This is a genomic window from Paenibacillus whitsoniae, assembly GCF_003955665.1.
Classification (GTDB): domain Bacteria; phylum Bacillota; class Bacilli; order Paenibacillales; family NBRC-103111; genus Paenibacillus_E; species Paenibacillus_E whitsoniae.
In genome coordinates, this window is record NZ_RXHU01000050.1 from 1 (window position 1) to 57,671 (window position 57,671).

The following is a 57,671-nucleotide window of genomic DNA, read 5'->3' on the forward strand; positions in this document are numbered from 1 at the left end:
AGATGTGTATAAGAGACAGAACCTGATCTTATTTCCCTTCTGCGAACCGCCATCATTTGTCTTCTCAACAGGTTCTCCGTTCATCCCCGCACCCCCCTCATCCTCAGCGCCAAATAAATGAAGAACGGCGCCCCAATCAAGGCGGTCACAATGCCGACCGGCGATTCGTACGGAAACGCAAGGAACCGGCTCACAAAATCCGCAAACACCAGCAGCACACCACCCAACAGCGCAGTAACAGGCGCAAGCACGTTCAGGCTGCCGCCAACCAACTCCCGCGCGATATGCGGCACGAGCAGGCAGATGAAGCCGATCGGCCCGCACAGTGCGACCGCCGAGCCGGCCAGCACGATGACGAGCACCATGCTGACGCCGCGTACGATCAGGATGCGCTGCCCAAGCCCGCTGGCCATTTCATCGTCGAGCAGCAGCAATTTCAGCGAAGGCAGCATGAAAACGAACAGCGCTATCCCCCCGACAAAAAACGGCAGGATCACCCGAACCTCCGTCCACGCGGCATGCGTTAGCGAGCCGACGAGCCAGAACATGATGCTGTCCGTCGCCGCCTGATTGAGAATGATCAGGCCCTCAGTCAGCGAGGACATCAGAAAATGAATCGTGATCCCCGCCAGCGCGATGAACACGTATTGCTTGCTCCCGCTGCCGGCGAGCGACCAGACGAGGACAGCGCCGAGCGTCGCCCCGGCAAAGGCGAGCCCGATGAGTCCCAGATTGCCGCCATGGCTCTGGGGCAGCAGCACGAGGCCGGCGACGACCGCCAACGCCGCGCCTGCGTTAATGCCGAAAACGTGGGGCGAGGCGAGCGGGTTCTTCGTTGTGAGCTGCGTGAGCAGTCCGGCCAGCGCAAGCTGCATGCCGACGAGGCACGCCATCAAGGCGCGCGGGAGGCGCAGCGTTTGGATATACAGGTGCGCTTTCTCGCTGCCCTGGTAGGTCACCGCCTCGTACAAGGTGCGCCAGCTCACGTACGTTTGGCCCCATTTTAAGCTGCACACAGTCCCTACAGCCATCATCGCGAGCAAACCGAAAAAAAGGAAGAGCAGAGGCCGGTACCGGCTCTGCTTCTTGGTTATAGGCTTCATCCCTTTATTGCCCCATATTCTTGACAAGGTCGTCGAGCATTTTCTCGGAACCGAGCAGTCCGCGGGATAAGGACCAGTCACGGCGCTCAACGGTGTACACTTTGTTGTTCTTGACGGCATCGATTTTCGCCCACAGCGGGTTTTTCTCCCACTCCTGCACGATCGTCACTTTGTCGGTTGGGAGCAGGAACAATGCTTGCGGGTTCGCTTCCACCAATTGCTCCAGCGTAATTTGCGGGTACGAAGCGTCGTTCTTGACTGGATCCGTGTAGCCGAGCATGGCGAGGAAGGAACCGCTGTACGCGTGGTCGGAGTGGGCGAAGAAGCCTTTAGGATTCACGACTGCAGGCAGCACTTTCATGCCGGATGCGTTCAATTTCTTTTTTATCGTGTCGACTTTGGTTTGGTGCTCGGCGAGACGTTTCTTCGCTTCGTCTTCTTTGCCGACCGCTTTACCGATCAGGGTCACGTTCTTAAGCATTTGATCGTAATTCGCCATGAAGTCATCCAGCACGAGCACAGGAGCGATACCTTTCAACTGCGCGATCGCGTTCTTATGTTTGTTGATGTCCACGATGATCAGGTCGGGCTTCAGCGAGGAGATCAGCTCGATGTTAGGCTCGTAACGGGAGCCGACGGAGGTGTACGTGGGGAGCAGCGCCTTGACGGAATCCATCATCAGCGAAGCGTCGCCGTCATCGGCAACCCCAACCGGCTTCACGCCGAGGGACACGAGGATGTCGGTAAAACTGAACTCCATCGCGACGACGCGCTCCGGTTTCTTAGGCAGTACCAGCGTGCCGGAGGCGTCTTGGATGGTGATCGGGCCGTCGGCTTTGGCAGTCGGAGCAGCACTCGCGCTCGCCCCGGTTGCCGGGGCTGGCGTACCCGCTGTGGACTCCGTATTTGTCCCTTTGCCGCAAGCTGCCAGGCTTAGCGCAAAGAGGCTGATGATGAGCAAAAGGATGATGCGTGAAAAATGCGTTCTCATGATTGCTTGTCTCCTCCGTGCAAATGATTATTATTCTCAATGAGAATAATACCGAATATGCCGAAGATTAGACATGTCTAATGTGCAGATGACGCATGTCCCATTTTTAGATTTTGTCGATGGCCCCCTGGTAGGCGCTGGGGGTGGTGCCGGTTTTCTTTTTAAACACCTTGCTAAAATGAAAATAATCCAGGAACCCGACGCATCCCGCAATCTCCTTGGCAAGCAGATCCGTCTGCTGGAACATCATTTTCGCTTTCTCGATCCGCAGCGTGTAGAGGTAGTTCATCAGCGTGGTGCCGGTTTTCTTTTTGAACAGGACGGTAAAATACCCCACACTCATCCCCGCGCGCCGCGCGAGCATCGGCAGTGTCAACTCAAGCATGTAGTGCTCGTTGATGTAGGAGAGCGTGCCTTCGATCGCTTCGGCGGCGGTCTTTTTCTCATGCGTCAGATCGGACTCGTGCAGGTAAATGTACAAAATCCGCTCCAGCATCATCCGTTTTCGAAAGCTCATCTTCGCTTCTTCTTCCGCTGTGCTCGTAGGAACCTCTTCTGTCGTGCGGATCAGCTCGTCGAGCATGTAGTGGATTTTGATCTCGCTGAGCGTGGTCAGATGGCCATGGAGATGCCATGTCTGATCGTCGGGCAGCACATGGTAGGTCAGAAGGACATAGCTGACCGCTTTGGTGCGGGGTACTTGGATAACGTAGTCCCCTTGGTCGGGATGACAGGCGTACGCTTGGGAGACGATGATCGGCTCATGGCCGGTGCGATGGAGCGTGAGGTGGCCTTGGCGGACGATAATGAGATGATGCCGAAGGGGCTGTACCGTCACTTTGTACGTCTCCGTGTAAGCCTGAACTTGATCGATAAGGGGAATGAGCGGAATCAGTTGTTCGAAGTTCATTGGCGCGCGGCCGTCCTTTCCGTGAAAAGCATCTCCCTTGATAGTGACATAAAATGGGGGAGGGGACAATACGCGGGGAAAAAGAAAAAGCACCCTGACCGGGTGCCTTCTCCTGCTGTTACAGGGCGTACACGCTCCTGCATATAATTTCGGGCAGTTCCGCGCGCTGAGCGGCATACTGCTCAGGCGTGATGCTGCCGCTGCTGAAACGGGCTTCGAGCTGAGCCGCGAGTTCGGCGAGCTGCAGTTCGATCACTTTTTGCACATCCACGTGATTGGCTTTGGCGATGTCAGCTAACGAGTAGCCGTCCCATTGGGCCTTGTACATAGCTTGTTCCGAAGCTAATCCCAGGATTTGCAGCAAATCGTCTCTAGGTTCTGGGGAGCTGATGGCAATCACCTTCTACATAGCGTGTATAGTAGTATATTCAGTTCACTTTGAAATGGAATGGGGCAATTTCCTACATAATCACATACCCGCGTGTGGCATATTAGTAACAAGTCTGAATGCTGCAAGCAAGGAGGAACGTTTCATGAAGCTTATGCGAGTGCTCGTTGTGGGTATGCTGCTGCTGTTGTTCGCAGGGCAGGCGACGCCGGTGTCCGCCGATGGCGCGTATCATTTTGGGTTTAAAAAGAGTGTGAACGGCCAGCCCCCGTCGATCGATGAGGAGGGCTTTAAAAATTTATTGAAGGAGCACGGCGCCGTGTTTACCGGCGATCAGTCGCAGAAGGAGTTGTACCTCACCTTCGACAATGGGTACGAGAACGGCTACACCGGCCGCATCTTGGACGTGCTGAAGGAGAAGCAGGTGCCGGCGATTTTCTTTGTGACGGGGCATTATATCAAAACGGAGCCGGAGCTCCTCAAGCGGATGGCTGCAGAGGGCCATCTGATCGGCAACCATTCCTGGAGTCATCCGGATATGAGTCAGATTTCAACCGCACAGATCCAGAAAGAGCTGGATCAGGTCAAAGCCGGCGTCGCCGCCGTGACGGGGCAAAAGGAGATGCGCTATCTGCGGGCGCCGCGCGGCATTTTCAACGGTCGTTCGCTGGCGACGAGCCATGGGATGGGCTACACCAACGTGTTCTGGTCCGTTGCGTATCGCGACTGGGAGCCCAAGAAGCAGAAGGGCTGGGAATACGCCTATAAGAATGTCATGGCGCAGCTGCATCCGGGCGCAGTGATTTTGCTGCACTCGGTGTCGAGCGACAACACTGAAGCGCTGGGGCGCATCATTGATGCGGCGCGCAGTCAAGGCTACCAGTTCAAGAGCCTTGACGAAATGAAGGGGCGGACGCCTTAGGGGGACGCGCTGCTGGCCGGTACCAGGCGGTCAAGGGAGAAGCCTGCAAAATTGCAGTCTTTTCGAGGCGGACATGGGGAGAAAAGAGGAATTCCTGCGAAAGTGCAGGAATTTTTTCTGTTTCGCGGCAAACGGCCCCTTTTTTAGAAAAAAGGATGTCGATTTGCAGGTTTTTGGCTTTAAGCGGGGGGAAGCGAGCGAAAAGGATGCAAGTTTGCAGGAATTTGTGCTAGGGGAGGGGATTGCGTGTTCATCAACGAGATACACGATGATCGCAGATACAATCTGGAGCCACATTTTGGTAATTGGATGGTTTATCAAAATGCAATAGCGGGCCATCCGAATTGAATTTTTTGCATGTTCCCTCTTCCCAATCGACGGCAAACCTAGTATAGTGTTTGGTATCGGACACGATAAAAGCGTTTTCATAGGCCAAGAGATGACGGAGAAGGCCCTGATAACATGCGATGAAGCGAAAGCTGCATCGTTGTTGTCAGGGCTTTTTGTCGTCTACATAAGGAGGGATACCGGGAAGATTTGGCTGCAGCGTGGTGAATGCGTCATTCAACAATAAGACAATGGAGGAATGCACATGGAAGGAAACCGTTTTTCAAAAATCGTGGCCATCTGTTTGACGGCACTGCTGCTTTCGTTCAGCGTGCTTGGCTTTGGATCGGCTCAAGTCGCCCATGCGGATGTCGACCTGCCGCCAGCAACGCCTGTCGGGCTAACGGCGGTCGCCGGCCCCTCGCAGATGACGCTAACCTGGAATGCCAATGCAGAATCAGACTTGAAGGGCTATAAGGTTTACATGAACGGAACCGATATTTCCGGGACGGTGACCGGCACGACCTACCTGATTTCCGGACTATCGAACGGGACGACATACAGCTTTGCGCTCTCGGCCGTGGATAACGTCGATCAGGAGTCTACGCTTTCGAATGCGGTCACCGCCACACCGCTGCAATATCCTGCACTGATGATTACCGAGGTAGTTCCGGACAGCAAGAAGATCGATTATACAAGCGGCACGCCGGATGCCTACGAATTTGTCGAAATCTATAATACTAGCGATGCGGCGATAGCCTTAAAAAACTACAAAGTCATTTACACGACACCTGCTGTGTACAAATGGCCGATTACGACGGACACGATCATCCCTTCGCACGGAACTGTCGTGCTGTGGGCGAAAAATACGAGCAATTCCACCACGAATACGGCCACAGCCGCCGGCTTCAATACGAGCTATGGCACGAATCTGACGTCGGATCAATTGATTATGGTCGATGCCTTGGGCGGCATGGCGAATACATCCGCCCGTACCTTGTCGATCGCCGCACCCAATGATGTGCCGATCAGTACGGTCTCATACGGTGCATCCGATCCCGTAGAGAATCGCGGCATCAACTACATGTATCCGACAGACGGCTCGATCACACTGCGGAAGATGAGCTATGTCGAGGAGGCGACGCCCGGCACCGTTTTCGCCGCGCAGCTCCCGCCATCGCCTTCGGATACCACCGCTCCGTCTGCACCTGCAGGCCTTTCCGGAACGGCAGGAACGAACAGCGTCGTCCTGAGCTGGAATGCCGCTCCTGAACCAGACGCTGCTTATTACAAGGTGTACATGGACGGTGTGCTCCATCAAACGTTGCTCGGCAATCATACGGGCGTAACGATCAGCAGTTTGCAAAACGGCCAGTCTTATCTCTTCGAGGTGACAGCCGTAGACACCGCCGGCAATGAGTCCCCGAAATCGAACGCAGTCACGGCAGCACCTACGATTGCATCGCTGCCCAAACTGCTCATCACGGAGCTCGCGCCCGATACGGACAATTATTGGCCGGCAGGGGCAACGACCTCCTATGATGCCTACGAATTTGTAGAGATTTTCAACACAGACGCCGCGCCGATTGACCTTCAGGGCTACAAGCTGAAGTTCACGAGCAATGACCCATCTAAAAGCTGGGAAAAGGCGATCGACGGACCGTTCGTCATACAGCCGCGGGAAACAAAGTTATTTTTAACGCACTTCACGGGTCTAGACTTCTACACAGCCGATCAGTTCAATCACTACTATTTCGATGAATATCCGGAAAAGTATGTGCCTGCAGGCAATCTGTACGCGATGAACGATGTTAACGGCCTGATCAACGCCGGAGCACAAACGATTGCGATCCTGAATCCAAGCGATACAGAAATCGTGAGGGCTTCCTACAACGACAACGGCGGGAGCGATTTTGCTGAAAAGCAAACGATTACCTACGCCTATCCGATCGACGGAACGACCGTGATGAGGAAAGTCGGCACGAAGCAACCGGCATCGCCTGGCGTTATTCAGAACGGACAAGTGCCGCCAATAACGAAATTGGATCAAGTCGCGCCCGCCGCGCCAACCGGCGTCAGTGCGACGCCCGGGGAAGGTAAAGTTACGGTTAGCTGGAACGTAAATGCGGAATCGGATGTCACTTCCTACCTGATTTACAAAAACGGCAAGCTGGACGTCACGCTGCCAGCCACCCGAACCTCACTCGACGTGCCGCTGCTTCAAGGAGATGTGACGTACACCTTTCAAGTTTCCGCACTGGATTCTTCGAATAACGAATCGCCGAAATCAACCACCGTATCGGCAACGCCGTCCCATCAGCACATTACCCAAACGGTGCGGGCCGACAATCCGCAAGCTCCGGCATATCAGATGCTGTGGGATGTCAGCAAGCCAGGACCTGTCGTACCGGGGCTTGTCGAAGATTTCGTGCCGCAAGGCATGGCTTACGACAAGGCGCATGATTGGATCATCACCACCAGCTACATGGAAGATAAGCGGCCGAGTACCCTTTCGGTTCTCGACGCGAAAACCGGTCTACTGGTTAAATACGTCAACCTGTATGACGGCAGCACCCCCTACAACGGTCATGCCGGCGGCGTCGCCGTCAGCAAGAATCATGTGTGGATCGCTTCCGGTTCATATCTCTATCAATTGAAGATGGAGGACTTGATCCAAGCGCCGAACAAGGGAAGCGTTTCGTTTGAAAGCAAGTTTTTGACGGTCGCGAACGCATCTTTTACCACATACGCAGACGGTGTGCTGTGGTCAGGCGAATACTACTATCCGCCGACGTACAATACCGATGGGAGCCATGCCCTGCTCACACGGGACAACACTTACCAATATGCGTGGGCAGCCGGGTATCGGTTGGACGATCAGACTGATGTACTGCCTTCCGGCAAAATGAATGGAACAAGCGCCGTCGTCCCCGATCTGATCTTATCCCTTCCGGACAAAATTCAAGGCATGGCTGTGTTGGGCGACAGTATCATGCTGAGCCAGTCCTACTCGAGAAGCCGGGACAGCGATCTTTTAAAGTATGAGAAACCGGACTTTACAGGGACGCCGCATACGCTTGCCGCAATTGGTGCAACGGAAGTACCCGTCTGGTTCCTAGATAACAGTGCGAAGGCAGCCGGCAATAACGACCTTCTCGTTCCGCCAATGCTCGAAAATACGATCGAACGAAACGGAGAGCTGTACCTGCTGTTCGAATCCGGTGCGAACGCATATCGCGACACGGCGAATTATGTCATGGATCGCATGCAAAAAGTCGATTTAACAAAGTGGGCCAATTATGGTAAGCCATCCATTCCCGCACCCGATGGTGACACACCACAATCAACGGGGGGCCAAACGTTTGGGCCTCAGCCAACACAAGAGCCGGCGAATTCGGTTATCGTGAAGGCGGATGATCTGAAGCCGGCACAAGGAAAAGCTACAGTAGAGCTGCCGAAAGCGGCGGATACCATCGTACTCCCTGTGGATACCGTCAAGCTGCTTCAGAGTAATGCGCTAGAAATCGTGAAAGACGATGTGACCATCACCCTGTCGAGCGATGTGCTTCAGGATATCGCGAGCCAAGCGGCTTCGGCGGACCAAAAGGGCGAGAGCATTTCGCTTCGTGTGAACATCGTCGGTACCGACGGGAAGGCAGACCTTCCGACTCCAGCCGCTAATGCGGAAGTGAAAGCCGCCAGCCTCACCGTCGATTTTCAACTGACTATTACGAACGGCAACGGTGATCCAACCGTTATTCGTACTTTCGAAAAGCCGGTCACCGTCTCGTTCAAAATCCTTCCGAATGCAGACAAACGCCTGCTCGGCGTGTACTATATCAGCGATGACGGCAAGCTGGAGTATGTCGGCGGAGAGCTGCATGGCGATGTGGTGGAGGCTCAGCTGTATCATTTTAGCAAGTATGCTGTGCTGGCCTATGCCAAGACGTTTGCTGATGTTCCGAAGGAGCATTGGGCAAATTCGGTCATTGCGGAGCTAAGCGCTAAGCATATCGTCGAGGGCGTCACCGAGAATACCTTCGCGCCATCGCGATCCGTTACGCGCGCCGAATTTGCCGCGCTGTTAGCAAGAGTGCTGAAGCTGCAGGCGAAGCAAGGCGCTCCGTTCTCCGATGTACCCGCTGACGCTTGGTATGCCGGTGCCGTCGGGGCCCTTGCGGAAACGGGAATCGTGAACGGACTGGATGACGGGACGTTTTCGCCCGAGCAATCGATAACGCGTGAGCAGATGGCTGCCATGCTGGTCAGAGCGGTTGGTGCGAGCGGCACACCGGTAGAAACGCAAAAGCTGGAGCAAGCTTTTGCCGATGACGGGACGTTCAGCCCCTGGGCATCCCAAGCTGTGCGAAAAGCCGTGGCCATCGGTTTGCTCCAAGGGAAGGATCAAAACCGTTTCGATCCGCATAGCGAAGCATCTCGGGCCGAGACCGCACAAGCGGTTTACAACCTGTTGGCAGTTTTGAAAGGCAAATAAACGATGCAAAAAGGGGCTGTCCCAAAAGTGTTCGCATGACAAGGAACGTCCCATTTTACAAGCAAAAGAACCTCAAATTCCACTTCAAAGTGGAGGATGAGGTTCTTTTACTTGACGATATTTGGCTCAAAGTGGGGCTAAAAAAATCACAAATTGCCTTTTGGGACAGCCCCTTTGCTGTGTGGAGGAACAATACACGCTCATGATTCCCACAGACAAGAGTTTCAACAGCTGAGCCCAACAACAAAAAAAGAGGGGGCCATAACCGCCCTCTTAGATGAAGCGAGTGTTCTAACGCCCGTTAGGTAACGCGAAGCAGCTCGTCTCTTTTTCAGTGTAATCGATTCGTGCCAGTACGCCAACCTCCTCTTACACGCCATTCACCAAATCGCTCTTGATGGTCGCTTCAGATTTCTTTTGTTCCAGCCATGTCTGGGACATGTCCGAAATCTTCTGCTCGGTTAGCGTCTGCTTGATCGAATCTTTCTTTTCGTCGAGCGTCGGCGTCGCCGCGGCTTTATGGTCGGTCACTTTGATAATGTCGTAGCCCGACGCGGTTTGCACCGGCTCGCTCAGCTCGCCCGTTTTCAGAGCAAAAGCCGCTTTCTCCAGCGCAGCATCCTGCGTGCCGGCCGAGAAATAGCCTAGCTCACCGCCTTTGTCCTTGGTATTCGCGTCCGTAGAGCTTTCCTTCGCGAGCGCGGCGAAGTCGGAACCGCTTTTCAGCTTAGCCAGCAACGCATCGGCTTCTGCTTTCGTCGCTACGGTAATATGCGAAGCTTGAACTTGCTCCGGCGTTTTTAAGGTCTCGAGATTTTCATCGTAGTATTTCTTAATGTCGTCATCGGTGACGGTAATTTGCGGTTCGAGTATTTTTTTGAGCATGACTTGGGAGCTCATGTTTTTCTTCAGGTCATCGATCGTCATCCCATACGAGGTGAGTGCCTGCTGGAACTGCTCTTGCGATGGGAAGGAAGCTTGAATCGATTTGAGTTCAGCGTTAACGTCATCATCGGTGACGACGATGCCAGCTTTTTTGCTTTCTTGCGAGATCAGCTCATCGTTAATGAGCGAATCCAGCGTCTGCTGCCCGCCGCCCGCAACCATCGCATCGTAAAGTTGGGTTGAGCTTATTTTGACACCGTTGACGGTGGCGATTGTTTTCTCAGCTTTGCTCGCGCTGACAGGCGGATATACGACAATATAAGCGATAAAACCGGCAAGCAGTACGGAGGACGTCCAGATCCATTTGCGGTCTTTTTTCTTCGTTGTCATAGTAGTCTCCCTTCGATTGGCTAGCTTCTTGGTGTTACGGCTTATTATGACGGACGAGTCTGAAGGGGAGATGAGGGGAACCTGAAAATTGGATGAATACTTAATTTGGCACGGAGGTAGGTGAAGCATGCAAAATAATAAATTGTATAAAATTAAATTGTTGACAATATGAATTGCGAGGAGTAAGATATAGTCATTAAAGATGTTAGCAATTGAATTTCACACAAATTAAATTCACTCCATATAAGGAGGTCCATATTTATGAAAAAACACGATGTTGTCATCGTCGGCACAGGACCAGCGGGGCTTACTGCGGCGATCTACTTATCTAGGGCGGGCTTGGCACCGCTCGTTATCGAGGGCGTTCAACCGGGCGGCCAACTAACCACGACGACGGAAGTAGACAACTTTCCCGGATTTCCGGAAGGCATCACCGGGCCTGAGTTAATGGAGAACATGCGCAAGCAAGCGCTGCGGTTCGGAGCCGTCATTCTGGCGGGCAGAGTCGCATCGGTCGATACGTCGCGCCGTCCTTTTGCGCTTACGTTGGAGAGCGGAGAGCAGTTAAGTGCGGAGGCTGTCATTATTTCCACGGGAGCGTCCTCCAAAATGCTGGGCATCCCTGGCGAAAAAGACTACATCGGCCGCGGGGTCAGCACTTGCGCGACGTGTGACGGCTTTTTCTTCCGCGGCAAAAAAATTATCGTCATCGGCGGCGGCGATACCGCGATGGAGGAAGCGAACTTCCTGACGCGCTTCGCCTCGGAAGTGCGTATCGTGCACCGCCGCGCCGAGCTTAAAGCGTCGAAGATCATGCAGGACCATGCCCGCGCCAATAGCAAAATCGCTTGGAGCCTGAACCGGACGCCGCTCGAAGTAATCGGAGGTCCGCTTGGCGTGACTGGTCTGCGCGTGCGGGATGAGGCGACCGGCGAGGAGGAAGTGCTTGAGGCGGACGGTATTTTCGTGGCCATCGGGCACACGCCGAACACGGGCTTCCTTGGTGGACAGCTGGCGACTGACGAGCTGGGCTATCTGCAAGTCACGCCTGGCGCATCGATGACAAGTGTACAGGGTATTTTCGCTTGTGGGGATGTGCAGGACCGGATTTACCGGCAGGCGATCACCTCGGCGGGCAGCGGCGCGATGGCTGCGCTGGATGCCGAACGCTTTTTGACTGAGCAGCACATAGCTGTAACGGTATAAATCAATCTAAACTTTGGAGGCAGATGAATATGACAAACGCAACATTACGCAAAGGTGCAGCAACAGTAGGTGGGCAGCCGGTGACTTTGGTCGGCCCGGAGCTCAAAGTGGGAGATCAGGCGCCGGACTTCAAGCTGAATAAAGATCTGATGACCGAAGTAACATTGGCGGACTATGCAGGCAAAATCAAACTGATCTCCGTCGTCCCTTCCGTCGATACGGGCACGTGTGATGCGCAGACGCGCCGCTTCAACGTCGAAGCCGATAAGCTTGGCGATAACGTCGTCGTGCTGACTGTCTCGGTGGACTTGCCGTTCGCACAGGCCCGCTTCTGCGGCGCAGCCGGCATTGACCGCGTCGTGACGCTGTCCGACTACAAAACCCGCGGCTTCGGCAAAGCGTACGGCGTGCTGATTGACGAGCTGCAATTGGATCAGCGGGCGATTTTCCTGGTGGATGCCAACAATACAATTCGCTATGTGGAATATTTGGTCGAAATGAAGGAGCATCCGAATTACGAGGCGGCCTTGGCGGCGCTGAAGGAGCTTGCATAAGCAGATAGGTAGGGGAAAGAGGCCTAATGGGGCCTCTTTTTTGTGTACCGAGGAATTTCTAATATGCGGTTTCCTCGGGAGAGTCGATTTACACGTATAAATAAAACTCAAGACACTGCTTCTGGCGTAAGCTCACTAGAGAACATGCATTTCATACAGTTAAATTGCTCGCGAATGCTGTTTCAAGGGGAGGAACCTGTAATTTGTACAGGTAAAATGCAGCAGCAGGCTCCCAATCGGGGGGGAAACGGCGGAAAGTCATTTTTTTGATGTACTTTTTGCAGGTCTTCGTGTGAAAAAGGCGACTTTTGAAGAATTTGCTGTAGGATTTACAGTTGAGGGCCGAGGCGGCTGTGAGAAAGAAGCCGGGGGATTCGGCGGGAGCGGTTGTAGCGTGTACGGGCAGGGGAAACTTGGCGCGTGAAAGGGGGAGAGGAAAGAAATAAAGGGTGAGTGAGGTGATTGGCTGTAGCGTAGGGGGAACGAGGTGAGTGAGGGAGAAGCAATAAAGTGTGAGTGAGGCGGTTTGGCTGTAGCGGTAGGGGGAACGAGGTGAGTGAAGGTGAGCGAATAGTAATAAAATGCGATTGATGTGATAGGTTTGAGCGCGGAAGAGCGTGCAGCAAATGGGCGTATGCGAGGGGACGAATGAAGGGTGAATGCTACTGGGAGCAGCATGCAGGTGGGGCCCCGTTCGCGAGCCGGGGCAAAAAAAGAAGGCGGCAGACTAAGCCTGCCGCCTCAATCGTGCGCCTCCTCCTTTGGCAAGGAGGCGCCAGAGCCGTCAGCGCGGTACCTCGCGCTGACCCTTCACCATGCCCGCCCCGCAGAGCGGGCATGACTTCGCCGGACGCCGCGCTTCCTGCGGCGTCGAAATGCGCGACCAGGCCTTGCAGCCGGCCTGGCCGCACACCCACGCCGCGACGGTCTCCGTCGCGCGGCGCACGGCTTTATCGCCCGCGGCTTCGCGCAGCCGCGGGCTCACAACAGCCGCCGGCTGCGCCGGGCGGCTCGTCACCCCGGAGTCCGCGTCGGTGAACGCGGACACAATGAACCGGGAAGGCTCAGCCTTCTTCCCGCGATAAAACGCCGGCGAGCTGATCACCAGCTCCGCCTTGGCTCTGGTAACGGCGACGTAGGCCAGTCGCCGTTCTTCTTCCAACGCGGCGGCGGTCTTCGCCGCGCCATCCAAGCCCTTCGCCACACCGTTCGCCGCCTCAGCCATCTCGCTCGCCACCCTAATATCGCCCAACTGGCGGGCTTCCAGCGCTGTGCTGTGGGGCATATTGCCCTCAATCGCGCACAGCACGTACACGAGCTCAAACTCAAGTCCTTTGGACTTGTGGATGGTCATGAGCGAGATTTTGTCCGGATCGCGTTGGCGCTGGCTCGCTTGCATGTCGATGCGTTTTTCCGCCACTTCCTGGATAAAATAAAGGAACTGCTCGAGCGTCGCGAACCGCTTCGCCGAAGCTTCGAGCTCATCGAGCGTTTCCTTCAGCATCTCGCGGTGGTGCGTCAGCTTGCTCCGCTTGTTTGTCTCGAGGAATGCATCATAGAAGTCGCTGCGCACCGCCTGCACCGCCGCCAATGGCGTCATCTCGGCAAGCGATTTGATGAGCTTGATCCGGTTTTTGATTTTATCCTTCTGAAAATCCTTGAGCTGCGGCAGCCCCAGCAGGTGAATGAGCGGCCACTTTTTGGCCTGAAGCGCTTCGCCTTCCTGAATGATACGCATGCCCTGCTCGCGTCCGATATATAATGTAGGGAGGACACCCTCCATCGCTTCAAAATTCCGTCGCTCCTGCGCAATCCGCAAATGATCGATAATCGGCTTCACCATCCACTGTTCGTAGAACGAATCGCTGCCGCTGTAGTCGACAAAGGGAAGGTTATGTAAAATCAGCTGCTCAATGAGCGCCCGGCTGTTATTCGCCGTCCGATACAGAATCGCGATGTCGCCATACGCGCACGAGCCCTCCGCCACGCGCCGCTGCATATCTTGAATCAGCCAGTCAGCCTCTTCGTCGCTGGTGGCGGGCTTGACATACTGCGGCTTGACGTCGCTGATCTTGGTGGCGAGAAGCGTTTTCCGCTTCCGCTGCACATTGTGGCGGATAATCGCGTTGCCCAGTCCGACAATGCTGGAGGTGGAGCGGTAGTTGATGTCGAGCAGAACGGTCGCAGCGTCCGGATAAGTTTCATGAAATTTTAAAATAAATTCATTTCGCGCCCCATTAAACGAATAAATCGTCTGATCGTCGTCCCCCACAACCATCAAGTTGCGGTGGTGGGCGGCGAGCATTTGGACAATCGCATATTGCACCGTATTCGTATCTTGAAACTCATCGACGCTAATGTACGTATATTTTCGTTGCAGGGCGTGAAGGACATTCTCCCGTTCCTGCAGAAACGCATACGTTTCCAGCAAAATATCGTCGAAATCCATCTTGCGATTTTCTATTTTCCACTGCTCGTACTGTTCAAAAATACGTTTAACTTCCTTCTCCTCGGGCGTCTTGTCGGGGATGTCGGCGACCGTAATCATCGCCATTTTGTAGGAAGAGAGCAGGGCAATCAGCACTTCCGGCTGGTACGTGTCCTGCAGGCCCATGGCGAGCATAATTTTTTTGAACACAATTTGCTGGTAGCGGCTGTCGCTGAGAATCTCCTGCTCGAACCCGTTTATCCGCAGCAGACGCAGGCAGAACGCATGGAACGTGCGCACCTGCATAGCGGACAGCGCGTAATTTTCCAAGCCTGGCATGTGCTCGAGGCGTTCGCGCATTTCTTCGGCAGCTTTTTTGGAAAACGTAATCAGCAAAAATTGGCCAGGCTGCACCCGCCGCACGCGCAGGAGATACGCTGCTCGGCAGATCAGGACCGTCGTTTTGCCTGAACCGGCGCCAGCCAAGGTAAGCAGAGGGCCTTCCACATGGCGGACGGCCTGAATCTGAGCTTGATTGAGCAGAATACCGTGCTGCTCCAACCCGCGAAAGAAAAACGCATCCGCATCCGTATCCGGCACGCAGTCGATGCTGTAGGTCGGCGGCGCCATACGCGCGTGGGGAACGGGGCGGCCTTCCGGTATGATGTTGCCCGTGGGGGCAGGGTAGTGCGATAGAGCGGTCATCGTATTATTTCACCTTTTATTGGAAGATCGAAAAGCATATTCTTGCAGCAGCACTGTGCCACTGATTCCGTTTGTGTGGTACATCCATTCGTCATTGGGGTACACTTCTGTATAAACACTGAGCCCTTTATTCTACCATAAATCCGGATTGAGGAAAGGAAAAGGCAACATATGGCGATCTCTTACGTAAAAACGCTCTGGAAGCAGTTCTCCGAGCACGACGCGACGGGTCTGGCTGCGCAGTGCGCGTACTACTTCTTGCTTTCTCTTTTCCCGCTGCTGCTGTCTGTGATGAGTTTGCTCGCTTATCTGCCTTTTTCGTCGGATGATGTGATCGCGTTGATTCGGGAGTACATCCCCGGCGCCGTGGCGGGGTGGCTCGAGGAGACACTGAGCGATTTGCTCAATATTAAAAGAGGGGGAACGCTCTCCTTCGGTCTGATTTTTACGCTTGTCAGCTCCAGCGCCGCGATGAACGCCATCGTGCTCTCCGTGAACAAAGCGTACGGCCTGCCCGCCCGCAAAAGCTACATCCACTCCCGCGTGCTGGCTTTTCTGCTAACGCTCGGCATGCTGGTCGTCATCGTCTCTGCGCTGCTGCTCAGCGTATTTGGCCACTGGATCGGCGACTGGAGCATGGAACACATCCATATCGCAGCCGCCCATATTGAAATCTGGAACAACTTTCGGTGGATTGCCAACTTTGTTATCATCTTCGCCGTGTTTATCGGCATTTATTATATCGCGCCCAACACCTGTCTAACTTGTAAAAGCGTGCTCCCCGGCGCCCTATTCGCCGCCCTCGGCTGGCAGGCGACATCGCTCGGGTTTTCCTTCTACGTGAACGGGTTCACTAACTACAGTTCTACGTACGGAAGCATCGGCGGCATCATTGTGTTGATGACGTGGTTTTATATTTCCGCGCTGATCATCGTCATCGGCGGGGAGATCAATGCCCTGCGGCATGTGCGGCAGACGCAAGCGGTCGCTGCGGAGAGTGCGGATCCCGCACCTCATCGCTAACGGTTGCCCTGGCGCTTATTTGCCGCCAAACGCCACTTTTCCAAGGCTAACGGTTCCAGCAGCGGCTATTTGGGCAAATCAGCCAGATTTCGCTCGTTTTTTAGCAAATAAGCGCTGTCGCAACCGTTACAAATTGAAATGACGTATTGGAAGCTAAATAAGCCCAGTGGCAACCGTTAGACAGCGTCGGCACCGACAAATATGCCAAAGAGCCTGAGTTAAAGCCTCAGGTTCTTTGGCATGTACGAACTTTACCAGCTGAGCAACCCGCCATCCAACCGCTTAATCCCCCGGACCTTGCTGAGGTCCTCTGCCAGCTTGAACAATGCGAGATCCTTCACCTTGGCCTCAATCATCACATCGATGCGCGCAAGGCCGTGCTCCTTGCAACGCTTGAGAAAAGCAAGAAGCTGCTCCGGCTCGATGTAGTCGGCGTGGGAGCGAAATTCTTTTTCACTCTTGGGCGCCGAGACGTGAATCTTCATCGGCAGCTCGCCCCACGTCTCGGCAATGGCAGGCAGCAGCTCGAGCGGCGTCTGCTCAGATGGGTTGCACCAGTCGTGGTGCAGATCGAGCATACAAGGCCGCTTCGTCTGCTGGCAGACGGCGAGCGTTTCACTGAGCGTGTACGTTTTGTCATCGTTCTCGAACGTTAGTCGATCCAGCACATGCGAAGGGACGAGCGGCATATTGCTGTACAGCTTCTCCGTCGCCGCTTCTTTGTCCCCATAGACGCCGCCGACGTGGATGTTGATGATGGCGGAGTTATCCAGCCCCATGCCATCTAGAATCGCTGCGTGATACAGCAGATCTCCAATCGCCGCTTGCACGACACTTTCCTTCCCGTTCAGCAGTGTAAACTGGTTCGGGTGCATGCTCAGCCGCATGTCATGCGCTTTCGCGAAATCGCCAAGCTGACGCAGCTCGTCTTTATACTCGGCCGCTACATCGATGCGAACGTCCGGATGCGTCGCCAGCGGAATGAGCGAGGACGAGAGGCGGAACAGCCGGATGCCGTGCGCCGCGTTGTAGTAGAGGATGCGCTGCGTCGCTTGCAGATTTTTGCGGCCGATGGCGATGGCCCGCTGCATGGCCTCCTCCCGAGGCCGCTCCGAAAAAAGCTTGTACGTGAACGTCGAGCTCGGTGTATTATTGAAAATCGCGATCGCGGTGGATACATAGCCAAGCCGGATAATCATAACGTCAGCACCTCGTTAAGTTTCGTTAAAGGTTTCTCTTTTAAGCTGTAGCTACAAGAATGATATAATACAATAACCCGCTTAGAATGGAAATGCCGAACATAGCTATGTCCTATTGTGCGCAGCCCTGCTGACGGCATGCAACCAAGACGGCTCGCGGACGTCAACCACTCAACCGAGGCCGCGGCAACGGTCGAAGCGAGCAGATGTTAGGCTATGTGAAGGAGATGGAAAAGAACCAAATCTGACGGCAATGCCGGAACCGCGGCCCGGGCGGCGGTATCGGCAAGGGCGGCTTAGGAAGCGGCCAAGGTCAGTTCCCGAACGGGATGAACGGCGGGACTGGTGGCAATGGAGCTGGGCAGCAGCGGGAGAGTGCCGTGGGCGACAAGTCCTCGCAGTAAGCCTGCCAGTTCATTGCCAATCAGCTGAAATAAGACAACCGCGTTGTCTTATTGACCAGTTCAACCCCGGCCGCTAACGCTTGTTCGTCACGTAAAAAAGCCCCCAACATCCATGCTACCATGAAAGTTGGGGGCTTTCTTAACTATACGCGCTCGACCTTCATCAAGTTCGTCGTACCGGCTTTGCCGACCGGCACACCTGCGGAGACGACGGTGAGGTCGCCTTTTTTTACATAACCCAGCGCTTCCGCTTGGGTGATCGCCTGGCGAATCATCGTGTCCGTCGATTCGCAGAATTCGCCGAGGACAGGGATGACGCCCTGTACCATGCTAAGGCTGGAGATCGCGTGGCGGCTCGCCGTGACCGCGATGATCGGCGCGTCCGGGCGATATTTCGCCAGCATTCGCGCCGTAAAGCCGGTTTCCGTCGGCGTCAGGATTGCCGCCGCCTTCAGCTTGTTCGCGGAAGCGACGACCGCTTGGCACACGACTTCCGTGATGTCGATGCTGTCTTGCAGCTGCGCTTCCAACGCCGCGCTCGGCGCCTTCAACTGCTGCGCACGCTCCGCGATCGTCGCCATCGTATTCACGGACTCGACCGGATATTTTCCGGCCGCCGTCTCACCCGACAGCATGACCACGTCGCTGCCGTCGAGCACAGCGTTCGCCACGTCGCTCACTTCGGCGCGCGTCGGGCGCGGGTTGCGCTGCATGGAATCCAGCATTTGCGTCGCGGTGATGACCGGCTTGCCGGCGAGGTTGCAGGCGCGGATCATATCTTTTTGCGCGATCGGCACTTCTTCTGTCGGAATCTCGACGCCGAGATCGCCGCGCGCGACCATGATGCCGTCGGACGCTTCCAGAATGTCCGCGAAGTTGATCAAGCCTTCGTCGTTCTCGATTTTGGAGATGATCGGCGTGGCGCCGGCACCGTGCTGCTCAAGCAGCGCGCGCACTTCGCGCACGTCGTGGCCGTTGCGGACGAAGGACATCGCGACGATATCGATTTTTTCTTCGATGCCGAATTGAATGTGCATAATATCGCGCTCGGTTACACCTGGCAGGGATGTGCGGACGCCCGGGAGGTTGACACCTTTGCGCTGCTTGAGAACGGCAGGGTTCAGCACGCTGCACGTCACTTCCGTGCCGTCGATGGTTTCAACGCGCAGCTCGATGGAGCCGTCGTCGATGAGGACGAGGTTGCCTGGTTTTACGTCCTGTGGGAGACCCGGATAATTGACGGATACACGGCTGCCGTCGCCGATGATTTGCTCGGTGGTGAGGACGATGTGGTCTCCGATCTGGAGATCATAAGATGCATCTTTCAGTTGGCCGATGCGGATTTCAGGCCCTTTAATATCCATCAGGATCGGGACAATGACGCCCATTTCCTCAGCAGCCTGACGCACGCGCTGAATGCGCCCGCGGTGCTCGTCGAGATCGCCGTGAGCCATGTTCAGGCGGGCGACGCTCATGCCGGAGCGGATCATTTCTTTGAGGGTAGGGACGGAGTCGCAAGCGGGCCCCATGGTGCAAATAATTTTCGTTTTACGCATCGTGATGTGTCTCTCCATTTCTCTCATGTCGAAATATGTTGATTCCATTATAGGCCTTCTTGAGCGTTGTTGCTATGAATGATAGTATTAGGTATGGACTATAGTACGTTATTGGAGTGGTTGGAGGATGCGGATAACGGCGTTTACTTATCAGAAAAGCGGCACTTGGAACGAGGAGCAGGCCGAAGCGAGAGGTGGTATGACGTTTGTCTTTATGTTGTATGGGCGCTGCATGTACGCCGTTCGCGACAAGAAGCTGGTGCTGGACAAGGGGCAGTATCTGCTGATCCCGGCGGGCATCCCTTATTATGGACGTAGTGTGCCGACCAAAATACACGAGAAATTCGTGCTCGTCTTCGAGCCGGACGGGCAGACGGAGCTGCCCTTACTGCAAGCAGCGGAGGCGGTCTGCAAGCGAACGGGAAAATTCGATCTCACGGCCGACAAGCTCCGCTTGATGTACCGTGAATGGCAGGACAAACAGCCCTATGCCGGGACGCTGTGTGCAGCGCTCCTGCAAGAGCTGTTCGTGTATTTGCAGCGCGAGTGGGGCCAGGCCGCCACGAAGACGGGAACCACTCTGCTCGCCGAGCAGATGAAGGCGTATATTCAAGACCATTACCGCGAGCATGTGACCAAAGAAGCGCTTGGCGCACATATCGAGCGATCGCCGAACTATGCGGCAACGCTTTTCCGCAAGGTGACGGGGCAGACGATCTCCGAGTTCGTCCATGTGACGCGCATCAAAACCGCGGTCTATATGCTGCGCCATTCGGCCCTCACCGTGACGGAAATTGCCGAGTTTATCGGGTATAACGATCCGTCGTATTTTTATCGCGTTTTTCGTAGACAGACAGGGCTTGTCCCGACGGACCTCGTATCGGACCGCGAAGACATCCGCAAGTAGCTACATCGTGCCGCCGCCCAGACGGACATTAGGCGGAATTTGCTCAGGTCCTTTGTTGATATACGTGTAGATGAACGTGCCGACAGACGCTTCGTCATACTTGGTGAGCGCCATCGTTTTCGTCCATGCGGTCACGACAACTTCTTGATCCGCAGGCACGTCCATATTCGGAACGGCCAGCACGCCGGCGCCTTCTTTGGTAAAGTGCGTCAGGAATTCGAGCTGATCGAGCAGCGCTTTCGGTGCGTCGGGGTGGTAGTGAATGATGATATCCCCATGCTCCAGATTATGGACGAGCTTTTCAATAGGCGGACGTTCCTTGTAAAAGCCGAACTTCAAATCATGCGGGCTGTGGGTGCCGGATGTCGGAATTTTCATTTCGTACATCAGCGTGCCTTCCGCGTGGTCACGGCCGTAATCTTTGTCGGTCGTCACTTGAATCGGTGCACCCAAATTCAGCTTGTCCAGATCGTATTTACCCGCCGAGCGCTGAATCAAGCCTGTGCCGGCAAAGCCGATCGCGATAATGAGCAGGGAATGCGAGATGAGGAGAATTCGTTTATATTTTTTATGCAGCGCTTCTTTCTCCGCCTTTTTTAGCCGGGATGTATTGCTTTTGTTCGTTCGCGAAGCGAAGACATAGCCGAGAATAGCGGCAATGAGTACAATGAGGCCAATGATAAGCAGAATGATCGGTACTTGCGAATTCTGCTGAAGCGTGGAATGATCCATGGTTCGAAGCTCCTTTATCTCGAAAATAATGATGACACTACAAATTGTAGTTTTTATACCGGGCGGCGTCAACTTCTATCTTGAGTCCCCAGACTTTGATGGAAAAATTGCCAAGCTTTCGAAAAAAGGGATTGCCAAACCGCTGGGAATCCGCTACAGTTAAGCCAAATGAATAGCAACACGGGTGCTTGATGAAGTCAGGCTGAGATAGCGGCCTTATGCCGCTGACCGTTAATCTGATCTGGATAATGCCAGCGTAGAGAAAATGTGGTGCCCTTTGAGTCACGAAATGGACTCAGTATGCACAAATTTTTAAGCCTGCCGGTATTCGGCGGGCTTTTTTGGCATAGCACGGGCCCGCGCGAGGCGTCATGCCTGCGCTTTGAACGCTCACGTCCACGAGGACGGCGTATCCGTTCTGTTTTGACACGATAACACGTGTTCGCCTATCTCATTTAATACGATCCATGCAAAGGAGTCGAAGCAAGATGGCGCAAAAAGAAACACAACAGCGAGCAGCAAAAGGATTGAAACTGACCGATGTCTTGATCACGATTGTGATCGCGGCGGTATTCGGCGTGATTTACCGGATCTGGGGGCCGATGTACGATCTGCTGAAGCCGCTGGGTCTGCATGCGGAGCAATTGAGCTACGGCATGTGGTTTATGGCGGGAACATTCGCTTTCCTGGTGATTCGCAAACCATGGGTGGCGCTGCTCGCGGAACTGGCGGCGGCGACCGTTGAAGCGCTGTACGGCGGTTCTTGGGGCGTGACGACGTTGGTGTACGGCCTGCTGCAGGGTTTGGGGGCGGAGTTGATTTTTGCCGCGTTCCGCTATCGTCGGGTGAACGTGGGCGTGACGATGCTAGCCGCTTTGGGCTCCGCGATATTCTCCCTGTTTGTTGACAACTATTACGGGTATATTGAGGAGTTGGCGTTCTGGAACTTTGTGTTGTTCATTGTCACGCGTTTGATCGGCAGCGCCATTATTGCGGGCGTGTTCGCGTACTATTTGACCAGCGCTTTGGCGCGTACGGGCGTGCTGAATCTGGTCCGTCCTGTATCCTCCAAAGATTACGACGCGCTCGGATAACGCCATGAGTTTACAGACGGAAGAGAGAATTAAGGTAGCCAATCTCAGGCTGAAGTATCCGGGGACGGAGGGGGAACTGATTTTCAAAGGTCTTTCCTGTTCCATAGAGCCGGGGGAAAAAGTACTGCTGCTTGGCCCGAGCGGCTGCGGCAAATCGACGCTGCTGCAAGTGATGAGCGGCATCGTGCCGGATATCGTAGAGCTGCCGCTCAAGGCCGACGCCATTCGCCGGCCGGGGCGCTGGGGCTACGTGTTCCAGGACCCGGATACGCAGTTCTGCATGCCGTATGTAGATGAGGAGATCGCGTTCGTCCTCGAAAATCGACAAATACCGCGCGAGGAAATGCCTGCGCGGATTGCGCAGTATTTGGCGCTGGTCGGGCTGCGGCTGCCGAATACGCACATGTTGATCAGCGAGCTGTCGCAAGGCATGAAGCAGCGGCTGGCGCTGGCGAGCGTCCTTGCGCTCGAGCCGGAGGTGCTTTTTCTCGACGAGCCGACCGCGCTGTTGGACGAAGAAGGCACAGATCAGGTATGGGAGACGATCCGCAACGTCGCGCCCGGCAAAACGCTCGTCATCGTCGAACATAAAATCGACGGCATCCTCGATCTGATCGATCGGTTGATCGTCCTCTCCGCTGAGGGGGAGATCCTGGCGGACGGTGCGCCGCAAATGGTGTTCCAGACGATGAGGCCATTCCTGCGGGAAGCGGGGATCTGGTATCCCGGCGTGTGGGAGGATTGGGATGCGGCGAGGGAGGAAGAGCGTGCGTGGAGTGAGCGAGGTGCGGGGGAAGGGCGAGATCAGCAGGCTCAGAGCCGAGGCCTAGGGATAGGGCAAGAGCAAGTGCAAGGGCAAGAGCAAGTGCAAGGGCAAGAGCAAGTGCAAGAGCAAGTGCAAGGGCAAGGGCAAGTGCAAGAGCGAGAGCACGACCCGCAACCCCTCACGGTTGATAACTCGTCCACGCTTCTGACGTTTCAGCAGTTCGAGGCGTTCCGCGGCCGCAACGTTACAGTCGCTGTGGATAACTTGACTGTCACCCGCGGCGACTGGATCGCCGTCGTCGGCGTGAACGGCGCAGGCAAAAGCTCGCTGCTCCTCGCGATCATGGGGCTGCTGCCGACGCGCGGCGAGTGCCGCGTTGCCGGCGCAGCCGGGCGTAAAGTCGAGCAGCTCGCGGCCAGCATCGGCTTCGTGTTTCAAAACCCGGAATTTCAATTCGTCACGAATTCCGTGGAAGAGGAGCTGACCTACTTGCAGCCGAAGGTGCAGCAGGAAAGCATGCGGGCCGCACGCGAAGCGCTGCTGCGGCAGTACGGCCTGCTCGAGCTCCGCGAGCGGCATCCGTTTGCCCTGTCGCTGGGCCAGAAGCGCAGGCTGTCCGTGGCGACCGCGATGGTGCGCAGCCCTCGCGTACTGCTTCTCGACGAGCCGACCTTCGGGCTCGACGCGCACGGCACGCTGCGCATGCTCGAGGAACTCGAGCGGCTGAGCGCAGCCGGGACGGGGATCGTGATGGTCACCCACGATCCCGAACTTGTCAGACGCTTCGCAACGCGCGTCTGGCACGTCGCTGACGGCCGCGTGCGCGAAGCGGCGCGGCCTGGATCGGCGCGGCCGGCGGACGCAGCCGCGTTCGCCCACACCTCCGCCTCCGGCAAGGAGGTGCCTGCATGCAATTGACGTTTCCGCAACGCGAAACGTGGCTGCACCGCGTGAACCCCGGCGTTAAGCTGGTCACCGCAGTTATGCTGTTCATCGTGGTGGTGTTTACACACAACCTGAGCACGATGCTGTATGTGACGCTCGGCTCGCTGCTGCCCCTGGCGCTGCTGAGCGGCCATCCCTGGAAGCGGCTGCTGCTTTACGCATCGCCGTTTTTGCTCATTTTCATCTCGTCTTCGCTCGGGATGATGATGTTTGGCCAAGGGGAAACGGAGTGGTTTCGCCTTGGCATTATCCATATCACCGCGGAAAGCTTCTATCGCGGCATTCATCTCGGCCTGCGCGGCATGCAGATCGCCGCAGTCGGCCTGCTGTTCAGCTTGACGACGCGGCCGGTCTCGCTATTCTATGCGCTGATGCAGCAATGGAAGGTGCCGCCGAAGTATGCGTACAGCTTCCTGGCCGCGCTGCGGATGGTGCCGGTGATGCTGATGGAGTTTCAGACGCTCCGTTATGCGCTCAAGGTGCGCGGCAAGCCTTCCGGGCAGCCGTGGAACCCGTTGGGGCTGGCGTACGGCGCGCTGCGCCGCTATGCGATTCCGCTGCTTGCGCAGAGCATCCGCCGCGCGCACCGCACGGCGGTGGCGATGGAGGCGAAGCGCTTCTCGCTGAGCAAGCAGCGCACTTACTACTACCTCATTACGTACGGCTGGTTGGATGCCGCCTACGCGGCGTACTGGCTCATCCTTCTCCTTGCGGCGCACGAACTTGCAGTTCATTATCCGGTTGTCACGGTGACCGATGTGCGGTAATTTGAAAACGGCTGCCCCTGGGATGTGATCCCGGAGGCAGCCGTTTATCTTCTATTTATTTATATCGGTAATCCTTTTGTTCCAATTCTCTGAGAAGAGGCTTCGCAGTTCTAGTCATTCTGGAAGTTGACGTGCAACTTCCCAACCAGTAGAAGGGAGATGCAAAAGGCGTTCGCATAATTCTCCATTAGCGTCTTCTATGGTTACTAAAATACCTTCAGGCCTAGGCAAAATATAAAGAATTTCACCATCCTGGACAAGATTGCTTGCAAGCGGAGCTAAGATGGGCACTAACGCATCTTCTAGCCATATTCGCTCACGATACCATTTCGGGGCGGGTTTTGGTTGAGGAAAGCCGCTGACAGGTGCACCGAGTTCAATCGCCATCTTGTGGGGATCGGAAGAAAGCTGGAGCCCTGCCCCTATGGCCGCCACGAAACGAAGACAAAATTCAATTGTGTTGATCACTTCATTGTAGTTTAACGAACCATTACCATAACGAATTTCTACCGTGCCAATATCAAACCAGGCCGCCAGATTAATTCCACACCGATGGGATTGGGGACGTCCCTTGTGGCATAGAACGGTTCTCCCGGGATCGGAAATAAATCGGTCATACATCTCCCGTGTGACAGGCGGACAGAATTTCAGACGGTCTTCGCTAGTATTTAGTAAACGCCTTACAGTTTCTTGATATAGCAAAGCAGCCTCGATAAACCGGGGGATAACTTCTTGTCCCCAAGGATCTAAGCCTACATGGACATGAAGTCCGCAGTTCCAATTCGCAACAGCTCCTGTCGCTTGGAGTCGCGTTAGCATCTCGTGAATTTGCTCTCGATCTTCCCACTGGATAGGAGGCGGTTTAAGCTCGCTGCCGGATTCATCTCCAGTATCATCAATCTGCCGTTCATCAAGCGACATGATCCAGCCTGGCAGTAGCTCGACATCCTCTGGGTTACCACCAACAAATTCAATTTCGACGCCAAACCGAAGTTCCTTCCAATCTACAAATAAAGGTTTCATCTTTTTATTCCTCTCTCTCTTTGGTCAAATGGTGCAGGAATGAAAAAGAGAGAAGGTGGAGCACGGGCTTAACGGGGCACTTTTTTTCTCGGCACGGCGATCCCTCCAACTGAGGATTTTGTAGTGTTTGGAAATTAACTTGCCAGTACAGACAGCACGGTGAGCGTATCACAACTCGTGGATACAAAAACAACCTGGCTCTGCTAACGAAGCGGGGCCGGGTTGCTTTTGATTGCAGTCAGCCCTTGCTAACGAAGCGGAGAAGACTACAATTGCCGTAGGTTTTGTTTATCTTAAAATAGTATGCGCGGATTGAAAAGTCAAGTTTTAAATAGACATGTGGTCAACAATGATCTACTTGCCCCATTTCAAAGATAAAATCAACTGACAGCAGGGCGCTCCTCCGGTGGTTTTCGGCCCAAGCGAAAACTGCACCGTGCTGGGCGTATAAGTCGTGACAACGTCCGATTTACTGCCGAAGGCATGGACAATGTGGTCGACTTCCTTTTGATTGCCGCTCTGGGCGTTGCTCATTAATTGTTTGGCGACGACGGGATCATGCAGCTTGCTGAGGATTAAGGCGGCATCTTTCAGCATGATGTCCGAAAGCGCGATCGAATTGCTGAGCTGGTTCGTTGCGACAGGCGGGTAATCGCGATCCCAAGCCCAGTACGGTGCGTAATGGTACGGATGCGGCGGGTACGCGTAGTAGTGCAGCGGTGCGTAGGGATACAAAGAAGGGTCATTATACAAGGCGGCCGCCCCCTTTCTTTAAAAGAGGTTATTTAAAAATATGCTACTGCACTATATGCCTGCGTTAGGCGAGTGTGCATCGCGGAGGGAGCGGGCCTGGTACTCGGAATTTCCGGAGCGGCTTCTAAGGCCGCGGATAGTACGAGAAGCCGGGGTATTTGACGACGGGCCATTTTTCTTTGCGCAGCGTCCGGAGGAACTCGGGCCCGGCATTAAGGTTGGATGAGACCAGCTCCTGCGGGGTCAACGCCAGCCATTGATTGAGTGAAACGTCCTGGAAGCGGTCGCTTTTGAACATCTCCAGAAACCAGAGGGACTCGGTTCCGGTATTTTGGATATAGTGTCCGAAGGCAAAAGGGACATAGCCCACGTCCCCGGCGCGGTAATCGAACGTTCTGGCCACACCGTTCGCTGCAAATACCGTCATGAGTCCCTGTCCGGCCAAATAGTACTGCCACTCATCCTGATTCGGATGCCAGTGCAGCTCGCGCATCCCGCCGGGTTCAACTTCTACAAGCGCGGCGGCAATGGTTTTGGAAATGGGAAAATTGCTGGAGTCGACGATCCGGACGCAGCCGCCCGGTGTGCGAAGAGGAGGCTGCGCAAGCAGCTTGTGCGTGAAGCTGAGCGGCACTTGCCCGTTGGGTGACGGCACTTGCTGCGTTGCGATCGGGCCGGGGATCTTATCTTGATAGATGTATTTCTGCTTGGGAGAAATGTCGGCAAAAGCATCCATGCTGACGCCAAAGTTGGCGGAAAGCACATCCTTGGGCGTGTGCGCGAACCAATCGGACAACCCCAGTGTCCCCAGATCGGAGAAGCTTCCGTCGTCGAACACAAGCAGGAACTCGCAGCCTTCTTCCAGCCCTTGAATGGAGTGCGGAATTCCAGGCGGAAAATACCACAAATCCCCGGGCCCCACATCGGCGATAAAGTTGCGCCCGTCCTGATCGACGGCGGTAATCCGCGCACTTCCCAGCAGCATATACGACCATTCCGCTTCCTGATGCCAATGCAGCTCCCGCACGCCGCCCGGCGTCAGGCTCATATTGACGGCAGCCAGCGTCTTCGCGATCGGCAGCTCGCGAATCGAGACGCCGCGGGACCAGCCGCCGTGATTGAGCTGCATATGGGTATCCGAAAACGAGAATTTGAGATTCGGCACCGTCCCATGATCTGTCATAGGCGGGACCAGCATATCAGGGTTTTCCAAATCCCGCATCACATCGCGGGGGCCGCGGTCGACGTTGCCCATGCCGTCGGAACGAATCGGCTGCGGGATAGGGGACGGCGATATATGAGGTCGATTCATACACTCACTCCTTTTAGGGACCTTCATCCTATTGATGCTTATTCGCCAGCAAAAATAAAAATGACCCCGGAAGGGGTCATTTTGACATGTTTACAGAGGTAGATTAGCGCGTCATTGTGACGTAGCTGGTCACCTTTTGACCGGATGCGGAGACGGCTGTCAGTTCAAAATACTTCACATTGCCGGAGACGTTCACGGTCCCGTGCTCATCTGCCGTTACAGTGCCGACCGCTCCCAACGCAGCGTCGCCTTGAATGTCGTTAACGATGAACAATGTGCCCAGTGCAAAATTGTAATTCGCAGCATCTGTTTTTTCATACTTGATGCCGTAATTGTCGGTAATCGTGAGATCCATCGCGGAGTATGCGTCAAACGAAGCCGTGTAGTTGCCGTCAACGGGAGTCATTGCTTTCGTAATGGATGTCTCGCCCGCTTTCAAAGCGGCAGCCTTGACAGGATCGCTGGTCACCGTCACGGTAACATGAAGCTGCTTGGCATCACCGGAGCCGATCTGCACCATGACGCTGACGTCTGCCGTGCCTGGCTTATTCCCCAGCACATAGGCGTGGTGGTCTGCGCTCAGGCCTACTTTAGCTACGTTCGGATCGGATGAGAAGACGGACTGCACCACGCCCGGAATCGCAACGGTGTCGCCCCCGTTTGTCGTGGCTTTAATTTCGATTTCTTTGGCAAATTTACTGATCGCAGGATTCTCAGCATCCGCTTTGGAGATCGCGCCGGATGCATTGTCGGTCAGCCCGCTGTCGATGACGCTGGCCAGTGTGTAGGAACCCACAATCGAAACATTCCCTGATGTGCTGCTGCCTGTCCCTGGGTTCGTACCCGTACCATTTCCTGTCCCTGGATTTGAGCCATTACTGTTGCCCGTTCCCGGATTCGTGCCGGTACCATTGCCATTGCCCGTACTAGGAGGCGTTGCCTCTTGATAAGCTTGCTGAGCGCCGTATGCGCTCACGACCAAATCCTCGCGCGTTGCTTGCGCGTCGCCGCCTTTGCCAGTCGGATGAATGCCCAACGTCGTCGCTTGCGAGACCGCATCGGCGTACCATGGGGAACCCGTAGTCACAACTTTTTTGCCTAAGCCTTTCAGCAATATCGTGTCGAGTTGAGCCGTAGTGACAGAGTCGCCAGGCGCAAAGGTCGTATCCGTCATACCGTCAATGAGACCTGCCTTTTTCGCGGCTTCAATGTACGGAATAGCCCAACCGTTGGCGGAATCATCCGCACGTACGTCGGTGAAGCTCGATGCAGCAACAGTCAAATCGACCGGAATTTCAAAAACTTTCGTCGCCACTTTCGCAAACTGAGCGCGCGTCATCTTTTGCTGGATGCCGAATGTGTCGCTGGATACACCGTCGAAAATGCCTCCGCCGATCATGGCATCAAGCTTAGCCTTGAGGTCGGCGGAAACGTTGCCCAAGTCTGTGAAGTCAGCGCTGGTCTTCGCGGTTGCCGCGGCAGCCGGCTGAACGAGCATCAAGCTTGCCAGAAGCGATAATGCCGTTGCTGTATGGGTTAAAGGAAGTTTCAATGTTTTCATCATAGTCCTCCATCGAAGATAGTCGTAAGCGTCGCTCTAGTAAACTAGCTTGTCTAGTACCTATCGTGATGCTTCTACTATAGCGTGTCATAGAAAGGACGTCATTGTCAAATTTCTGTCAAAGCAGGGGCTGGTGATTTCGATGTAAAAGAGTGCTAGGTCAGCATCCGTGCCCTGTTGAATTACGCGCTTGGAAGCGGTAAAGTTAGGGCGAAGGCTGCAGATTAGCGGCCACATCGCGGCTTTGGGCCAATTCAGGATGGAGAGTGGGAAGCATGGACGTTCAAGAGGCAATTCGCAGTCGCCGCAGCATCGGCAAAGTCAAGCCGGATCCGGTGGATCGAGCATTAATTGAAGAGATTTTGGAAGCGGGCATTTGGGCGCCGAATCACGCGCATACCGAGCCATGGCGGTTCTGGGTCATGACTGGCGAAGGCCGGGGACTGCTCGGCCGCGGTTACGCAGAGGTGGCGCTGGCGGAAGCTGTTGATCAGCTTTCCGACGAGGAAGCGGAGAAATTGCGTGACGCCAATATGAAAAAAGCGTTCCGCGCCCCTGCGGTGATCGCTGTCGCCGTATCGCCGTCCGAGAAAGCCGTCGTGCCGGAGATTGAAGAATACGCCGCCGCCCACGCGGCTGTGCACAATATGCTGCTCACCGCGCATGCGCTTGGGCTAGGCGCGATCTGGCGCACCGGCGCTCCGACCTACCATCCGAAAATGCGGGAGGCGTTCGGCCTCGCCGGCAAGGAGGAGCTGGTCGGCTTCATTTACCTCGGCTATCCGGAGCCGCTGCCGCTGAAAGCGGTGCGGAAACCGTTCGCAGAGAAGACGATCTGGGTAACGGAGTAACAGGGTCATGAAACGAAATCGATTAGGTACTTCGGAACTCATGGTCGGCGAGGTCGGACTCGGCTGCATGTCATTAGGCACGGATCAACGTCTGGCTATCTCTATGATTCACGCTGCGATAGAACGAGGGGTAAATTTTATTGATACGGCAGATTTATATGAGGAAGGCCGCAATGAAGAAATCATTGGAGCGGCACTTCGTGATCGCCGTCGTGAGGAAATCGTCCTCGCCACAAAAGTGGGAAATCGACGAATTCCAGGCCACGAGGGCTGGGTGTGGGATGCCTCTAAGGCCTATATTTTAGAGGCAGTCAAAGGTAGCTTGAAAAGGCTGGGCACGGACTACATTGATCTCTATCAACTGCACGGGGGGACGTTGGACGATCCGATCGATGAGACCATCGAAGCATTTGAACAATTGAAGCGAGAGGGAGTTATTCGTTATTATGGCATCTCCTCAATTCGTCCGAATGTCATTCGTACGTATGCAAGACGCTCATCGATTGTGAGCGTCATGAGTCAGTACAGCTTATTGGATCGGCGTCCGGAGGAAGCGGTGCTGGCGCTGCTTGCCGACGAATCGATCAGTTTGATCGCCCGCGGTCCAGTGGCGAAAGGGATTTTATCGAGCGGAGGACAGCAGCGTCTGGAGAAAGGGTATCTGGACTACGGAAAAGAATCCTTAGGCGCGCTGCATCCCCAATTGCAGGAGGTGGCCGAAGCCCGTGGCTGCAGTCTGAGCCAGCTTGCCATTCGCTATGCCTTATCGCATCCTACAGTCGCTGTAACCATCCCGGGGGCCAGCTCGCTTCATCAATTGCAGGACAACATCGAGGCGGCAGCGGCAGCTCCACTAACCGAAAGTGAGGTCGCGCTGCTGCGTCAGTTAACCCGATTGAATAGATACGAGCAACATCGATAGATAGAAGGGTCCAGATGAAATGAAGAAAGTCCTGCATGCCTACACACATCGTTGATGTAGGTGATGCAGGACTTTTTGGTTTCAATCTGAGCGCGGCGCTATTTCTTCAACGCAACCGCGAGTTGCGCCGCGGTCTGCGCATTGTGATAGACGAGCGCCAGGTTCGTGTCCAGGCTGCGGCCATCGGTAAGCTGCTTGATGCGCGCGAGCAGGAACGGGGTTACTTTTTTGCCTGTAACCTGCTGCTCTTTCGCCTCGTTCAGCGCTTGCTTGATGTATGTTTCGATGTCGGACTGTTCCATTGCCGAAACCTCCGGCACCGGGTTGGCGATGACCGCGCCGCCTTTCAGGCCAAGATCCCACTTCGTGCGGAGCATAGACGCCACGTCTGCTGCATCGTCGAGGCGGAAGTCCACGCCGTAGCCGCTCTCGCGGGAGTAAAAGGAAGGGAATTCATCCGTCTTGTAACCGACAACCGGTACGCCGTGCGTTTCCAAATATTCGAGCGTGCGTCCGATATCGAGAATGGATTTGACCCCGGCGCAGACGACGGCGACATTGGTTTGCGCCAGTTCGGTAAGGTCGGCCGAGACGTCCATGGAGTTCTCGCCTTCGCGGTGCACGCCGCCGATGCCGCCGGTTGCGAACACTTCGATACCTGCTAGCGAAGCGCCGATCATGGTGGCGGCGACGGTCGTCGCGCCGATTTTGCCGGAAGAGAGAATATACGCGAAGTCGCGGCGGCTTACTTTTTCAACTTGACCGTTCGTTGCAAAAGCTTCGAGCTCCTGTTCGTTCAGGCCAATTTTGATTTTACCGTCCATGATCCCGATCGTCGCCGGCACAGCGCCGTTGTCGCGGATGATTTGTTCGACTTTACGCGCCATTTCGATGTTCTGCGGGTACGGCATACCGTGGGAGATAATTGTCGTTTCGAGGGCCACGATCGGCTTGTTGTTCGCCAGGGCGTCTTTTATTTCTTCGGTGTAGGTAAGGTATTGGGACATGAGCAGCATGAGAGCACTCTCCTTAGTTATGGGTTTGTGGGGTGGCCGTAGTGGCGGTATGGAGCAGACGCTCTTCAGTCAGCTCGGATGCTGCGGAATGTTGGGTTTGCAGCGTTAGATGGGCGGCAGCCAGGCCGTAGCGGCAAGCTTCCAGGTAAGACAGCTGATGCAGGACGGCGTAAGCGACACCGGCCAGGAAAGCGTCTCCCGCGCCTGTGACTTCCACGACTTTGGTAGGCAGTGGAGGGAAGAGACGGTTCTGCTCCTTGCTGTGGTAAAATACGCCTTTGCTTCCCAGCGTGATAAATACATGGGCTGCGCCGCGCGAGCGAATGGCTTCGGCAAGCTGGCTCGCATCGTCGTATTGGCTGCCTGCCAGCAGCTGCGCTTCCTCCAAATTTGGGAAAATAGCGGTAACACCGGTCAGGTCGGCGGGCAGCTTTTTCGCTTTTTCCGAGGAGACCGGGTCGATGAAAAGAGAGATTTCCTCCTCGCGGCATTTGCCGATCAGAACCGCCAGCGTGTCGGCCGGCAAGTTCGTGTCTGCGATAATGAGCTTCGCAGCGGCGATGTGCGGCCATTTTTCCTGAAGCAGAGCAGGCGTATAGTGATCATAAATATCCATATTGGCAAAAGCGAGCGCCATCTCGCCCTCAGGATCGAGCAGTGCGGTGTAGGTACCGGTTGCGCCGTCCTTAAGCACGACGGACTGACTCACGTCGACGCCGCGCTTGCGCGTCTCTTCCAGTACCCACGCGCCGGCCTTGTCATCGCCGACGATGGTGAAAAGCGATGTGTGGCAGCCGAGCCTCGCCAGCGTCTCCGCGATATTGCGCGCCACGCCGCCGCACGATTCGGTGACAGACACCGGATTCGAAGAAGCCATGCGGATCGGTTGCTTGGCCGTCGCTTTGCTATCGAGGTTCGCGCCGCCAAGGCAAAGCACGGTCTGTTCCTCCGCCATGATGTAGGCGCGTCCGCGAATGATGCCTTTCTTCGTCAGCGCGGCAATGTAGCCGGCGACGGCGGATCGGGAAATGCCGATTGTGCTTGCCATTTCCTGCTGGGTTATGAATGGGTTTTGACGAATTAGCGCCAGAACGTGCTGTTCACGGTCCATGAAAGACATGAAACTCCCCTTTCGACTGACGTATGCTTCTAGTGTAATGGAATAGCAGACAAAAGTCTATTTCATGGACATTTGTTTTGAAGGTAGACAAAGTGCCCGTCCCCTTACACTCCCAGCTGCGCCGGATAGTAGAAGGAAACGGGCTCGTGAGACAGTAAATCTGGGGGATACGTTGACAGATCGATTCAAATTGCCTCGCGTATGGTTCAGGAGAGGTAACCATCACTCTGAAGTGCCGAAAGGTTCGAGGATCAACCGCGCAGCCATGCGCCACACGTCCCGCCAACGTTCTACTCTAGCTGCGCTCAAGGAACGGTAAATCATGGTGTACACCTCCGAAGGTCAGCGTTTGCACACGCAATATGAAGATATACGCGGGCCGGGTACAGCCTCAGGCACACTGAACCGCGCTGTCACAGGCGGGTAGCCCCCGCTGTTCGCCTTATTCCGCATACGGTGCATTCGAGCGGCGGCCAAGGCCTAACAGACCGAGCAGTCCCAGCAGCCCCAGGTAGCTGTACCAGGGGCGCGGTTTCGCCTTGGTGTCCGCGACCGAGTGAGCTGCAACCGTGCCGCCGGGGCCTGTGCCGACTGCACCGTCCTGCAGCGCCGTCGGCGGGGTCAGCCCGTACGAAGCGGCATGGCTGTGCCGGCTGTGGCGGTGCGAAGGATGCAGCGGCGCCGCGGGCATGCCAAACGGATTCGTTTCGAAAAACGTCGGCGCTCCTTGTTTCGCAGATTGCTGTACTTCAGCTTGCGACATCATTTCCATGTCGTGTTTATGGGATCTGAGCCGGTATTGGTGGGCGCCCAACAAAACGGTAATGGCTAAAAAAGAAATCGAAGCGAGCTTAATCGATCGATTCATGGTAGATCTACCTCCAAAAGTTCTCGATAGGAGACAACTCCGAGTAATTAAGCATATATTCCCCTATGCGCAAGAACTTATGCAGAAGATGCAAAAAGCCCCGCTCTGGGAACAACCAGAGGGGGCCGCGAAAAGCCGACGATTTCGTTATTTTGTAACGGTCACTTGAACCGTCGTGCGCATATTGGCAAAAGTGACGGAAATACGCGCCGTGCCTTTGCCGGTCGCCTTAATGACGCCGTCCTTGACATCCGCGATCATAATATTCGAGGTCGTCCACAAGGCAGGCTTCGTAACGTCATCTTCCGAACCGTCCGAGTAAGTCGCGATTGCGCTGACATTGGCCGTTTGGCCTTCTTTCAGCTCGAGTTTCACGACATCCGTTTTCAAATATTTCAGCGTGTCGACTTCCACCGGAATAGCGACGGTTTTGCCGCCGAAGGAGACCGTGATCGTCGTTTTGCCGGAACCGGTCGCCGTGAAAAGTCCATTCTCGATGGAGCCGATTTTATAGGCCGCCACTTTCCAGGTGGCGGTGTTCGTGACATCTTTGGTCGTGCCGTCCGACATCGTTGCCGTCACCGTCAATTGTGTTTGATCGCCGCTCTTCGTGATGAAGAACGTTTTGCTGGCCTTGAGCGAGTCAATCACGCCGATTTCGACCGGAATGGAAATGCTCTTGCCGCCATATGTCGCGGTGACGGCTGCTTTCCCGCGTGCGACAGGCGTCACCACGCCTTTGGAAACGGACAGGATGGAGGCGTTGCTCGTCTTCCATTCAGCATCGCCAGTTACTGTGCGGGCCGCGCCGCTTGCGTCGGTGGCCGTCAGTACGATCGTTCTCGTCTCATTCAGATCCATCACAATGTTCATGACGCTGGCCGAGAGGTCGCTGGCCATATCTACGTCAACCGGAATGGTGACGGTTTTGCTGTCCAACTGCGCCGTAATCGTCGCAGTGCCGGAGGCGATCGCTTTCACGACACCTTGATCGACCGTAACAGCTTTCGTATTGCTGCTTGTCCAGATGACATCGGACGTCACATCGCTTTTCGTGGCATCCGTGTACAGCGCTTCGGCAGTTAACTTGGCGGATGCGCCTTTTTTCAACACCAGCTTTTCTTCGCTGACGGTCAGACTTTTCAGCTCGCCGACGGACACCTGTAAGACGGCTTTGCGCGTGCCGTATTCCGCTGTGATCGTGGCTGCTCCTGTAGCCACGCCGGTAATGGCGCCTTTGCTGGCTTCCGCGATTTTCTCGTCGCTGGACGTCCACGTCGCTTTGTCCGTCACATCCACACCTGCGCTGCGATCTTTAAAATACGCCGTCAACGTGACGTTCGCCGAGTCGCCGCTTTGCATATTGACCGCTTTCTGCGACAGCTTGACGGAGGTTGGCACGTCGACTTCTACGCGCGTTGTCGTCGTTTTGCCGCCGTAGGAAGCGGTGATCGTCGCGATACCGGACTTAAATGCTTTGACCTTACCTTTCGTCACCATCGCGATGTCTTCGTGATCAACGCTCCATGTTGCGCTGTCGGTTACGGTTGCCGTCGTGCCGTCCGCATAGGTGGCGTATAGATCCAGCGACGCGTTGGCATCCGCTTGCAGCGTTAGGGAGTCTGCGCTCACAACGAGACGGTGCGGCACTTCCACATCAATGCTAGCTGCAACGGTGCGGTCGCCATACTTGGCAAACACAGTCGCTTCGCCAATGTCGGTGCCGAGCAGTTTGCCTTTGGTCACTTGCACGACATCCTCATCGCTCGATGACCATTCGGCGCGGTCGGAAATGTCCGATGTCGAGCCATCGGCATAGGTTGCGGTCAACTTCAGTTGGCCGGTACCGTTTTTCTTCAGCAAAATACTCGTCTTATCCAGCTCCAGCTTCACGGTACTGTCTACGTCGACGCGGATCGTCGTCGTTTTGGTGCCGTAGGAAGCCGTCAGCGTTGCTTTGCCGACGCTATAGCCGGTGATCGTGCCGTTAATCACGTCGGCAACGTCCGGCTTGTCGGACGTCCAGACGGCTTTGCTTGCAACATCGCTTGTTGTGCCGTCAGGATACGTAGCCATCAGCTTCACTTTGCTCGTTCCGTTCTTCAGCAAGGACACATCGGACTTGTCCGCATCGAGTCGGCGCACGACCTCAACATCGACGTCGAGTGTGAGCGATTGATTCATATACTTGACCGTAATCGTGCCGCTGCCCGGATTTTGCCCGCGAACGAGCCCGTTCGTCACGGTAGCGATCGTGCTGGCAGCGACCGTGTAGTCGGCGAGGGTGGACACATTTTCAGACGTGCCGTCCTCGTAATAGGCCGTAATCGTTAATTGCTGCGTGCTGTTAAGACGCAAATCAAGGGACTTCACATCGGAGGTCAACGACTTCACCTTTTTGCTGACGGTGACCGTAACGACTTCCGTTTGCCCCATATAGGTGGCCGTGATCGTGGCTTTCCCTTCTTTTTTGGCAGTGACGACGCCTGCATACACCGAAGCGACCTCAGGCGTGCCGGAGTTCCAATCGGTTTTGACCGTCGCATTCTCTGTCGTGCCGCTGACAAAAATGGCCGTTGCCGATAGCGTGGCGGTGTCGCCCACCTGCAGGCTGATCTCATTTTTGTTCAAAACGAGCTTCGAGATGCTATCCGCTGCGAACGCCGCGCCGGCCCAAAGGGCTTGACTGGCGAGGGCCAAAATAAGGAACAGGGACAACCACTTCGTGTGACTTAGCCTTTTCATGTTTTCCGTTTCCCTCCAAAAGTAAGCTGCTGAATTGACCAAATGAACATAGATCTCTATTTACATCGGCATTTGCAAGCGGAAAATGAAGGAAAAACGTGTCGAGAACCTTAAAATTTGCTGAAAAGTGGCTGAAAATGACGAAAAACCCCATCTCTGCTGCGCCAAATTCTACGAATTTGACAGCATTCGGGGCGCCGTCAGCAGCGTGAAGCAGCGAGTCGGCTTGAGGGGACACCGCGTTGCGGCCGCTAACGTGCGCCACAGCGCTTATTTCGCTGCAAAACCGCGATTTTTGAGCGTAACGGTTGCAGCAGCGGCTATTTAGGTGAAATCGGTTAGATCTCGTTGAAATGGTGGCAAATAAGCGCTGTGACGACCGTTACAATTTGACAAAACGGATTTCGGGCCAAATAAGTGCTGCCGCAACCGTTACAGCTTTTAACCTCCGGCCAGCGATCCGCTGTGCAACTGGGGGGGGGGGTATTGCTACACCGGCGCATGGCAACGGTCAACGGTCAACCCCTTGTCAGGTCACTGCTGCCTAACGGACGCTCGTGTCTCTTAGCGTTCTCTTTTTGGAGAGTGAGCGCTCTAACAGACGAGAATGACCGTTATAGCTTGTGAAAGCGCGTCAACAGAGCCGTCTTCAAGCTTTAACGGTCATCGCTGACCTTTTTACGGCGAAGAATCCCGGTGTAGCGGCTCTAGCGGCCGTGAGTGTCCATTTTATACAGTCGGCATGCCCCTGTCCATAAAGGCCTCCCTTGGCAAGGCGAGGGTCATCCCCGCTTGACGATATTAAAATTGTCCTCCAGCAGCAGCCAGTTCTGCGGAAATTTGAGGCCCAGCTTCCAGTAGCTGATGCCGCGCAGGCCGAGCTCTTGAATGAGCCGGAACTTGGCTTGAATCGACCGTGCATCCTCCGACCACACCGCATGCTCCTTGCCATTATCATCCCAATAGTTAAAATGCGGCGCTTGCGCGGTATAGTCGTACAAGATTTGCGCGTTGAACTTGCGCGCGAGGTCAATCGTCGCTTGCGGCGAGATCGCCTTGGCGTAGGCGCCCCCTGGAACGAAAGGCAGTGTCCAGTCGTAGCCGTACAGATTTTGCCCCATCATGATTTTGGAGGCGGGCATTTCGCTCATCGCATATTCGAGCACCTTGCGTACAGGGCCAATTGGGGAAACCGCCATCGGAGGCCCACCGCTATAGCCCCATTCGTACGTCATAATCACGACAAAATCCGCGATCTGCCCATGCGCTTTATAATCGTGCGCTTCATACCATTGGCCGGCCTGTGTGGCGCTCGTCTTGGGTGCCAGAGCCGTAGACATCAGGTTGCCGTCCTGGTGAATCATTGTGGCTGCTTTGCGCAGGAAGCGGTTGTATGCTTCGCGGTCAGCGGGGAGCAGATGCTCGATGTCAAAATGAATATCCTTAAAACCGTGCTGCTTCGCTGTGGCTTGAATCGTCTGCAGGAGCTTATCCTGAACGGCCATATCGTTCAAAAAAATATGGCCCAGATCGGCGCTGAACTGATCGTTCTCGAGATTGGCGACAACCATCATCAGCGTGGCCCCGTTATTCTCGGCGATTTCCCGCAGTCCGTTCAGCGGGGGCGCTTTGAGCGTGCCGTCCCGCTGGATGCGGAACGTAAAAGGGGCCAAATACGTCAGATGCGGCGCCGCTTCTCTCGACGCTTGCAGGAGCACCGGCGATACTTCGTCGCCCCTCGGTTCGACGTACGCGTTCGACTCCGCTTTGCGGCGCGGATGCGGCGGGATGTACAGCCGGAAGCCGGCCGAGAGCGACTGGTAGTCGGTCAGTCCGTTGACGGATGCGAGCGTGTGCAGATCCAGCCCAAGCTTGTGGGCGATTGCATACAGCCCTTCGCCGGGCTGCACCCAGTAATACGAACCGACGATCGGAATGACAAGTGCCTGTCCGATGACGAGCGACTGACTCGGCGTCAGCTCATTGGCCGAGGCGATCTCGTCCACGGAGCTGCCGTAAATCTGCGCAATGCGGTAGAGCGTTTGTCCGCGCTGGACAACGTGAATTTGCATATGCAGGTTCCTCCTCGTTGCAACAGGACAGGGTCCTGTGAGCCCATTTTTCTACACTGTATTCGGGCCGGAGGCGATGGGTGAATGTCTAGGAAAATAAACCGTGCTCGCGCAGCAGCCTAGCGGTCTCGCACGGATGGGAGATCGGAAAATGGTGCGCAGCTTCGATCGTCGCTGTCGGGATGGCGGCGCGGAGCTCCGCCGCCAGCGTGTGGTGATGATCCTGGGTGCCCCACAGGATCATGGCTTTCTCCCGCAGCGTGCTGAGCAGCTGCGGGGCCGGTGCAGCGGCGCGCTTCGCCAGCGCCGCGAGGGTGTCCGCCGTCGTCCGCCGCACGCGGGACGACCGCAGCTCTTGCAGGACATACGCGACATAGCCCTCCGGGATGTCGCGTATGTCCGCGAAGCAGCTCTGCGCCACGAGCTGCCGGCGCAGCCCGGCCTCGCGCAGGAAGCGCAGCGCGGCGGCGGTGAGGCGCGCGCTGCGGTACGTGCGCGCGGTCGTGAAGGCAGGCTGCAGCAGATGCAGCCTGTGGACGCGCCCCGGGACGCTGGCGGCGGCGAGGGCGGCCACGAGGCCGCCCAGCGAGTGCCCGACGAGCGTCACGGGCGCGGGAAAAGCGAGAATCGCTTGCACAAGCGATTCGACATGCCCCGCCATCACGTCCGGGGCGTGATGGTACGGGCTGCGCCCGAAGCCTGGCAGGTCCACCAGGCAGACGTCGGCCTCGGGGAACTGCTCGGCCAGCGGAAGCAGGCAGTCGGCGCTGCTGAACGTGCCGTGGACGAACACGAGCGTGGGCATGGCGGCGGAATGGCCAGATCCAGCTCCGTCGTTTGGCAGCATCACTGTCTCGCACGCGCTGATCGCCGGCTGCACCGGCGCAGCCGCTTCCCGGCCCCTGCGCACTCCTTCAGTTGCCTGTCGCGTTGTCTCCTCGGTCCAAGTCGTTTGTGCCGCCCCGAACGCTTCCCGGCCTCCACTTGCTCCGCGCTCCAGCGTCGCCAGCGGCCCGCGTTTCCCGCGCGTGTAGCCCTGCGGCATGGCCGGGTTCCCATGCTGCAGCCGATAATCCAAATCGGCAATCACAGAGGGCAGCATCTCGGCCTGTACCGCGGCAGGCATTCCGTGCGCCTGCTGCACGCGCTGCGTAGTGGATAGTGGATACGGGGTCTCCCTCTCCACAATAAAATCCATCGACTCCGTAGGGACGCCCAGCTTGCGGCCAAGCGGCGTGCTCAGCAGCTTCGTCAGCAGCTTGGGCTTGATCGTGCCGATGGGCTTGCCGACGCGCAGTTCGCGGGCGATGCCGGCGACGAGCTTACCCATGGGCGGGCTCTCTTCCGCGGGATCGAGCAAATAGTACGTCTGCGAGACAGGGGCGCTCTCCCCGGCCAGCGCGCAGATCATGCTTGCGGCATGATCGACATGGACGAGCGGCAGCCAATGGGTTGCGGCGCCCGGTACAATGCGCATGAGGCCGCGGCCCGCGGCGCCGACCAAAATGCCAAGCCCGCCCGTCTGTGGCGTATCCCCGGTTACGGAGCTGCCGATGACGACGCTGGGGTGGACGACGGACAGCGGGAAGCCCAGCGCGCTGGCGCCTTCGCGAATCCGCAGATCAGCGAGGAACTTCATCTGCTCGTAAGGCGGGTAATGTGCTAACTGCTGGATAATGGCACCCGGCTGTCGGAAATTGTCCTCTGTAAAAGGGCTCTTAAACCCGACCACATGAATAAAATGGCGCAGCCCAGGCCCTTCATGTATGGTTTTGGCAAGCTTCAGCAGCTCATCCGCCGCTTCAAGAAACACCGTTCGCGCTTCCGTCTCGCTCAGCCGAATATCCATCGGGCCTCCGGCGTGAATGACAACTTCGGACGACAGCGCTTGGCTGCGGTCGAATTCACTGAGTCCCAGCTCCGGGAGGCTTAAATCGCCGAGTACAGGCACGCTCTTACGTAGTCCGAGACGCTCGCGCAGCGACTGCCACTTGGCCATCGACCGCACCAGCACGGTAACAACATGCCCCTCCTGTTCAAGCTGCTGAAGCAAAGGGGAGCCGATAAATCCCGTTCCACCAGTTAAAAAAATGTTTGCCATCTAGGAACACCTGCCTTTTGGATTTTTTAGTACTGTTTAGTGCTAATTGTGATTAAAAAAATTACTTTAGCAATAACGCTAAAGTAATGAGTGTCTGCTCCAGCAGCGCCGGATTCTGGCGGGCATGCTGCAGGAACAGCGCGCCTTCGATCGTGGAGACGATCAGCCCGGCGACGGCGGGAACCGGCAGTTGTGCGGCAAATTCGCCGTTGCGAATGCCTTCATGCAGCATCGCTTCCACGGCTGCGGTCTGCGCTTCGAAAAAAGCGCCCACTTTGCGGCGCAGCGGCTCGGCTTCTGGCGGAAGCTGCGTGTACAGCGTCAGGAACGGGCACCCCGCGAGGGAGGAATCCTCCGGGGTGGCGACTTCTTTTAAAAACAAGGCAAACCGCTCATACACCTTTAGCTCCTGTCGCGCGAAAATATCCTGCATCTTCTCGTTGTAAGCGGCAATCAGCCCGTCAAGAATGGCGGCGAGCAGTTCATCTTTGCTTTTGAAGTAGTAGTAGATGTTGGTTTTGGCAACTTTGCTGGCAGCCACGATGTCGTCGATTGAGGTGGTAAGATAGCCTCTCGTCAGGAACAGCGTCATGGCGGTACGGAGGACGACGTCGCGATTGGATGGTTTTGTCTTTTTCATGATTAGTACTATACGGTACTAAACGGAGTGTTGTCAATAGGGGTGGTGATCGAGGGCGGTGAGAGCCCGGGTCCCATCCAAAGCGCCCAGCCTGCATCCAGCAACTACAAAAAAAATCCCGCCCCAGCGCAAAGCTGAGACGGGATTTTGGAGTTAAAATGGTTGGTCTTACCTCTTACGCGTTCGTCAAATACTGATTCACCGTCGCCTTGATCAGTTCGAGGCGGCCGGATTGGTTCTTGATTGGGCCGTTGTTCGCCAACGCGTAAGCTTCAAGGGACTTGAAGTCCGCTTTGCCAGCGACGATGTCGGCACCGATGCCGGACTTGAAGGAGCCGTAGCGTGCGTCAAGAATATTGTCGAACACTTTGTCTTCAATCAGCTTCGCCGCCACTTGCAAACCGCGGGCAAAAGCATCCATCCCTGCGATATGCGCGTACACGACATCGATCGGCTCGAAGGAGGTACGGCGCACTTTGGCGTCAAAGTTCACGCCGCCGCTTCCGATGCCGTTCTCGTTCAGCAGGATTTCGTACATCGCCATGGTTGTCGCGTACAGATCCGTCGGGAACTCGTCGGTATCCCAGCCGAGCAGCAGGTCGCCTTGGTTGGCGTCGATGGAGCCGAGGATGCCGTTCAGACGTGCGACGCGCAGCTCGTGCTCGAACGTGTGACCCGCGAGCGTGGCGTGGTTCGCTTCCAGGTTCAATTTGAAGTAAGGGAGCAGGTCGTATTTTTGCAGGAAAGAAAGCGTCGTCGCCGCATCAAAATCATACTGGTGCTTGGACGGCTCTTTCGGCTTAGGCTCGATCAGGAATTGACCGGTGAAGCCGATTTCCTTCGCATACGCAACCGCCATGTGCAGGAAGCGCGCCAGGTTATCGAGCTCGAGGCCCATGTCCGTGTTGAGCAGCGTCTCGTAGCCTTCACGGCCGCCCCAGAAAACGTAGTTTTCGGCGCCGAGTTCTTTGGCGTGATCTAGCGCTTTTTTCACTTGAGCAGCCGCATAAGCAAAAACTTCCGCATTGTTCGTCGTCGCCGCACCGTGCACAAAGCGAGGGTTGGTGAACATGTTCGCCGTGTTCCACAGCAGTTTTTTGCCGGTGGCGTTCATCTTGTCTTTAATGAGAGCGACGATTTCGTCAAGGTTCGCATTCGTTTCTTGCAGCGTGCTGCCTTCCGGCGCGATGTCGCGGTCATGGAACGCGAAATACTCGACACCGAGGATGTTCAGCAGCTCGAAGCACGCTTCAACGCGGGCTTTGGCCAGTTCCATGCCGTCGTATTGGTCCCATGCACGGATGTTGGTGCCAGCGCCGAACGGATCGGAACCGTTTGCCGAAAAAGAGTGCCAGTAAGCGACGGCGAAGCGCAGGTGATCTTTCATCGTTTTGCCCAGAACGACTTGCTCGGGATTGTAGAATTTAAAAGAAAGCGGATTCACAGATGCCGGACCTTCATACTGAATCGGTTGAACGTTATCAAAATAGCTCATGTGTGCAGCCTCCATAAGATAGGGTGATGATGCCTGATGGAGCCATCATACCACCAAACGAAAAGTTTGTAAATTCATTAAACAAACTTAGTTCGTGCGTCGCACACTTTTTTCTGATAGAATCAGGTTCATAGTCGAATTTTGGACGCAAAAGGTACGGCAGGAGGCATTATGAAACAGACTGGCGATTTGAATCTGGTGAAAAAAATCAATAAAACGATCGTGCTGAACCACATCCGCACGGACTCTCCGATCTCTCGCGCGCGGATCGCGGAGGTGACGGGGCTGACGAAGGCGACGGTGTCGAGCCTGGTGAATGAACTGCTGGAGAGCAGCCTCGTAGAGGAGATCGGCGCGGGCGAGTCGAGCGGCGGGCGGAAGCCGATGATGCTGCTTTTTAAAGGGACGGCGGGGTATGCGATCGGGGTCGATCTGGGCGTGCACGATATACTGGCCGTGCTGACGGATTTGAACGGCGCGATTGTGCGGGAGCTGCGCGTGCAGCATGATAATGCGTCGGTGGACGCTGTGATCGCTCAGTTGAAGGCGGTGATTCGCGAACTGGTGGAGAGTGCGCCGCAGAGCGTCTACAGCGTCATCGGGATCGGCCTCGGCGTGCCGGGGATTTGCGATGAGGAGGGACGGCTGCTGTTCGCACCGAATCTCGGTTGGGAGAATGTACCGCTGCAAGCCGAGCTGGAGGCGGAGTTCGGGCTGCCCGTTACGATCGACAATGAGGCGAATGCCGGCGCGGTCGGAGAAAAGCAATTCGGCGCAGGCAAGGACACGGCGCATCTCGTCTATGTGTCAATCGGCATGGGGATCGGCGCCGGGATGATTATTCGCGGGGAGTTGTACCGCGGGGCGACGGGGTTCTCGGGCGAGATCGGGCATATCTCGATTCAGCATGACGGGCCGCAGTGCCGCTGCGGCAGTCTGGGCTGCTGGGAGCTGTACGCCTCGGAGCAGGCGCTGCTTGATCAGGCGCGAGCAGAACTGGGCGGAGATTCGGCATCAGCGATGGACTTGGACGGGCTGCTTGCGCGGGCGGCGGATGGCGAGGCGGCGGTCATTCGGCTTTTTGAGCGGTTGGGCTACTATCTGGGGGTAGGCGTCGTCAACATCATCAACGCGTACAATCCTTCGTATATTATTCTCGGCGGACGTCTGGCCAAAGGGGAAAAGTGGCTGATGAAGCCTCTGCTCGAAGCAGTCGAGCGGCGTTCGCTGCCGCATCCGCGTGCGGGACTTCGCGTGGAATTCTCGGGGCTTGGCGACCGTTCGACGGTGCTCGGAGCGGCGTCTTTTGCGGTGGCGAAGTTTTTTGCCTCGACGACGGTGACCGTAGAAGCATGAAAATGATTGAAAATTTCCATTGACCTGAACGTTGGTCGTTTTGTAGAATGGGTAGAGTTTGATAAAAAAGGACGGGAACCAACGATGCTTCTGCGTTCACTTGTTGTATGCTGCTACTTGATGGGAGCTTATTGGGCCTCCTATCACTTCCCATCAATGAAGATGGTGTTTTATCCGACGCTCGGGGCATTCAGTTTTCTGTTCATGCATCGCGTGCATAAAATTAAAGAGATTCGCCTCATCATCTTCGGCGCTTTGATTGCTGTGACGATGGGTAGTGTGTTTTATTCGATTAGTCACGGGGCGATTTCGTTCTTCCTGACGGCGCTGGTGACAATTACGTTGATTCAGTTTTTCAAATGGAATGCAGCGCCGATTCTGGCGGTTTCCTTTGTCCCCTTCTTTGCTCATCCCGTTTCGATATGGGTGCTGCCGATTGCGGTGTTCGTATCGCTGTGCGGTTTGATGCTGTCGATGTGGCTGATTGGCAGAGTGGAGCGTTCCGGGTGGTATGCATCCGTTACGCAGCGGCTTTCGTCTCTGCGCGGCGGTTACGAGTCTGTACAGAAAGAAGTATAGTTTGATGGAAAAAGCGATCAGCCTGCGGCTGACGCTTTTTATTATGCCGGAATGCGGTGAGCTGCGGTGATGTAAGAAACGGGTAAGTGAGCTGCGTATGAGGTTAGGACAAGGCGATTGTGATAGCAAGGCAATGGCGGCCATGGAGCTGGACTATGGTGGAGATGGCAACAGGGGGCGCGGTGCGAACTGGAAAACCTCCAGCTCATTCCGCTCCGAATGGAGGAATGGCGAGTCTGAACTGGAAAACCTCCAGTTAATATGAAGGGAATGCGCTGAAATCAGGCGATTCGGCCTGAATAAACGGGAGAAATTCCAGTTGAAGCATGCCAACTGCGGGAAAATGGCAAAATGAGATGGAGAAATTCCATCTCGTGGTTTTAGCAAGCTGTCGCGCGGCCGGCCAGGCTGCATGTCGAAAGAAGGAGGGGGGCAGGTTACGATGAGGCTGCATAAAGGAGAAACCTTGTTCCGCCAAGGGGAAACAGGGCCGCTGTACAAGCTGGAATCCGGCTTGCTCAAAATCGTGCGCATCCAGGAGGACGGGAACACGCATCTGGTGAATCTGATCGTGCCCGGGGAGACGATTCCCCACCATTCGCTGATCTCGCCGGGGGCGTATCACGGCACGGCTATCGCACTCGTCGCGTGCGACATCCAATTGCTCCCCGCCGCGCAGTGGTACGCGGAGCTGGAGGGCGATCCCGCGCAGTACCGCGCGATCGCACGGCAGTTGCAGGACAAGCTGCGCATGATGCAGCAGCGCATCGACCAGCTGACCGCCGTAGCCCCTGCGGCAAAGCTCCAAAAGTTGGAGAGCTGGTTCCGGCAGTACATCGGTGATCTGAAACTGACCGACGTGCTGACGCAGGAGGAGATCGGTCAGTTTATCGGGCTGCGCCGGGAGACTGTGAATCGCTTGCTGCGCGAGAGCGGGAGGAAGTAGCGTAACCGTAACGGAAGCGAAGCATGAGCATTTCAACGAACAAGCAAGCTGCGCAACCCCGTCGTTCCCCACAGAAGAGCCGATCCCCGGCCTAACTAGTGGAAATTGTAACGGAGGCGCAGCACAAGTCTCTCCAACGAACAAGCAAGCTAGTCAACCCCCTCGTTCCCTATCCAAAGAGCCGATCCCCGGCCTAACTAGCCATAATCGGAACGGAAGCGCAGTACGAGTACGTCAACGAACAAGCAAGCTAGTGAACCCCATCGTTCCCCCGAACCATAGAGCGCAATTTCATGCCTACTTTTGGGCTGGAATGGAATCGGCAGGCGCCAAAAACTGCGATTATGCAGGAATTTCAGCTTATCTTCTTCGATTTCGCGAAATGCCTGCGATTTGGCAGGTTTTTATCCCGAATGGGGCTAGAATGGCTTGGAAATAGGAAAAAACCTGCTTATCTGCAGGCATTTCCTTCATTCGGCTAAAAAAATGAAAAATTCCTGCCGTTTCGCAGGAATTTTTCGAACAAGCTTCTATGATTATGAGAGCAATCGTGCTACAAAGTGCCTTTCGGACCAAAAAACTCATACCGGCGATCCGCTTCCGGCACGCCCCAAGCCGTCAAGGCGGCGTTCACCGCTTGCATGAACGGTACCGGGCCGCAGAAGTAAAAGCTGCCGTCCCGTCCAGGGACAAGGCTTTGAATCCAAGGCAGGTCGATATAGCCTTCCTTGTCAAAAGCGCCTGCCGCACGGTCCTCTTCCGTAGGTTGGGCATAGCACCACGCCACGTTCACCTGCGGATTCGCCGCCGCGACGGCTTCCACCTCAGCACGCAGGGCGTGATGCCGGCCATCCAGCGCCGCGTGGAGGAACGTCACGGCGCGCTCAGGCTGTTTCGCAACCAGTGTGTGCAGCATGCTCACCATTGGCGTCAGCCCTACGCCGCCGCTGATCAACGTCACGGGACGCGTGTCCTGCAAGTCCAGTGTAAAATCCCCCGCCGGCGCGGACAACTCCACGACGTCGCCTTCTTGCAATTGCTCGTGCAAGTAGACAGACACCTTGCCCGCCGGCACGTCATCACGGGTATTTTCCCGTTTCACGGAAATACGGTAGAACGATTGTCCTGGCGCATGCGACAAGCTGTATTGACGAATGTGTGTGTTCGTCTCGCCAGGGATTTGAAAGCGCAGGGAAACGTACTGCCCCGGCTCAAAATCCGCGATCGGCCCGCCATCCTGCGGCCGCAAATAGAAGGACGTGATCACGTCGCTCTCCTGCTCCTTTCGCGAGATAACGAACGGACGGAAGTCCGCCCAACCCCCGGGCGCTTCTGCCGCTTCCTTATACATTCCCGCTTCTACGCCGATAAAAGCTCCCGCGATCACGCCGTAAGCATCTGCCCATGCACCAAGAATTTCGTCTGTCGCGGCATCGCCGAGGACATCTTTGATCGCCCCGAGAAGGTTCTCACCAACGATCGGATAATGCTCAGGTTTGATCCCTAAGCTGCGGTGTTTGTGGGCAATCTGCTTCACCGCCGGCAGGATCGCTTCCAAACGGTCGATATGCAGCGCCGCGGCATAGACGGCATTGGCGAGCGCGGCTTGCTGACGTCCTTGTTTTTGATTCGCGTGATTGAATATGTTGAGCAGCTCCGGATGAGCAGCAAACAATCGTTGGTAAAAGCGTTTCGTAATCGTCTCGCCGTGCACTTCCAACACCGGAACGGTGGATTTGATCACACGGATGGTTTGTTCGGATAACATGTAAATCGCCTCTTTTCCTTGGGTTTGGTTCATGGCTTCAGTATACCGAACCCGAGCTTCACACCTTGTGATTGGAATCACACGAAATCGGAACAAACTGTGACTGTGCCGCGGGCGGCCCACCTAGTATACTGGAACTATTAGGGGAAAAAGGAGGCGTCTTATGCCGGACTGGTCGTATCATACGCTATTTAAGCCGCTATTATTCCGGCTTCCGGGCAGATTGGCGAGGGACCTCACGCTGCAGGCGATCGGAGGCCTCAGTCGCCTTCCCGGCGGGACGTTTGTCATCCGCACGATGGGGCATATGGAACTGTCGCCGCTCATGGAGAGCGAGCTTGCCGGCGTTCCCCTCGCTTGTCCGGTCGGCTTGAGCGGCAAGCTCGACCCCCAAGGCACCGCCCACCGAGCGCTCGCGCAGTTCGGCTTCGGCTACATCGAGCTCGGACCTGTGACGGTCCGGCCAGTCGTGAGCACCGCGCCCATCGAGCGCGCGGTGGAGGAGGAAGCCATCGTGTACCCCGATGGCTACGAAAACCCCGGCGCAGACGCGATCGCCGCGCGTCTGCGCAAGGGCACGAGGCATCGCCTGCCGCACTTCGTGCGGCTCCGGCCGATGCCGGGGAGCTCGCCGCAGGCGGCGCTGGAAGAGCAGCAGGAGCTGCTCGCCAAGCTGGCGCCCTATGCGGCGGGGTTTTTCGTGGATGGCCTTGCTGAAGGCTGGCCCTCCAACGAAACCACGGCGTACCTGGCCGAGGTACGCCGCCTAATCAGCACCGCCGCCCCCGGCAAGCCGGTGCTGCTCTATCTCCCGCAGCCAATCTCGCTAGAGGAGCTGCGGCACGAGGACGACACCGTGCGCAGCTTCGACGGTGTTGTCCTGGGCGACGCGCAGCCGGAGCCGGGCTCGCGGCGCGAACGCGTCGCCGGCGGCTCCGCGGCGCTCGGCGTGGAGCTTCATAAAGTCCGAGCGCTGCGCCAAGCGCTCGGCCCCGGCCCCGCCATCGTCGCGGGCGCGGCTGTGCATGAGCCGCAGGACGCGATGGCGCTGCTGGAAGCTGGAGCGAGCACCGTTCTGCTGCACAGCGGCTTGGTCTACGCGGGGCCGGGGCTGCCCAAGCGGATCAATGAGGCCATCGTCCATAGCCGCATCACTTCATCCAGCGCCCACATGCAGCCAAGCCAGCCGCAAGGCCAACTCCCCCCATCCCCATCCTTCTGGGCCAATTGGGGGTGGATGTGCCTGCTCGGCCTCGGCATGATCGTAGGCGGCATCCTGGCTTGGCTCATTGCCATGACCAGCGTGCTGCTTCCCTATGACGAGGCGTTCCTCGAGAAATCACGCAGCGAGATCCTCCGTTTCAAAGGACATCTGCTTCATTTCATGTCCCATGACCGGATTACGTTGGCGGGTACCATGATCTCAATCGGCATCTTTTATCATCAACTGGCCAAACATGGCTTGCGCTATGGTCTTCATTGGGCAAGAACAGCCGTCATTTCCTCCTGCGTCGTTGGATTTAGCAGCTTTTTTCTCTACCTGGGGTACGGCTATTTGGATCCGCTTCATGCAGGTGCTGCCGCGGTCTTACTTCCGATGCTGCTTCTCACCTTGCGAGGGTTAAAAGACCTCCCTTCCCGCAAACCGCCCGGCGTACGAAACGATCGAATCTGGCTGAGGGCACAATGGGGGCAATGCTGCTGGGTGGTAATGGGTTTTGGTTTAGGCATCGGCGGTTTAACGATCTGCTTTGTCGGAATTACGGATGTGTTCGTTTCAACCGACCTAACATATTTAGGCCTGACGAGCGCTGAACTTACAGCCTGGAGCGACAAAGTCATCCCGCTGATCGCGCATGACCGCGCAGGCTTTGGCGGCGCCTTGTTCTCGTTGGCAGTCGCCCTCACAGCATCGGCGCTGTGGGGTGTGAATCAAGGGGAGGGCTGGCTTTGGCACACATTTCTGTGGGGAGGCATTCCCGGTTTTGCCTCGGGCTTGCTTGTTCATTTTCATATCGGGTATACGGATTTCGTCCATCTATTGCCGGTCTACGCGGCGCTGCTTCTTTACATAGCCGGCCTGTATCTCACCTATCCTTATTTGGTCGGCCGACACAAAAATCCCGAAGGCGTATAGCCCTCGGGATTTCTTATTACAGTCCGCCATTTAGAAGCTTTTCGCCACATCCTGCGCATGTTTGATGGCGTCGGCTTTGATCTGTTCCTTTTTATCCGGGAACTGGTTGTGGCCTTCGACAAAGACACCCTGAACGTCAGTGATGCCGAAAAAGCCCATAATAATCGTAATATAACGATGACCGGACTCCATCGCGGCCGCAGGACCCTCGGAGTAGACGCCGCCGCGCGCTTGGATGTGTAGCGCTTTTTTGCCGGACAGGAGGCCGACAGGGCCGGACTCGGTATATTTGAACGTTTTGCCGGCTACGCACAAGGCATCCAGATACGCCTTCATCACAGGCGGGAACGAGAAGTTCCACATCGGGGTCACGAACACGTATTTATCCGCGGCGACAAATTGTTCCACGAGCTCGTTGATCCGACCGACTTTGGAGCTCTCCTCAGGCGTCAGTGACGAAAAGTCCTGGCCGCCGCGCAGCTTGCCCCATCCACTGAACACATCGGCGTCAATGTGCGGAACGGATACGCTGTAAAGGTCGATCGGAACGACTTCATCGCTAGGATGCGCTTCGCGGTAAGCGTCGATAAAAGCTTTGCCGACAGCCATACTATAAGAAGTCGTGTGGTCATGCGGATGCGCGGTAATGTACAGAACAGTAGCCAAGGTCATCGTCCTTCCGGGTTAATAGTAGAATTACGCTATTAATGTTCTTTAAACCCGTCCTAAATATGCTGGTAAAAGAGGGCTGTGCCCCATGCAAATTCATGCTATTTTGTAAACGTTCATGCATTGAGCCTAAGCGGTTTTTGCGATATGATGGTAGACGGTCAATCTTTGCAGAACGGACGAGCCGCGGCTCTTAAGATAATGCAATCATTTTATATAAAGCGAGTGATGATAATGACGACGAATCCAAAAACGTTAGGCTACCACATGCCGGCCGAATGGACTGCGCATGAACGTACTTTTATATCCTGGCCAGTGCAGGCTTCCATGGTGTATCCGGAGGATCACGCGGCGGTGTCGCAGGGCTATGCAGAGCTTGTGAAGGCGATCGCGGAATTTGAGCCGGTGACGGTCATTGTAAACCCTGTGGATGCCGCGGCGGTTAAAACGTTGGTCGGCGAGGCGGGCGACGTCTCCTACTTGGAAATTCCTCACAACGATGCGTGGTTCCGTGACAATGGCCCGACATTCCTACTGAATGAAGCCGGAGAAATTGCGGCTGTGAATTGGAAATTCAACGCCTGGGGCGGCAAATACGCGCCTTGGGATCTGGACGACAACGTCGCTCCGCAAATTACGGAGACATACGGCGTTCGCCGTTTTGACGCTCCACTGGTGATGGAGGGCGGCTCGATTCATGTCGATGGCGAAGGTACGCTGTTGACGACGGAAGAGTGCCTGCTGAACACGAACCGTAATCCGGAGCTGAGTCGGGAGCAGATTGAAGCGCATGTGCGCGAGTTTGTGAACGTGGACAAAATCATCTGGCTGAACAAAGGCCTCGACGGTGACGAAACGGACGGCCACGTAGACAACATCGCCTGCTTCGCGGCGCCAGGCAAAATTATTTTGCAAGTTTGTCATGACCCTTCGGACGCAAACCATGCGATTACGCAGGAGAATTTGGAGATTCTCCGCGCGGCGACGGACGCGAAGGGGCGTTCTTTCGAGATTATCCAAATCGAGCAGCCGCCGATTGCTTTCTTTGAAGAGCAGCGGCTCACGCTGAGCTATTTGAACTTCTATTTTGTGAACGGCGGTATTATTTTGCCGGTGTTTGGCGGCGCGGCGGCGGAAACCGACCGCAAGGCGATCGACGTATTGCAGGCGGCGTTCCCGGATCGCCGGATTCGCACAATTGACGGAATGGCGATTATTAAAGAAGGCGGCAATGTGCACTGCACGACGCAGCAAATGCCGGCCAGCAAGAAAGGATGATTGGGGCATGAGAAACGTAACTGTAGCCGCGACGCAAATGAGCTGTTCAGACAATATCGACGAGAATATCCGCAAGGCGGAGAAATTGGTTCGCGAGGCGGCCGCGAAGGGCGCGCAAGTGATTTTGATTCAAGAGCTGTTCGAAACGCCGTACTTCTGCCAAAAAGAAAAATCCGACTACTACCGCTACGCGACGGAGCTTGAGAACAACAAGGCGGTTGCGCATTTCCGCGAGATTGCGAAAGAGCTTCAGGTAGTGCTGCCGATTTCTTTTTATGAGAAAAAGAACTACGCGCGCTACAACTCGCTTGCCGTGATCGACGCTGACGGTTCGGTGCTCGGTCTGTATCGCAAAAGCCACATCCCGGACGGTCCGGGGTATGAGGAAAAATTTTATTTTAACCCGGGGGATACGGGGTTCAAGGTATGGAAGACGCGCTATGCCAAAATCGGCGTCGGCGTCTGCTGGGATCAGTGGTACCCGGAAGCGGCGCGCTGCATGGCGTTGATGGGGGCGGAGCTGCTGTTCTACCCGACAGCGATCGGCTCGGAGCCGCAGGACGGCTCGATCGATTCCAAGGATCACTGGCAAATGTGCATGCGCGGCCACGCTGCGCAAAACCTGATCCCGGTGATTGCGTCGAACCGGATCGGTCGTGAGGAAGATGAGGATTCTTCCATCAACTTCTACGGATCTTCGTTTATTGCCGGCCCGCAGGGTAATCTGATTGAAGAAGCGGGGCGCGACGAGGAGACTGTGCTCGTAGCCTCGTTCGACCTCGATCAGCTGGAAGTGCAGCGGATCGAGTGGGGGATTTTCCGCGACCGCCGTCCGGACTTGTACGGGGCGATTGCGACGTACGACGGCGAGCGGAAGCTGTAATGCAGCCGCTCCTGTGTGGCTGGCGTTGAGCGTAGGTGTTGGCTTGCTGTGCGACCGTTTGGGCGGCGCTGGGTTGGTATGAATTAACCGCATCTCGGGCGTGATGTTGACCGCGTTTGGATGCGTTGCGCTAGGAGGGCTGCTCGGGTGAGCGGCCTTTTTTGCGTTGCGTAAGAAGCACCTGAACTTGCCGATGCTCCTCAATATGGAAAAATATTGTATACTGGAAAATGGAAGGGGAGTGCGTGCATTGCTCAAATTTCTAATTCCGCTGGGGTGTTTTTTCGTCGGGAGTTTTCTAGTGATGCGTTTGTTTAGTTGGTGGGCGAAGACAACTTGGAGGCGGGATATGTATGTGGCTGGTCTGCAAGCGGTCTTGTTTACGGCGATCTTGCTTGTGGTGTCGCAGCATAGGGGAAGTAACAACATGAGTGAATACATGCATGTAACGAATGTGATCTCAACCAATCTGAATGAATTGAATCAAGAGCCGGGGATTACACGAATCGGCGTTGCGGGTAACGGAAACGAGCATCTTATTAAAGTGGGGATTGGGTGGGACCATTCCAAGGTAACGGAAGCGAGAATGAAGGAGCTCATCGATCGGGTGTTAAGTCATGCGGCAGCTTCCTACGGAGAGCGGGAGTGGCAGCAGTCGCTTGAGACATATACGTTGAAGATTGAGGAAATCGTGGATACCATGGGCGGTGACGGCAAGGTAATGGCCGAGAAACCGGCGGGTACGACTGAGCTTGTGTGGAGCAATTCCACTCAATAGACGAGTACATACGTAAGCATTAATTTAGCGAGAAATGAGGGCAAGTCCGATGGCCAAATGGGATAACATGCTGTCCATGCTGTGGATGCTGCGATCGGGCAGGAAGCTGACCGCCGCGCATATCGCGGACAGTTTGGAGATCAGCGTCCGCACCGTGTATCGGTATATCGATGCTTTATGCGCCAGCGGCGTACCGGTCGTCGCGGAATCGGGACATGACGGCGGCATCCGCATCCTCGAGAGCTTCAAGGAGACGCCGCTGTTCTTCAACGCGATCGAGCTGAAAGCGTTGGTGGACGCGTTTAAATTTGCACAAGGCGCGGGTTATCCGTACACGGAGGAGCTGGAAAGCGCGTTGAAAAAGGTGGAGAACGGGCTGCAGGAAGAGCAGCGCGATGATCTGTCCCGCCAGACGAGCGGACTGGATGTGATTGCGCCGGCGCGGCCGCCCTCTGTCGTTCCGCTGCTGCGCGATCTGGAGCAGGCGGAGAAGGAGGGCCGATCGGTTCGCATCGCCTATCGCAAGGCGAATGCCGAGCAGCGCGATGAACGCGACATCGATCCGTACGGGCTGGCGTACGACCGCAACGAATGGTATGCGGTCGCATGGTGCCATCGGACACAGGCGGTGCGGACGTTCCGCGTAGACCGTATCGCGGAGCTCACGTCGACGGATGCGCGGTTTGACAAGCCTGAGGGCTTCTCCGCCTCCGCTTATTTTCGCGATCAGTCCGAGCAGGGAAGAGAAGCGGCGGGGCCGCTTGCGCTCATCCGCATCGAGGGTGAGCCTGACACGCTGAACGCAGTTTGCGCCCACTGGCACCTGCGTAACTACTTAAAGGAGCGGACGGATCGGGAGGCGCAATTTCTCCTCGACGTGCCGACGATGAACAAGTACCTTCCCGTGTATTTGCTCACGTTCGGCACAGCGATTCGCATTCGAGAGCCACTGGAACTGAAGCGCCGCGTTCAGGAAATGGCCCACGAAATCGCCGCACATTACAAAGACGATAGGAATTAAAAACTTTACTGACAGCGTTTGTCAGCGAACCTGGTCTATGCTAGAGCCAAGGCTGAAGCCATCAAACGATGTATCCAAGAAGGGTGAGGTATTTCATGTTACAGCAACAACCATATCGCATGTACGATTATCATGTTTGGGCGAACGAGCAATTGTTCGCTCATCTGGCACAACTGCCGGAAGAAGTTTTCCATGCGGAAGTGACGAGTGTGTTTTCATCCGTAGCGCAAACGTTCGCCCACATCTACCGGTTCGAAAAGCTCTTCATGGCCGTGCTCGCGGAAGTTCCGAACGAAGAGATTTATGCGCGGATGACAGGCTGGGCGGAGGAGGCGCAAAACAAATCCGTGGACGAAATACGGCAATTGTTCGCAGACGTTGCGGAACAGTTTCGAGATTTGCTGCGGCGGACACCCGATCCGGATAAAGCGATGACCATCCATCATCCGCTGTACGGCAGTCTCGATACGCAGTTCTCCGAGATTTTGCGGCATGTGGTCAACCACGGCACGTATCACCGGGGCCAAGTGACTGCCATACTGAGGCAGCAGGGGTATGCCGGCGTTCCGACGGATTATATGTTTTATATGGTGGAGCGGCGGCAGGGGGAGAAGTAGCCGGGAGTTTGGATGGGGTTGTATCATCATCGCTAGAAAGAACGACAAGTATCACAAGGAAGGCACCCGGTCGGGTGCCTTTCCTTCTATCTGCCCATCGTTTGTATTAGTTCATTAACCTATCCATTCTCGCCTGAAATCCCTCTATAACTTCTGTCGGTATTTCCCTGATCTTAATATCCTCACCTAAGAAAAGCAGCCAATTTGTGATTTCGGCCAATTCATCCGAACGATGAACATCGACGAAAGTTTTTAAAATAGCCGTAGTTTGATAAGGATTCGTGTATGAAATTGTGATTTTTAATGGATGGTACTTCTTGAACTGAGCAATCGCCTTGGGTCCAAGTTCGAGGACCAGGTTGAGGGCTTCCTCCTGTTTGCTGAGTTGTTCGGCAATCTTCTTCCTGCTTATTCTTTTTTTCTCGGGATAGGGTTGGACACCGGTGAGATAGTCGACTGGAATAATCCGCCGCTTCTCCTCCACCAGATCGAAGGCCTCCATTTGCCAAGAGCTTTTTTCCCGATAGAGGTGCACGAGATAGATGGGATAAGACTTAACTTCTCTTCCTTCTTCGACGGAAACGACCAAATAGCGGTCGACAAGAAGGAGTTGAATGAATTGTTCCAACATAGGATGGGGCAAATCCGATAGATCAAGCAGGTCAGGATTGTGGGGATTAGTCCCTTCGAAGAGCAGGATTTGATTTAACAGCACAAGATCATCCTGCTGGTTTTGAGAGATGAGACCAAGCAATTTTTCCGCTAATGAATGGCGGCTCTTGAGATAAGGGAGCTGCAGATTGCGTGTAGCCATGAAGGCGATAAAAAGAGCCTTGATCTCATTGTCGGTAAAGCGGACGGTGGGCAAGACGGAGTTGTTCATCACAAAGTAACCCCCGTCCCTCCCGACCTCGGCGACAAGAGGCATTCCCATTGCTTCAATTTCCCTGATATCTCTAATCGCCGTGGAACGGGAAATGTTAAACTCTTGCATGATTTCCGTAATGGTAAAATGGGCGCGGTTATTGATATACCGCATGATGATATTAATCCGTTCTACTTTTTTCATCGGGTCCTCTAAACAGTATCATATTTTGACATGATTTAAGATTATTATAAACTCATCAAGTTGAAAAACAAAATGACTTGATCACATCTAAAAATCAAAGGAGAAATGGATATGAGTACGATTACCGATCATGCAAAAATTGAAAAAGTCGGAACCCGCCCCACTGGAAGGATAGCCGCTTATTGGACCGTCACGATCATTCTCGCGATCTCGATTACATTAAGCGGGATCGGGCAATTGCTTCGATATGGCGGCAATGTGGATCTAGTAACCCATATTGGATTCCCGTTATATGTCACGAATATACTCGGAGCTTGGAAGTTGCTCGGCGTCATTGCAATCGTAATGCCAGGGTTCCCCAGACTTAAGGAATGGGCTTATAGCGGTATCTTTTTTCTAATGACGGGGGCGGCTCTGTCTCATATATTCGCTCATGACTATGGCGCCGGCGGATTCAACGTGCTTCTTCCGCTGTTCTATGCCGCGCTTGGCATCGCCTCCTGGGCGCTGCGTCCGAAAAGCCGCAAGCTCTAATGGGAGTACCAGGAAGTCGCCTTTTAAATAGTATCAGATTTTGATATCATTTATGGTTATGATGAATCTACCAAGTAAATCTACACATCAATTGACAATCAAAAAAAGGAGATTGAATGATGGCAACCTATACTTTTGAGGAAAAAGACAGCTTTATTGTTCTTGGCATTGGAACGGAGCTAAAAAGCGATTACACGGATTATGCCGGTATAAACAAGGAGAAGGAAAGCTTCTGGAGGTCCGTGGAGCAGGATGGAAGACTTGACACGTTAAAGGCTATTGCTGCGAACGACTATATCTTTGCTGTAAACGAAGCGGTCAATCACAAGATGATGTATTATGCTGGCGTCATGACAGATGCTTCGGTAAAGGAAGAACATAGATTAATCCAGTTCCCTAAGGGACAATACCTCGTCGTAAAAGGTGAGGGGAGGACGGCTGATGAGTTGAGCAGTGTACTTACTGGCATTGCTTTTGGTCAAGTCTTGCCGGCAGCTGATCGTTACGCCTATGTTGGCGGGCCCAATGCAACGGTTGAGATGGGACAGCGAGAGGGCTCTGTCTATGGTGAAATGTGGATTCCGGTTGTGACGAAGTAACGAAAATAGCCTGTAGGAGGAATGTGGAATGTCCTTGATCGTTGATTTTAACCATGTATCCACGGTTGGTCTGGAATCTTCGCCCGTAGCGGAAGCGCTGGCTGGATTGCGCGCGAATGAAGCCCGTTATTTTATGAACAAATACAAGCACGAATTTACGGTCGTACCCGCCAGTGAGAGCCAGGAAACGCTCGATTACGTGAATCGAGTTTTGAAAGAAGAGCGTGGTATTGCGTTTGCGGCGCAACCTTTGGAAACATC

At 55.4% G+C, this 57,671-nt stretch carries 47 protein-coding genes and 1 riboswitch (1 of these 48 running past the window's edge); of the genes, 23 read left to right on the forward strand and 24 right to left on the reverse strand.

The genetic code is table 11. The features are described from left to right. Positions 1–80 precede the first annotated feature (80 nt). The 4 genes from EJQ19_RS17135 to EJQ19_RS17150 form a co-directional block, all read right to left on the reverse strand. Positions 81–1,103: a FecCD family ABC transporter permease gene (locus EJQ19_RS17135; protein ID WP_126142464.1), complete on the reverse strand. Its 1,023-nt coding sequence runs from the start codon at positions 1,101–1,103 to the stop codon at positions 81–83. A gap of 4 nt (positions 1,104–1,107) precedes the next feature. Next, positions 1,108–2,094: an ABC transporter substrate-binding protein gene (locus EJQ19_RS17140; RefSeq protein WP_126142465.1), complete on the reverse strand. Its 987-nt coding sequence runs from the start codon at positions 2,092–2,094 to the stop codon at positions 1,108–1,110. Positions 2,095–2,200: 106 nt separating this feature from the next. Next, positions 2,201–3,004, reverse strand: coding sequence for a helix-turn-helix transcriptional regulator (locus EJQ19_RS17145; RefSeq protein ID WP_126142466.1), 804 nt, complete (start codon positions 3,002–3,004; stop codon positions 2,201–2,203). A 118-nt stretch (positions 3,005–3,122) separates the two neighbouring features. Beyond that, positions 3,123–3,332, reverse strand: a complete 210-nt coding sequence (locus tag EJQ19_RS17150; protein ID WP_126142467.1) for a hypothetical protein — start codon at positions 3,330–3,332, stop codon at positions 3,123–3,125. A 205-nt stretch (positions 3,333–3,537) separates the two neighbouring features. On the opposite strand from EJQ19_RS17150, the gene pdaA reads away from it, so the two are divergent. Together pdaA and EJQ19_RS17160 are read left to right on the forward strand one after the other, a co-directional pair. Then, the gene (gene pdaA, locus EJQ19_RS17155; RefSeq protein WP_420901686.1) at positions 3,538–4,314 is read left to right on the forward strand and encodes a delta-lactam-biosynthetic de-N-acetylase; all 777 of its coding nucleotides are present in this window, start codon (positions 3,538–3,540) and stop codon (positions 4,312–4,314) included. A gap of 592 nt (positions 4,315–4,906) precedes the next feature. Beyond that, a complete protein-coding gene (locus EJQ19_RS17160) occupies positions 4,907–9,136 on the forward strand; it encodes an S-layer homology domain-containing protein (RefSeq protein ID WP_164716592.1) in 4,230 nt (1,409 codons plus the stop codon). A 369-nt stretch (positions 9,137–9,505) separates the two neighbouring features. On the opposite strand, the gene EJQ19_RS17165 is transcribed toward EJQ19_RS17160, so the two are convergent. After that, the gene (locus EJQ19_RS17165) at positions 9,506–10,411 is read right to left on the reverse strand and encodes a peptidyl-prolyl cis-trans isomerase (protein WP_164716593.1); all 906 of its coding nucleotides are present in this window, start codon (positions 10,409–10,411) and stop codon (positions 9,506–9,508) included. Positions 10,412–10,672: 261 nt separating this feature from the next. Here EJQ19_RS17165 and trxB point away from each other — a divergent pair, with 261 nt between their 5' ends. Both trxB and tpx read left to right on the forward strand, forming a co-directional pair. After that, entirely contained in the window at positions 10,673–11,617 is a 945-nt protein-coding gene (gene trxB, locus EJQ19_RS17170; RefSeq protein ID WP_126142470.1) for a thioredoxin-disulfide reductase, read from the forward strand. Positions 11,618–11,646: 29 nt separating this feature from the next. Continuing rightward, positions 11,647–12,171 (forward strand): thiol peroxidase, encoded by a 525-nt coding sequence (gene tpx, locus EJQ19_RS17175; protein ID WP_126142471.1) that lies wholly within the window; start codon positions 11,647–11,649, stop codon positions 12,169–12,171. 784 nt (positions 12,172–12,955) lie between these two features. On the opposite strand, the gene EJQ19_RS17180 is transcribed toward tpx, so the two are convergent. Continuing rightward, positions 12,956–15,304, reverse strand: a complete 2,349-nt coding sequence (locus EJQ19_RS17180; RefSeq protein ID WP_126142472.1) for an ATP-dependent helicase — start codon at positions 15,302–15,304, stop codon at positions 12,956–12,958. 171 nt (positions 15,305–15,475) lie between these two features. On the opposite strand from EJQ19_RS17180, the gene EJQ19_RS17185 reads away from it, so the two are divergent. Continuing rightward, entirely contained in the window at positions 15,476–16,327 is an 852-nt protein-coding gene (locus tag EJQ19_RS17185; RefSeq protein WP_126142473.1) for a YihY/virulence factor BrkB family protein, read from the forward strand. Positions 16,328–16,578: 251 nt separating this feature from the next. Here the strand turns inward: EJQ19_RS17185 and uvsE are convergent, their stop codons facing one another. Together uvsE and pyk are read right to left on the reverse strand one after the other, a co-directional pair. Then, complete coding sequence (gene uvsE, locus EJQ19_RS17190; RefSeq protein ID WP_126142474.1) at positions 16,579–17,526, reverse strand: UV DNA damage repair endonuclease UvsE; 948 nt, start codon at positions 17,524–17,526, stop codon at positions 16,579–16,581. 547 nt (positions 17,527–18,073) lie between these two features. Then, positions 18,074–19,534 carry a pyruvate kinase gene (pyk, locus tag EJQ19_RS17195; protein WP_277600957.1) on the reverse strand — a complete coding sequence of 487 codons (1,461 nt, stop codon included), beginning with the start codon at positions 19,532–19,534 and terminating at the stop codon, positions 18,074–18,076. 79 nt (positions 19,535–19,613) lie between these two features. On the opposite strand from pyk, the gene EJQ19_RS17200 reads away from it, so the two are divergent. Continuing rightward, positions 19,614–20,393 (forward strand): helix-turn-helix transcriptional regulator, encoded by a 780-nt coding sequence (locus EJQ19_RS17200; protein WP_126142475.1) that lies wholly within the window; start codon positions 19,614–19,616, stop codon positions 20,391–20,393. Here EJQ19_RS17200 and EJQ19_RS17205 read toward each other — a convergent pair whose 3' ends face one another. Further along, positions 20,394–21,125: a DUF3105 domain-containing protein gene (locus EJQ19_RS17205; RefSeq protein WP_126142476.1), complete on the reverse strand. Its 732-nt coding sequence runs from the start codon at positions 21,123–21,125 to the stop codon at positions 20,394–20,396. It lies immediately after the preceding gene. A gap of 170 nt (positions 21,126–21,295) precedes the next feature. Further along, a riboswitch (TPP riboswitch) is annotated at positions 21,296–21,406 on the forward strand. Positions 21,407–21,613: 207 nt separating this feature from the next. On the opposite strand from EJQ19_RS17205, the gene EJQ19_RS17210 reads away from it, so the two are divergent. The 3 genes from EJQ19_RS17210 to EJQ19_RS17220 are packed head-to-tail and all read left to right on the forward strand — an operon-like array spanning position 21,614 to position 24,697. Further along, positions 21,614–22,219 (forward strand): ECF transporter S component, encoded by a 606-nt coding sequence (locus EJQ19_RS17210; protein WP_126142477.1) that lies wholly within the window; start codon positions 21,614–21,616, stop codon positions 22,217–22,219. Positions 22,220–22,223: 4 nt separating this feature from the next. Further along, entirely contained in the window at positions 22,224–23,903 is a 1,680-nt protein-coding gene (locus EJQ19_RS17215) for an ABC transporter ATP-binding protein (RefSeq protein ID WP_126142478.1), read from the forward strand. After that, positions 23,894–24,697, forward strand: a complete 804-nt coding sequence (locus tag EJQ19_RS17220; RefSeq protein WP_126142479.1) for an energy-coupling factor transporter transmembrane component T family protein — start codon at positions 23,894–23,896, stop codon at positions 24,695–24,697. Before EJQ19_RS17215 ends, EJQ19_RS17220 begins: the two co-directional genes overlap by 10 nt. Positions 24,698–24,811: 114 nt before the next feature. On the opposite strand, the gene EJQ19_RS17225 is transcribed toward EJQ19_RS17220, so the two are convergent. The 4 genes from EJQ19_RS17225 to EJQ19_RS17240 form a co-directional block, all read right to left on the reverse strand. Beyond that, positions 24,812–25,720, reverse strand: a complete 909-nt coding sequence (locus EJQ19_RS17225; protein ID WP_126142480.1) for an amidoligase family protein — start codon at positions 25,718–25,720, stop codon at positions 24,812–24,814. A gap of 354 nt (positions 25,721–26,074) precedes the next feature. Then, the gene (locus tag EJQ19_RS17230; RefSeq protein ID WP_126142481.1) at positions 26,075–26,473 is read right to left on the reverse strand and encodes a YuzC family spore coat inner layer protein; all 399 of its coding nucleotides are present in this window, start codon (positions 26,471–26,473) and stop codon (positions 26,075–26,077) included. A gap of 124 nt (positions 26,474–26,597) precedes the next feature. Next, positions 26,598–27,785 (reverse strand): oxalate decarboxylase family bicupin, encoded by a 1,188-nt coding sequence (locus tag EJQ19_RS17235; RefSeq protein ID WP_126142482.1) that lies wholly within the window; start codon positions 27,783–27,785, stop codon positions 26,598–26,600. Between the two features lie 103 nt (positions 27,786–27,888). After that, the gene (locus EJQ19_RS17240; protein WP_164716594.1) at positions 27,889–29,346 is read right to left on the reverse strand and encodes an S-layer homology domain-containing protein; all 1,458 of its coding nucleotides are present in this window, start codon (positions 29,344–29,346) and stop codon (positions 27,889–27,891) included. 275 nt (positions 29,347–29,621) lie between these two features. Between EJQ19_RS17240 and EJQ19_RS17245 the strand changes: the two genes are divergently transcribed. Together EJQ19_RS17245 and EJQ19_RS17250 are read left to right on the forward strand one after the other, a co-directional pair. Beyond that, positions 29,622–30,197, forward strand: a complete 576-nt coding sequence (locus EJQ19_RS17245) for a nitroreductase family protein (protein WP_126142484.1) — start codon at positions 29,622–29,624, stop codon at positions 30,195–30,197. Between the two features lie 7 nt (positions 30,198–30,204). Continuing rightward, the gene (locus tag EJQ19_RS17250; RefSeq protein ID WP_126142485.1) at positions 30,205–31,119 is read left to right on the forward strand and encodes an aldo/keto reductase; all 915 of its coding nucleotides are present in this window, start codon (positions 30,205–30,207) and stop codon (positions 31,117–31,119) included. Between the two features lie 98 nt (positions 31,120–31,217). Here the strand turns inward: EJQ19_RS17250 and EJQ19_RS17255 are convergent, their stop codons facing one another. From EJQ19_RS17255 to xylA, 8 genes are all read right to left on the reverse strand, one after another. Next, positions 31,218–32,126, reverse strand: a complete 909-nt coding sequence (locus tag EJQ19_RS17255; protein ID WP_126142521.1) for a pseudouridine-5'-phosphate glycosidase — start codon at positions 32,124–32,126, stop codon at positions 31,218–31,220. Positions 32,127–32,148: 22 nt separating this feature from the next. Beyond that, positions 32,149–33,255 carry a carbohydrate kinase gene (locus tag EJQ19_RS17260; protein ID WP_338143336.1) on the reverse strand — a complete coding sequence of 369 codons (1,107 nt, stop codon included), beginning with the start codon at positions 33,253–33,255 and terminating at the stop codon, positions 32,149–32,151. A 442-nt stretch (positions 33,256–33,697) separates the two neighbouring features. After that, a complete protein-coding gene (locus EJQ19_RS17265; RefSeq protein ID WP_126142486.1) occupies positions 33,698–34,123 on the reverse strand; it encodes a hypothetical protein in 426 nt (141 codons plus the stop codon). Positions 34,124–34,270: 147 nt separating this feature from the next. Beyond that, positions 34,271–36,868 carry an Ig-like domain-containing protein gene (locus EJQ19_RS17270; protein ID WP_126142487.1) on the reverse strand — a complete coding sequence of 866 codons (2,598 nt, stop codon included), beginning with the start codon at positions 36,866–36,868 and terminating at the stop codon, positions 34,271–34,273. A 782-nt stretch (positions 36,869–37,650) separates the two neighbouring features. After that, on the reverse strand, positions 37,651–38,940 hold the full coding sequence (locus EJQ19_RS17275) for a glycoside hydrolase family 18 protein (RefSeq protein ID WP_126142488.1): 1,290 nt from the start codon (positions 38,938–38,940) through the stop codon (positions 37,651–37,653). Between the two features lie 88 nt (positions 38,941–39,028). Next, complete coding sequence (locus EJQ19_RS17280) at positions 39,029–41,041, reverse strand: alpha/beta fold hydrolase (protein ID WP_126142489.1); 2,013 nt, start codon at positions 41,039–41,041, stop codon at positions 39,029–39,031. Positions 41,042–41,102: 61 nt separating this feature from the next. Continuing rightward, entirely contained in the window at positions 41,103–41,681 is a 579-nt protein-coding gene (locus tag EJQ19_RS17285) for a TetR/AcrR family transcriptional regulator (RefSeq protein WP_126142490.1), read from the reverse strand. 175 nt (positions 41,682–41,856) lie between these two features. Then, a complete protein-coding gene (gene xylA / locus EJQ19_RS17290) occupies positions 41,857–43,176 on the reverse strand; it encodes a xylose isomerase (RefSeq protein WP_126142491.1) in 1,320 nt (439 codons plus the stop codon). 171 nt (positions 43,177–43,347) lie between these two features. On the opposite strand from xylA, the gene EJQ19_RS17295 reads away from it, so the two are divergent. The 3 genes from EJQ19_RS17295 (at position 43,348) to EJQ19_RS17305 (ending at position 46,057) form a co-directional block, all read left to right on the forward strand. Further along, positions 43,348–44,532: an ROK family transcriptional regulator gene (locus EJQ19_RS17295; RefSeq protein ID WP_126142492.1), complete on the forward strand. Its 1,185-nt coding sequence runs from the start codon at positions 43,348–43,350 to the stop codon at positions 44,530–44,532. A 6-nt stretch (positions 44,533–44,538) separates the two neighbouring features. After that, on the forward strand, positions 44,539–45,111 hold the full coding sequence (locus tag EJQ19_RS17300) for an HPP family protein (RefSeq protein ID WP_126142493.1): 573 nt from the start codon (positions 44,539–44,541) through the stop codon (positions 45,109–45,111). 442 nt (positions 45,112–45,553) lie between these two features. After that, a complete protein-coding gene (locus EJQ19_RS17305; RefSeq protein WP_126142494.1) occupies positions 45,554–46,057 on the forward strand; it encodes a Crp/Fnr family transcriptional regulator in 504 nt (167 codons plus the stop codon). A gap of 553 nt (positions 46,058–46,610) precedes the next feature. Here EJQ19_RS17305 and hmpA read toward each other — a convergent pair. Beyond that, positions 46,611–47,825, reverse strand: coding sequence for an NO-inducible flavohemoprotein (gene hmpA, locus EJQ19_RS17310; RefSeq protein ID WP_126142495.1), 1,215 nt, complete (start codon positions 47,823–47,825; stop codon positions 46,611–46,613). Positions 47,826–48,441: 616 nt separating this feature from the next. On the opposite strand from hmpA, the gene EJQ19_RS17315 reads away from it, so the two are divergent. Continuing rightward, entirely contained in the window at positions 48,442–49,962 is a 1,521-nt protein-coding gene (locus tag EJQ19_RS17315) for a beta/alpha barrel domain-containing protein (RefSeq protein WP_338143337.1), read from the forward strand. A 30-nt stretch (positions 49,963–49,992) separates the two neighbouring features. On the opposite strand, the gene EJQ19_RS17320 is transcribed toward EJQ19_RS17315, so the two are convergent. Continuing rightward, positions 49,993–50,628 (reverse strand): FMN-dependent NADH-azoreductase, encoded by a 636-nt coding sequence (locus tag EJQ19_RS17320; protein ID WP_126142497.1) that lies wholly within the window; start codon positions 50,626–50,628, stop codon positions 49,993–49,995. Between the two features lie 237 nt (positions 50,629–50,865). Between EJQ19_RS17320 and EJQ19_RS17325 the strand changes: the two genes are divergently transcribed. The 5 genes from EJQ19_RS17325 to EJQ19_RS17345 all read left to right on the forward strand — a co-directional run bounded on the left by EJQ19_RS17325 (position 50,866) and on the right by EJQ19_RS17345 (position 55,208). Then, on the forward strand, positions 50,866–51,909 hold the full coding sequence (locus EJQ19_RS17325) for an agmatine deiminase family protein (RefSeq protein ID WP_126142498.1): 1,044 nt from the start codon (positions 50,866–50,868) through the stop codon (positions 51,907–51,909). A gap of 7 nt (positions 51,910–51,916) precedes the next feature. Next, positions 51,917–52,792: an N-carbamoylputrescine amidase gene (aguB, locus tag EJQ19_RS17330; protein WP_126142499.1), complete on the forward strand. Its 876-nt coding sequence runs from the start codon at positions 51,917–51,919 to the stop codon at positions 52,790–52,792. Positions 52,793–53,096: 304 nt separating this feature from the next. After that, positions 53,097–53,570, forward strand: coding sequence for a hypothetical protein (locus EJQ19_RS17335; RefSeq protein WP_126142500.1), 474 nt, complete (start codon positions 53,097–53,099; stop codon positions 53,568–53,570). A 49-nt stretch (positions 53,571–53,619) separates the two neighbouring features. Then, a complete protein-coding gene (locus EJQ19_RS17340; protein ID WP_126142501.1) occupies positions 53,620–54,591 on the forward strand; it encodes a helix-turn-helix transcriptional regulator in 972 nt (323 codons plus the stop codon). 95 nt (positions 54,592–54,686) lie between these two features. Next, positions 54,687–55,208, forward strand: coding sequence for a DinB family protein (locus EJQ19_RS17345; protein WP_126142502.1), 522 nt, complete (start codon positions 54,687–54,689; stop codon positions 55,206–55,208). Between the two features lie 106 nt (positions 55,209–55,314). Here EJQ19_RS17345 and EJQ19_RS17350 read toward each other — a convergent pair whose 3' ends face one another. After that, positions 55,315–56,277 carry a helix-turn-helix transcriptional regulator gene (locus tag EJQ19_RS17350; protein WP_126142503.1) on the reverse strand — a complete coding sequence of 321 codons (963 nt, stop codon included), beginning with the start codon at positions 56,275–56,277 and terminating at the stop codon, positions 55,315–55,317. Between the two features lie 111 nt (positions 56,278–56,388). On the opposite strand from EJQ19_RS17350, the gene EJQ19_RS17355 reads away from it, so the two are divergent. From EJQ19_RS17355 to EJQ19_RS17365, 3 genes are all read left to right on the forward strand, one after another. Next, positions 56,389–56,811 (forward strand): DoxX family protein, encoded by a 423-nt coding sequence (locus EJQ19_RS17355; RefSeq protein ID WP_126142504.1) that lies wholly within the window; start codon positions 56,389–56,391, stop codon positions 56,809–56,811. A 119-nt stretch (positions 56,812–56,930) separates the two neighbouring features. Continuing rightward, the gene (locus EJQ19_RS17360) at positions 56,931–57,410 is read left to right on the forward strand and encodes a GyrI-like domain-containing protein (RefSeq protein ID WP_126142505.1); all 480 of its coding nucleotides are present in this window, start codon (positions 56,931–56,933) and stop codon (positions 57,408–57,410) included. A 28-nt stretch (positions 57,411–57,438) separates the two neighbouring features. Further along, positions 57,439–57,671 carry the 5' portion of a phage tail protein gene (locus EJQ19_RS17365; RefSeq protein ID WP_126142506.1) on the forward strand. It continues 235 nt past the right edge of the window, so 233 of the gene's 468 nt are visible here — the first part of the coding sequence; the start codon lies at positions 57,439–57,441; the stop codon falls past the right edge of the window.

What these genes read in the sequence shown, in the direction of transcription:
- EJQ19_RS17135 (WP_126142464.1), bottom strand. Translation starts at nt 1,103, where the DNA reads ATGAAGCCTATAACCAAGAAGCAGAGCCGGTACCGGCCTCTGCTCTTC.
- EJQ19_RS17140 (WP_126142465.1), bottom strand. Translation starts at nt 2,094, where the DNA reads ATGAGAACGCATTTTTCACGCATCATCCTTTTGCTCATCATCAGCCTC.
- EJQ19_RS17145 (WP_126142466.1), bottom strand. Translation starts at nt 3,004, where the DNA reads ATGAACTTCGAACAACTGATTCCGCTCATTCCCCTTATCGATCAAGTT.
- EJQ19_RS17150 (WP_126142467.1), bottom strand. Translation starts at nt 3,332, where the DNA reads ATGTACAAGGCCCAATGGGACGGCTACTCGTTAGCTGACATCGCCAAA.
- pdaA (WP_420901686.1), top strand. Translation starts at nt 3,538, where the DNA reads ATGAAGCTTATGCGAGTGCTCGTTGTGGGTATGCTGCTGCTGTTGTTC.
- EJQ19_RS17160 (WP_164716592.1), top strand. Translation starts at nt 4,907, where the DNA reads ATGGAAGGAAACCGTTTTTCAAAAATCGTGGCCATCTGTTTGACGGCA.
- EJQ19_RS17165 (WP_164716593.1), bottom strand. Translation starts at nt 10,411, where the DNA reads ATGACAACGAAGAAAAAAGACCGCAAATGGATCTGGACGTCCTCCGTA.
- trxB (WP_126142470.1), top strand. Translation starts at nt 10,673, where the DNA reads ATGAAAAAACACGATGTTGTCATCGTCGGCACAGGACCAGCGGGGCTT.
- tpx (WP_126142471.1), top strand. Translation starts at nt 11,647, where the DNA reads ATGACAAACGCAACATTACGCAAAGGTGCAGCAACAGTAGGTGGGCAG.
- EJQ19_RS17180 (WP_126142472.1), bottom strand. Translation starts at nt 15,304, where the DNA reads ATGACCGCTCTATCGCACTACCCTGCCCCCACGGGCAACATCATACCG.
- EJQ19_RS17185 (WP_126142473.1), top strand. Translation starts at nt 15,476, where the DNA reads ATGGCGATCTCTTACGTAAAAACGCTCTGGAAGCAGTTCTCCGAGCAC.
- uvsE (WP_126142474.1), bottom strand. Translation starts at nt 17,526, where the DNA reads ATGATTATCCGGCTTGGCTATGTATCCACCGCGATCGCGATTTTCAAT.
- pyk (WP_277600957.1), bottom strand. Translation starts at nt 19,534, where the DNA reads ATGGAATCAACATATTTCGACATGAGAGAAATGGAGAGACACATCACG.
- EJQ19_RS17200 (WP_126142475.1), top strand. Translation starts at nt 19,614, where the DNA reads ATGCGGATAACGGCGTTTACTTATCAGAAAAGCGGCACTTGGAACGAG.
- EJQ19_RS17205 (WP_126142476.1), bottom strand. Translation starts at nt 21,125, where the DNA reads ATGGATCATTCCACGCTTCAGCAGAATTCGCAAGTACCGATCATTCTG.
- EJQ19_RS17210 (WP_126142477.1), top strand. Translation starts at nt 21,614, where the DNA reads ATGGCGCAAAAAGAAACACAACAGCGAGCAGCAAAAGGATTGAAACTG.
- EJQ19_RS17215 (WP_126142478.1), top strand. Translation starts at nt 22,224, where the DNA reads ATGAGTTTACAGACGGAAGAGAGAATTAAGGTAGCCAATCTCAGGCTG.
- EJQ19_RS17220 (WP_126142479.1), top strand. Translation starts at nt 23,894, where the DNA reads ATGCAATTGACGTTTCCGCAACGCGAAACGTGGCTGCACCGCGTGAAC.
- EJQ19_RS17225 (WP_126142480.1), bottom strand. Translation starts at nt 25,720, where the DNA reads ATGAAACCTTTATTTGTAGATTGGAAGGAACTTCGGTTTGGCGTCGAA.
- EJQ19_RS17235 (WP_126142482.1), bottom strand. Translation starts at nt 27,785, where the DNA reads ATGAATCGACCTCATATATCGCCGTCCCCTATCCCGCAGCCGATTCGT.
- EJQ19_RS17240 (WP_164716594.1), bottom strand. Translation starts at nt 29,346, where the DNA reads ATGAAAACATTGAAACTTCCTTTAACCCATACAGCAACGGCATTATCG.
- EJQ19_RS17245 (WP_126142484.1), top strand. Translation starts at nt 29,622, where the DNA reads ATGGACGTTCAAGAGGCAATTCGCAGTCGCCGCAGCATCGGCAAAGTC.
- EJQ19_RS17250 (WP_126142485.1), top strand. Translation starts at nt 30,205, where the DNA reads ATGAAACGAAATCGATTAGGTACTTCGGAACTCATGGTCGGCGAGGTC.
- EJQ19_RS17255 (WP_126142521.1), bottom strand. Translation starts at nt 32,126, where the DNA reads ATGTCCCAATACCTTACCTACACCGAAGAAATAAAAGACGCCCTGGCG.
- EJQ19_RS17260 (WP_338143336.1), bottom strand. Translation starts at nt 33,255, where the DNA reads ATGTCTTTCATGGACCGTGAACAGCACGTTCTGGCGCTAATTCGTCAA.
- EJQ19_RS17265 (WP_126142486.1), bottom strand. Translation starts at nt 34,123, where the DNA reads ATGAATCGATCGATTAAGCTCGCTTCGATTTCTTTTTTAGCCATTACC.
- EJQ19_RS17270 (WP_126142487.1), bottom strand. Translation starts at nt 36,868, where the DNA reads ATGAAAAGGCTAAGTCACACGAAGTGGTTGTCCCTGTTCCTTATTTTG.
- EJQ19_RS17275 (WP_126142488.1), bottom strand. Translation starts at nt 38,940, where the DNA reads ATGCAAATTCACGTTGTCCAGCGCGGACAAACGCTCTACCGCATTGCG.
- EJQ19_RS17280 (WP_126142489.1), bottom strand. Translation starts at nt 41,041, where the DNA reads ATGGCAAACATTTTTTTAACTGGTGGAACGGGATTTATCGGCTCCCCT.
- EJQ19_RS17285 (WP_126142490.1), bottom strand. Translation starts at nt 41,681, where the DNA reads ATGAAAAAGACAAAACCATCCAATCGCGACGTCGTCCTCCGTACCGCC.
- xylA (WP_126142491.1), bottom strand. Translation starts at nt 43,176, where the DNA reads ATGAGCTATTTTGATAACGTTCAACCGATTCAGTATGAAGGTCCGGCA.
- EJQ19_RS17295 (WP_126142492.1), top strand. Translation starts at nt 43,348, where the DNA reads ATGAAACAGACTGGCGATTTGAATCTGGTGAAAAAAATCAATAAAACG.
- EJQ19_RS17305 (WP_126142494.1), top strand. Translation starts at nt 45,554, where the DNA reads ATGAGGCTGCATAAAGGAGAAACCTTGTTCCGCCAAGGGGAAACAGGG.
- hmpA (WP_126142495.1), bottom strand. Translation starts at nt 47,825, where the DNA reads ATGTTATCCGAACAAACCATCCGTGTGATCAAATCCACCGTTCCGGTG.
- EJQ19_RS17315 (WP_338143337.1), top strand. Translation starts at nt 48,442, where the DNA reads ATGCCGGGGAGCTCGCCGCAGGCGGCGCTGGAAGAGCAGCAGGAGCTG.
- EJQ19_RS17325 (WP_126142498.1), top strand. Translation starts at nt 50,866, where the DNA reads ATGACGACGAATCCAAAAACGTTAGGCTACCACATGCCGGCCGAATGG.
- aguB (WP_126142499.1), top strand. Translation starts at nt 51,917, where the DNA reads ATGAGAAACGTAACTGTAGCCGCGACGCAAATGAGCTGTTCAGACAAT.
- EJQ19_RS17335 (WP_126142500.1), top strand. Translation starts at nt 53,097, where the DNA reads ATGCGTTTGTTTAGTTGGTGGGCGAAGACAACTTGGAGGCGGGATATG.
- EJQ19_RS17340 (WP_126142501.1), top strand. Translation starts at nt 53,620, where the DNA reads ATGGCCAAATGGGATAACATGCTGTCCATGCTGTGGATGCTGCGATCG.
- EJQ19_RS17345 (WP_126142502.1), top strand. Translation starts at nt 54,687, where the DNA reads ATGTTACAGCAACAACCATATCGCATGTACGATTATCATGTTTGGGCG.
- EJQ19_RS17350 (WP_126142503.1), bottom strand. Translation starts at nt 56,277, where the DNA reads ATGAAAAAAGTAGAACGGATTAATATCATCATGCGGTATATCAATAAC.
- EJQ19_RS17355 (WP_126142504.1), top strand. Translation starts at nt 56,389, where the DNA reads ATGAGTACGATTACCGATCATGCAAAAATTGAAAAAGTCGGAACCCGC.
- EJQ19_RS17360 (WP_126142505.1), top strand. Translation starts at nt 56,931, where the DNA reads ATGGCAACCTATACTTTTGAGGAAAAAGACAGCTTTATTGTTCTTGGC.